The organism is Cohnella soli, assembly GCF_042655525.1.
GTDB classification, from domain to species: domain Bacteria; phylum Bacillota; class Bacilli; order Paenibacillales; family Paenibacillaceae; genus Cohnella; species Cohnella soli.
This window is the reverse complement of sequence record NZ_JBHSMI010000015.1, coordinates 173,015-230,685: the sequence shown is the minus strand read 5'-3', so window position 1 is coordinate 230,685 and position 57,671 is coordinate 173,015. Positions and strand designations below refer to the sequence as shown.

Here is a 57,671-nt window from a genome sequence, read left to right as displayed (position 1 = left end):
GCCGTTATGGCCATTCAAGAGCATATCGATCCCGCGATTCATAAGCCGTACGGTTTAGATAAGAAATACGCGCAATTGCAGCAGAAGAAAGACAAGGAACGTAACGTGTCGCGCCCGGCGTCACCATATGAAGATTTGTGGGAGCTGGAGAGTTATGAAAATGGCAGCAACAAGGACAAGAACAACAATGAATCGGCTGCAGACTCGCGCAAGTTTCCGGTAAATCCCGAGAAGGATATTGTCTGGTTCGTTCAGGAATATGCGCCGAACCTGGAAGATTGGCAACGCGATATTATGAGCATTATCCGCGAGGAAATGCTTTACTTCTGGCCGCAGATAGAGACCAAGATCATGAACGAAGGCTGGGCTTCTTACTGGCATCAACGCATTATGCGGGAACTTCCTTTGACGAGCGAGGAGACGATCGAATACGCGAAACTGAACTCCGCCGTCGTGCAGCCGTCCCGCCATTCGCTTAACCCGTATTACTTGGGCTTGAAAATTTTCGAGGATATCGAGAAAAGGTTCGGACAGGAGAAAATTTTCGAAGTTCGCGAGATGGATTCGGATCCTTCTTTCCTTCGCAACTATTTGACGAAAGAGCTGACCGAGGAATTGGACTTGTACATTTTCGAGAAGAAAGGCCAGGAGTGGAAAATTACCGATAAAACCTGGGAGCACATTCGCGACCAGATGGTGTATTCGAGGGTCAATGGCGGGTTTCCTTATCTTGTCGTCTCCGACGGGGACTATCAGCGCAGCGGTGAACTCTACATCACCCATAGTTACGAGGGAACGGAGCTGGACTTGAAATACGTCGAACGCACACTCCCTTATATCGTGCATTTGTGGGGCAAACCGGTCCATCTCGAGTCGGTGTCCGACGACAAAAAAATACTGTTCAGTTGCGACGGCAAGAAGACGACTCGCAAACCGCTTTAACGCTTGGGAGATCAGAGAAAGTGAACAGCCCCCCGTCAAGTAGACAGTATAAAAAATAAAGATCTATGAAGCGGCCTTAGTCCTGAATTCAATGGGACTGAGGCCGTTTAGTTTTTTCTGTAATCGCTCGTAATTGTAGAAGTGAATATAGTCATCGATGTCCTTCTTTAGCTGCTCAAAGGTTTGGTATTTATGTAAATAGTATTTTTCACATTTCAACGTCCCCCAAAAAGATTCCATTGGACCGTTATCAATACAACGTCCAACTCGGGACATACTCTGCCTCATTGTAGCTTTGTCGACCATCTTCTTAAACTGTCGAGAAGTATACTGGAAGCCTCGGTCGCTATGAAGGAGCGCTTTGCTCTTTGGCACTACCTTTAGCGCCAACTTCAATGTTTTAAACACCAGCGGATTATTATTGGAATTCCCAAGTACATAAGAAACAATCGATTTATCATGAAGGTCGAGAATTGCACTTAAATAGGCTTTCTGACCGTTGCCGTACTTCAATTCAGTGACATCCGTTAGCCACTTCTCATTTGGAGCTTCCGCCTGAAACTGGCGGTTTAATACGTTCTCAGCAACATGTTGAGGTGTAGAACGCACATATTTCTTTTTCTTCCGACGAATAACGGACTGAATCCCTTGTATCTTCATCAGGCGATACACACGTTTGTGGTTAATCTGCTTCTCCGTTTGTCGACGCATATGCAGCGTCAATTGTCGGTAGCCAAAGGTACCTTCAACCTTCTCATACAACGACATCATGAGTGCCGTTAGCTCCTGGTTCGCCAGCTGTCGTGGACTAGGCTGGTGACTGAGCCACTTGTAGTAACTTGACCTTGGGATACCCATAATCTTGCACAGGAGCTTCACACTAAGCGACTCTGACTGCTGCACCGCTTGGATAGCAAGGTATATGTTCTCCTGACGATGCCCGTTTAGCGACGCCTCCTTTCGAACTCCTGTAGCTTTTTTAATAGAGCATTCTCTGCCCGAAGTCGCTCGTTTTCGTACTCTAATTTCTTCATAGTGAGCTTTTGCTGATCAGCCTCAGTTAACTCTTCAGGGGCCTTCGTGCGTCCTCTGCCGTCTTGCAAAGCGCCCTCGCCACCTGCTTCATACTTCTTTACCCATCCATAAACTTGCTGATAAGAGACCTGGTATTGGCTCACAGTCTTCTGGTAATCCCGATTATTAGAAAGGCAGTAGAGCACGATGTCGATCCGTTCCTGCCATGTTGTTGTACGTCCCTTGGTCATAGTTCTAACACCCTTGTTGTACGATGATAAGTTGCTATGACCATTATACTTGCGTATCCAATCGATAAGTTGAGTTGTGCTAGCGATTTTATACTTTTTAATAATTTGATTATGCGAGAATTGTCCAGTTAGGTAATCTTGAACGGCCTGGAGCTTAAGTTCTGCAGAGTAACTATTATTGCGGGAACGAATTTCTAACCCTTGAATGCCATACTGATCGTATTTTCGTTTCCACTTTTCCAAAGTACTGATGTTGACGTTGTACTTCTGAGCTATTTCTTTTCCAGTGCCACGTCCGTCTTCAAGCTCCCTTAAAGCCTCCAACTTCTCAATTCCGCTATATTCATTTTTTATGCCCAACAGAAAGCTCCCCTTTAAGCAACAGGTTTAGTTATTTCACCTGTCCACTTAAAGGGGAGCATATCAGCTGCGGATTGCCCTTTTCGTCGTGGATGCACGCTTAAGCGCGCCGAATTTGGTTACCTTATACAGGATACGAAAGGAGAGATACTCGAATGAACAATACGCCGAATCAGCCGCAACGACCGACTTCTTTTCCACCTCAACATCAGAATCAGATGCCCGGCATCGAAGGAACGATGACACCATTGCCCGAATCCGAATCCCCGCTCTATAAACCCGCGGGCAAGCTTTCCGGAAAAGTTGCCATTGTCACCGGAGGAGATAGCGGCATCGGACGCGCCGTATCCATCGCTTTCGCGAAAGAGGGCGCCGACGTCGCCATCGTTTACTTGAACGAAGACGCAGATGCCGAAGAAACGAAGAAACAGATCGAAGCCGAAGGCAGACGCTGTTTGCTGTTAAGTGGAGACATCGGCATGGCGGAATTTTGCAAGCAGGTCGTGAGCCGGACAATCGCTGAATTCGGAAGACTCGATACGGTCGTGAACAACGCCGCCGAGCAACATCCGCAGGACAAGCTCGAGCAAATTACGCCTGAGCAGCTTGAGCGAACTTTCCGTACGAACGTTTTCGGGATGTTTTTCCTCACCCAAGCTGCAATGTCCCATCTGGCGGCCGGCGCGACCATTATTAACACGACATCCATCACTGCCTATCGTGGCAGCCCGACTTTGCTTGACTATTCTGCGACCAAAGGGGCAATCGTGGCTTTTACTCGTTCGCTTGCGATGAACGTTATCGGTCAAGGCATTCGCGTGAACGCCGTCGCGCCCGGACCGATCTGGACACCGCTCATCCCTTCGACGTTCGACGCTCAGAAAGTCGCGTCTTTCGGTTCGGATACTCCGATGAAGAGAGCCGGGCAACCGGATGAACTCGCTCCAGCTTACGTCTTCCTTGCCAGCGAAGACTCTTCTTACATGGCCGGACAAGTGCTACACGTCAATGGCGGCGAGATCGTCAACGGCTAGGGCGTGTCTGCAAACCCGCTCAGGGGCATCTTTCACCGCCTTTTCGCCCGGAGTATCCAGACACGCCTTAAGATGCCGCGACGATCTCGCCGCCGGGTATTACCCGTGTGCTTCTACAAGTTTGACGGAGTTAAAATCCGTCCGGTAATAACGAATCATCACGACCGTGCCCAGCGCGACGAGGAAAGAATAAAGCGCAAGCCACGCGCCGATGCTGCCCCAATCCAATACGATAACGAACAAGTAGGTCAGCGGCACGAACATAAAGATGCTAAGCACGAACGACGACTTCATCAAGAACGTCGTATCGCCGATGCCCCGAAGGCCGCCTGCATAGAAGTTATAGAACCCGTCGAAAATTTGTAAATAAGCGGATACTCTGATGAGATCGGCAGCCAATTGATAGACTCCCGGATCATTGCTATACAGTTTCGCAATCGGGACCGACCAGATCATCTCCGCTGTGCCGAGCAAAATCAAGAATATGGAGCCGAGCACCGCCGCGTTCGTTCCGGCCGCTTTCGCCAGCTTCGGCCGGCGTTGCCCGAGCTCCTGCCCGACGAGAATCGTCGCCGTCGAGCCGAATGCGAAAGCAGGCATGAAGCCGAACGACATGATGCTGAGCGCGACTTCATTCGCCGCGGCAGCCATGTCCCCAAGCGTCAGGACGAAAATCGTAAAGATGTACATCGAGATACTCATCGAAAATTCCTGCATGCCAAGCTTGCCGCTTTCCTTGGAAATCAGCTTCAATTCCAGCCAATCCGGCTTCGGAATCGATCTCGTCTGGAACCGCTTATGCATCGGCCCCCAGAATACGATTAAACACGCGAGCAACTGCACCGCTTCGCCGATCAGCAGCGCATATCCCGCCCCGACGATGCCCATATCAGGTAAGCCCCAATGCCCGTAAGTAAGCCCATACGTCAAACCGACCATCAGCACATTAGCCAGAATCGATACAATCATGGAAATGCGCGTATTGCCTACCCCGCGAAAGAATCCGTGAAACACAAAGCTAATAATCCCGAACGCCATTGCGTAAAATCGAAGCTCCAAATAGTCCCTGCCTGTAGAGATCAGCTCTTCCGAACCGCCGGTCAACGCGAGCACTTGACCGCTGGCGAGCCAGCCGGCAATGGTAATAATGACTGCAACGCCAAGACTGACAAGTATCGCCAGATACATGCGTTGCATCCCTTTGCGCATTTCCTTCGCACCGAAATTCTGGGCGACAAGATAGTTGACCGTATGACCGATGCCTGAAAAAATCGCGAATACGTTGTACATAATAATATTCGATACGCCGACGACGGCAATGATAACAAAGCCGAGGTCACCGACGAGAATTAAATTAATCGTACCCGTGAGTGTCTGGGTCGCAAACGCGAATAACGATGGGAGCGCCAGCAGCAAGATTCCCTGCCAGCTTCTAAGTAATTTCATGCTGTTTAACCGTCCTCGCTGTCTAGGATGCTCCCATTCTGACTGAGTTCATGATTCAAGTCAATGAAAGATTAGCGCGAGTTTTTATGCGATTGTGCTCTCATTAGATCAGCATTTGACCGCAAAGATCCTGATCCGTCGATAGTCGGCTATCCATCTCCCGTCTGCATACAGCGCGGCCTCAGGCTGCTTCAACTTGGAGACTGCGGCGTTCATCCATCTTTCAGCGTCCTGCACATTTGCGTTCGGGAACATCGCTTCTCCGAACATCCGAAGCCAATCTTTCATCCCTTCTTCCCCGTTCTCCAGCGGAGTCGGACGATCGAACAAAATCGCATGGCGTACTTCCATCCCATGCTTCTCGAGCATCATACCGTATTGTCCAATCGTCGGAAAAAACCACGGCATAACGAATGCATCCTCGCGCACTTCCTCCGTTAGAACCGATCTTACCGCCTCAACGATTTGCTTCACGTTACCATATCCGCCGAATTCAGCGACGAATCGTCCGCCTTTTTTCAGGCCGCTCACCATGCTCGCAATGGCCCCTTCTGCATCCCGCATCCAGTGCAATGCCGCATTGCTGAACACCGCGTCGTACTCGTAATCCGACTGCCATGTCGCCCCGTCCGCACATTCAAACTGCAAATGCGGGTATTTGGCTCGGGCTCTGTCGACCATTTCCGAGGAAATATCTACTCCGTACGTTATCGCTCCTGATTCCGCAATCTTTGCCGCCAAGTCCCCCGTTCCGCAGCCGAAATCAATGATTCGCTCTCCCTCAAGCGGGTTCAACCATTGAACGACATCTTCCCCGTACCGAGACACGAATCCCATTGATTGATCGTACCCGCTTGCTTCCCAATGGACTTTCTGGCTCGGCGTACCGTCAGTGTACGAATTTGTCATTGTCGCTTCCTCCTTGGTTGTTGTGTTAAACAAGTTATATCACTCGGAGGGGAATAGGTGAAATATATAAAATCTATTTTTATAATAGTTAATACCTATAAGACGAAAATAAAAAAACCAAACCTCGGCGGCTTGGCGTTCTCATTTTATCATGTTCTAACTTTTCCAGAACAGCGCCTTCTTCGGCACCGCTTTGTACGAGGCCATACTTTCTTTGGCAAGATGTTCGACCTTGCTTACATTGGCCTCCGATACGGTGGCAAACTTGCTATCCTTCGTCACTGGATGCTCAAAATAAACCTTCCGTGCTTTCGGATCAAACGACTTTACATGGTTCATGTTGACTACGTTCGTTCTGTCCAGACGTTCAAAGCCTAAATCCTTAAACAAGATGAGCAACTCGTCCAGTGTCGTGGGATAGAAGTACATGCCGTCCTTTGTGTAGAACTCAGGACCGTCCGCCGTAGGCTTAATCGTGATCAGATCTTCGACATTAACTTCCACCGGGTTACCTTCACGATCGAGCAAGCGGATGTATTGTGACATGTGTTCATCCCTTTCGGTTTATTTCTTTAACTCTGCTGGAATTTCAGGACGGTGCATAATCCATAAGCACGCCGTGCTTACAAAAACGACAGCGAATAAACCTAGCAACTTGGCAACAGGTAGCAACATTTTCTTTTTCATTCAACTGGTCCCTCCCTTCTCTTTTGGTAAGAGTAATATTGACTGTAAAAGTAGAATTGCCGAAAGTGTAGAACTATTCCAGATGAAATTTGCACTTCCTATTATAACAGTTATCACTTTCATAACTGGATAATATTTCTCAGGAATTCTGGCATAGCCTTTGAAATTTTTGGGGGCCTGCCATAGAAAAATTAAAACCGACGCAATCGTCACGACAATGCTCGCAGAATCCGATAATACTAAGAACGGTGAAGCACTAACGAGGCCCACGGATAGCACAGTACACCAAACTGACGAGTGTAAATGATAACCACCGCCGAACAATCTAAGCGCGATAAAGAAAATGAGTCCAATAAAAGTTTCAAAAGGTTTGCCAAGAATGAAAGATACTATTGTAATCGCACAAACAGTAAATAGAGTATGTAGAATGATATACAAGGAGTATTTCATCACTTCAATGCTGGGCGTATTTTCTTGATCTACATTTTTAAGATAGGTCGCAATCCTCAGTGAAATTGCACTAATCATTCTTATGATCCTTTCGCACAGAGAAATAGATCAAAATCAATAAAATCAATAGAATAATAATTGCAATCGTGTAGAAATAGTACGGTGCGCCCAAAGAACCAATATACATTACATTGATGACGAAGACGACGATTAGGGATAGCGCTAACGTTACAATAAACAATCTGTTTCCTTTTACTTCGTCTTTGTAAAAGCGACTGCTTGATTGAATATAACTGAAACCACCGTTTGATACTCTTACAAAAACGCATATAATCATCAAAGACAATGCAGAAGAAGCTTGCAGTACATAACCTGACCATGTGTACGGCTTAATTTCAACAAAAAGTCCAAGTTTAATAAACAAAGTCAGCAGTAACCATTGGACCAGCGTGTAAGTTAAATAGGAGAGAACGACCATAATAATAGAATGGAATAACCTTGTTCTTAAAATGATCGATAACATGAAGATAAATACAAACACATTAATAAGCGGTGAAATATTTTGCAGTGACTCTACTTGGAGCGAGTTAGAGACAAAGGCCAAAATAAAAGATGAAAAACAAAACTTTAGTATATTTTCTCTAACGGGAAAGCGAAACAGCACCATCATAAAAATTGAGAACGCGATATATTCGAGAGCTGATGCGAATATGAATTGTATGAACTGCATTCCCGGCGCCTCCGACTCAAGTAAAAGAATCCTTCACTTCTATTTTAACAAAATTAATAGTCGATAAGTAGCCGTTTTTTTGAGTATATCGCCGATTATTTCAATAAAAACAGCAAATTCCTTCGAAATCCCCTCTTAGAAATTGGTAAATAAATCATTTTATTGTAAAATACTAATTAAACTTTTGACATATTGAAACGACGGACTCCGGTATAATTTTCCTATATTTGATGATATAACAGTATTGTATCTCAGTACCTAAATATTACGATGGAACGATTTTCAGTTAAGAAGGACGATGCAAAATGGATAGTTTACTGCAGTTTCTTAAATTTACTCTTCTAGTTTCCTTCCCTCAGGCTTTCGTTATGTGGGTCTTCTGCTTTTCATTTATCGAACCTAAGCCGAACAGGCTTTATTGTAAAATTTTTCTCCTCACGATTGTACATTCCGTATATACTGATGCTTTTGTTTCTTGGCTACCGCTTAAGATTCATCTATTAAACTCTATAGCTGCGGCACTTATCTTAACTTTGCTCATTTTCAAGGAGTTTACCTTAAGGAAACGGCTTCTGATATTGCTTTTTGTTTACCTCGTCGGTTTTATTATGGATATACTGGCTTCCGTTTTTGCCTTTTATTTCACAAATCTTTCCTCAAGAGAAGAAATGTACGACAAATACCTTCTCTCTATGATGGGAATCTATTATCCGTTATTCGTAGTTCTTTTAGTAGTGGCTTGGATGATAAACAAGCGTAGCTACCTGGCAACGAAGAGTGCTTTGGCAAGTCTACTTCGCGGAGAAAAAATGGCCTTTGCAAATGTGATTATCTTGATTAGCATACAGTTTTTATTGCTCGGAGCGCTTCAACTCTTTCAAATTACTTCTGAAAATATTAATCCTACACTCAAGGCGGCTCTTATCTACGTCCTAATCGTTGTAAGCCTCCTCGCCCTCATCTTCATGATCCGCCTGCTCATTCGCTCGAGAGAACAAGCAGCCCGAATGACGCAGGAAGTGTACGTCGAAGAAATCAACGACATGTTCACGTCGATTCGCGGGCAGCGACACGATTTCTTGAACCATGTGCAGGTGATCCACACGATGGCGCAGATGGGTAAGACCGAGCAACTCAAAAATTATGTCGAGGATCTCGTGATGGAAACACGCGACGTAAGCGACATCGTGCATCATACTTCTCCTGCGCTTGCCGCTATCGCCCAGTCGAAGACGACAGTCGCATTGGGAAAAGGAATTGCCTTTGCATGCGAACTGCCTGTCGATTGGAGCCCCCAAGAAACAACCGTGAAAGTGATCGACATGATTAAAATTCTCGGCAATCTAGTGGACAATGCGTTCGATGAGTCCGAGAAGCTCTCTATGGAACATCGACACGTGACGGTATCGATTCGCGCCGGTGAGGATCGGCGAATTGAACTTGTCGTCTCCAACAATGGACGACCAATCGCAGGCCAAGATAAGTCTCGTTTTTTTGATTCCGGTTATTCGACCAAGGGAGAGGGCCATTCCGGACTCGGCCTCGCCATCGTGCAGGAACGGGTTAAACATTATAACGGAGAGCTACATTTTACATCCGAGCCTTCAGGAAATGACCACGCGACGACATCATTCCGAATTCTGCTTCGGTACTCCGAGGGGTAACGTCGCTGCTGGTATACCAGATACAAAATAAATATAGAAATATAGGAGCCCTATTTGATGCACGAATTAATTACATTTCTAAAACTTGATCTACTAGGTTCACAACCTCAAACATTCGTTTACTGGCTCTTCTGTTTTTCTTTTTTCGCTCCACAACCGCCTAAGTTGATGAAACGGCTTTATTTGATTGCGCTTATCCATTCACTATTTACGGATTTAACGATTCTATATCTTCCTACAACAGCACATGTCGCTATTTCATTGTCATTTGGTTTCTCCCTACTATTCGTTTTCTTTCATGAGATGCCGTTGAAGAAAAAAATTGTTACTTACTTTTTCATTATTTTGTTTACTCAATTGATGGACTTGATACTGTTAACAATTCTAATCTATGGCTTTGGAATATCTTCACACGACGATATGCTAAGAGATCATTTCAATCAAATTTTGCTAGTTTTATACCCACAATTAACATCTGTTTTTCTTATCTCCTGGATGATTCGCAAACGCAAGTCATCTACTGGAATACGAATCCTGTCCGCTCTTATTAATGGTGAACGCAAAACATTTGTAAGCATTATTTTGTTTATATTCATCCAGTTTTTCCTACTCGGCATGCTTCAATATTATCAAATTACCCCTGACAAAAAGAACACCGTACTACAGGCGGGCCTCATCTACGTCCTGATCGTTGTAAGCCTCCTCGCCCTCATCTTCATGATCCGCTTGCTAGTCCGCACGAGAGAACAGGCAGCGAGGATGACGCAGGAAGTGTACGTCGAAGAAATCAACGACATGTTCACGTCCATTCGCGGGCAGAGACACGATTTCTTGAATCATGTGCAAGTGATCCACACGATGGCGCAGATGGGTAAGACCGAGCAACTCAAAAATTATGTCGAGGATCTCGTGAAGGAAACACGCGACGTAAGCGATATCGTGCATCATCCTTCGCCGGCGCTTGCTGCTTTCGCCCAGTCAAAGACGACTGTCGCATTGGGCAAAGGAATCGCCTTTTCGTGCGAGCTTCCTGCCGATTGGAGCCCCCAAGAAACAACCGTGAAAGTAATCGACGTGATCAAAATTCTCGGCAATCTCGTGGACAATGCTTTTGACGAGTCAGGTAAACTTTCAGCGGATCAGCGGCATGTGACGGCGTCGATTCGAGCCGGAGAGGACCGACGCATTGAACTGGTCGTCTCTAACAAGGGGCGACTGATCGCCGGCATAGACAAGGCACGAATTTTCGACACCGGTTATTCAACCAAAGGGGAAGGCCATACCGGTCTCGGCCTAGCTATTGTTCAGAAACGGGTCAAACACTATAACGGGGAACTTCATCTCTCGTCCGAACAGACAGGAAGCGGACTTGCAACGACTACTTTCCGTATTCTGCTTCCGTATTCTGCGAGTTAAGCCTCTGTTTATCCAACGACAAGCGCGCACATACTGTAAAAAAAGCACCATCGCTCTGGTTGCAACTTTTGCGAAGGCGCTACGTTATAGTGGGTGGAGACGCAACTCTACTCACTGATGAAAAGAGGATTGATTGGCGTTGAGAACCTCGCGCATTCGTTTGCTTTTACTGGGACTTCTATGCTGCTTTACATTGTCTGCCATCTCTCCTGCGGCAGTTGGCGCGGCCTCTAGCGTCGTTCCTGGCACGTTAGACGGCAGCAAATTTGCTTTTGGTTACGTGAACGAATCCGGCAAACGGGTTCTGTCGAACACCTCCACCAAACCTGCCCGTTTTACGATAGCCTTGTTCGCTCCAGGCAGTATGCTTGGCATCAAGTACATCAAGCACCAGAAACAAACGGACAAAAGCAACGGCAGACAGACGATGTGGAACTTCGACCAAGACGAAGGCGATCTATTCACACTCCCTAAAGGGCATATCGAAGGCAATTCTTCCGTGCTGCTCGCGGAAAAAAAAGCTTTCCAAGGCCAAGAACTGTTGAAATTTACACCGGAGAAAAACGGAAAATGGGATAAAGCGTCCATCGCCGCAATCGAGAAAGCCAAGAAACGTAAAGTAATTCGTCAACGCATCATTGGCCATGCGGGTAGGGAAGCGGTCGTCGGCGTTGTCGAATTCGCGAGAGTAGCCGGCAAGAAACCGCTCGCAAGCCTCGTCCTGTCGACGAAGTCGGGGCTCGTATTCCAGGATTTCGTCGGTAACAATGATAAGCAATCCACATGGCGTGTAGACGACGGAGGCGTGTTTCAGTCGGATTCGTTCGGCATCGTGTTCTTAAGCCGGTCCAAGGCAGGATTTGCGCTCGCCTACGACTGGCAAGGCTTCGAAGGCAGCTCGCTCGCACTGCTTCAGCAGAAAGGGACAGCGTTCCGCACGGTTGCGGAAGGTTATCGCTATACGTCGCCGGTATAACTGCAAAGGCCGACTTCTGCGCGTTAGCGCCTCGGAAGTCGGCTTTTGTACTTTTTTTTAACCAATCCGCTCGACAAGCCAGAACAACCCAATGAGGCCAACGACACCCGACGCGTAATGAACCCAGTTAAACTTCATCTGAATTCGTCCGAGCCCCGCAATAATCGGAACGCACGCCGCTACGACTCCAAGCTGCCCAATCTCTACACCGAGGTTAAACGAGAATAGCGGCAACGCCATATGGCCCGACAACGTTCCTCGCAACACTTCGGCAAACCCGAATCCGTGAATGAGACCGAATAGCAAAGTAATCACATATCGCTTATGCTCTTCCGGTTTCCTCCAGATGTTCTCGACCGCAATATACACTATGCTCAAGGCGATTAACGGCTCCACGATCACGGGAGACATATAGGCAAGCTCCAGGGAAGACAGAACAAGCGTTATGCAGTGGCCGACCGTAAAAGCGGTTATCGTCTTGACGATCGCCCATGCGTTTCTGTTCGCCCCGAGCAGCAGTCCCGCAACGAACAGCATATGGTCAAGCCCTGACCAAATATGCTCCATTCCCATAACCGTATATTGCTTCAGCGTAGCCCAAGAGGATGACGGAGCTGTTGCAACAGTCGAACCGCCCGATTCTCCGGAATCGGGAGTGCCGGACGAGCCGGAGGCTGCGGCGCCTTCAATTTGGATAATGTTGTTCTGGCTGCCCAGCACTTGTTGGATCGTCTGGCCGCCTACGTAAATCATAGCGAAGTTCGTGTGATTCGGGTCCGCTCCTGACGCCCATAGAAACTGATACTGCACCAGAAAGGTTTGCACCGGTTCCGGAAAAACATATGCGAGATCGATACCGATCATCTTCAAGCTCGCCCGGTTTTCCCGCTCCGCTCCTTTAATCTCGGCCGTACCGAGCTTTCCGTTGCCCGTCACGATCAAGCCGTCATCCACGGCCTTCGCAAGAAGGTCGAGCGAGCCGGCAAGCTCATCGTCTTCAAGCTTGCCGTCGCCGTTCCTGTCAGCGGACACAATCTTCAGGTAATCCGCCTCTGTAAAGGAAAGATGATAGTGCAACGTGCGATCGTCCACCCGAATATCGGAGTATGCGGATGAAAGATTATGGGCTCCTGCCGGTTGGGCAAAGGCGGCCAATATCGCCGCCGTTGCCCATGCCAGCATCAACCATCTGGTTACAAACTTCCGATTTTCCAGTTGCCGCATTTGATATGCTCGCTTTCCGGAACGTATGTCCTATACCTTGACATGCAGCAATTGATAGATCATTTTCGCGATCTCAGCACGTGTGACTTGACCGCGCGGATCGAACAAATTGCCGCTCTTGCCGCTTATGAGACCAAGTGATTGACCTGTCGCAATGGCCTCTCGCGCCCACGCTGACGCTTGATCCATATCCGCGAACGATGCCGCGTCGGCTTGAAGCGCTACGACGGAATGCGTCATCGCTCCGTAAGCCCGCACCAGAATAAGTACCGCTTCTTCACGGCTGATGTTATCTGTTGGCCGGAACCGTTTGCCGTCGCCTTGGATTAGCCCCAGTTCGGAAGCTTTGGAAACATAACCCGCATAATAGGCTTTCGAAGGCACGTCCGCGAAGTTCGAATGGCCTTGCAGCGGTTGCGTCACGCCGTAACCGAGCGCTCTTACGGCCAGAACGGCGAAGTCCGCCCGGGTCACGGCCAGCTTCGGTGCGAAACGGTTTTCATCCACGCCGGTGACGATGTGCTTGGCGGCCAGTTTGTTCACATACTCCTCCGCCCAGTTGCCTTTCATATCGGAGAAAGCTTTCCTGTACTCCAACAATGCGAAAGTCGAGAAATGATCGACGGTGAAGACGAGTTCACCGCCTGCCACAGTACCGCCCACGTATTCTGCTTTGCTGCCGTTCATATAATAGACGCCAGCGTAATCCGGGTCGATTCCGGCAAGGCGCTCCGCCGAGAGCGTCCGGCGAACCGTTACCGGCTTTTCCAACCGGTGAACGTCCGTCTTCGTTTGACCGCGAACGGAAGTCAAGCTGAATTCAAATGTTAGCCCTGTCGTCCTGAGCGCCCCGTCTCCATTGGCAGGCGATGCGCTTTGACCAGCTTCAGAGCGATTATCTTTTACTTGAATGGTCAGCAGAATCTCGTCGCTGCCTTCCGCCGCATCGCCTGGAACGGCGCTGGCCGGAATAACAAGCGTCCCTTCCGCCGTAACGACCCGGAACGTCGTTCCGGATTGCCTTGCTTTCTTGAATCCTTCTCCACTCAGCTTGATTGTAAGCGGCTGACCAGCTTCTGCCGATGCCGCGCCGAGCCGAAGATCTATAATCCCGGTAGCGGAGGCCGCTTCGGAGACGGCTTTCTTCAATTCATCGATGCCGACAGGGTAAACGCCATCCTTCTCCTGAACGTTCAAGACAACGTCTTTCTGAGAGCCGGAGCCTGTCGAAGGCTTGTCGCCCGGATCAGATGCTCCCGGATTGCTCGTGCCTGGGTCCGGCGTTTCCGGCAATACCGTCCCTGTCGCGAAGCCCCAGATGTCGGACAACGTGTTCCCGCTGTAGTTGTCTTCCGTCTGGACGTACCACTCGTAGTAACGATCCGGAGCGAGCCCGCTCCAGGTTGCGGACACGGTCTGTCCGCTCTGCACGTTCGAAGCCGTGCCAATCCGCTGATCGGTGTACACCCGTACGCCGAAGTAGTCGGTGGCTACCCGCTTTTTCATCGCGTTCAAATCAACGTTCATGTCGTACTCGTCTTTGTTCGGAAATTGAGCCGGATCGTAATAGTTGTAGTCGTCCAAGTACGGCGAATAGGATTTCATGTGCACCTGGTTGTTTTTGATGTCGAATTGCATTAAGCGAATATAGCCAAGTCCACCTTCAGGCGCGCCTTGATAGTCGGCGAGCATCTGATACACTTCGCGGTCCGGCGTACCGTCGCCGTCGTCATCGATTTTGTCGATCAGCGTCTGGGAATCGTGGTAGTGACCGCTCAGCGCCATAATGACATTTTTGTTCGGTTTCACGACACGCTCGAATATTTTTTCCGCGATCGGCGCTCTGTTGTTGGATACAAGCATGTACTCATGGAAACATAGAATCGCTTTGCGGTCGGGATGCTCGGATACAACTTGGTTCACCCAGTCAATGTCCTCGCTCGTTACGCCCCATCCCATATACACGACGATAAAATCGACGCCGCCGGCGGAAACGAGATCGTAGTGCCCCCGGTTGTTTTTGTAAGATTCGCCGAACGTCGGCTGGCCTTTAACTCGATCTTCCCCGTAATGCTTGTAATAGTTCGTATAGTCGCCATTTTGGTGGCTGACGTCGTGATTGCCCGCAAGCACGCCGTACGGGATTTCCGCATCTTCCAGCGTCTTCATCGCTTTGTCGGCGTTGATCCACTGGTACTCTTGCTCCGCGTTGTCGACAATATCGCCGGTATGAATGACATACTTGATGTTCATATCCTGCTTATGGTCTGCGATCCATTTCGTATTGCCCTCGTAAATCCAAGGGTAGCTGGCAGCGTAATACTGCGTGTCGGACATCCAAATGAAGGAGAAATCGTAAGGATCCTGCTTCACCGGAAGCTCGTCCTGCACCATGGCCTGGATCGTTCCGTTCGTATTGTAATCGCCGGCTTTGACCGTCGCCGTCAACGAGAAGTCCGCAGCGTCCGCCACCCGGGTGTCGAGCATCACCCATTTATTGCTCGCCGGCTGCCAGGCGTACAAGCTGACTTTGCGTCCTTCTAACGACTTGCCTTGCCACGCGATATCGACGCGATCCGTCGCTTTGACCGATGCGTCAAGCTTGATCGTGAAACGATGATACGGGAACTGCGTATCCGAATCGTTCACCAGGTAATTACCGTCTGCTGCACCGATCTTCTCGTAATCTTCCGCGCTCAGCGCCTTCTCGTCGTCAAGCTGAAGCTGCTTCGGCGGTTCGACCTCGCTCTGGCCCGCGTAACCCGCAAAGCCTTTCAGGCTATGTGAGTCGTACTTGAAGCCTTTGTAAAAACCGACCTTCATAACGTCATTCGAAGGGTCATTCACCTGTACCTCAAGCTTAACGCTCGACTTGGCTTGCTTACTGCCATTCAGCGGAGCAATAAGCTTTGGCTGCTCGGGATTCTCGTCAGGCACGCTGAACCGGATCATTTTCTCCGATACGTTGCCCGCCTTATCTTCTGCTTTCACGACCAGAACATGTTCGCCGGCAGCAAGCGCACCGGAGAATGCGGCGTACGGCATCGCTATCTCTTTGCCGTCAAGAGTAGCTGAAGATGAAGCAACGCCAGCAAGCGCATCAGTGATTTTCGCGTCCAGCTTAAAGCTGCCGCGATAAGTTTGTCCGTCCTCGACGCTCGCTTCGATCGACGGAGCGGTATTGTCGACGATGACTTTCGCCGTCACTGTACTGTTGCCGGCTCCGACAACTTCGACCGTATGCTCGCCATCCGTCAAACTTGCGGTGTTCCAATCAATCGTTCTGGAACGCAGACGTTCCGCTGGCAAAGCAAATTTGAAATCGATAAACCGCGGCTTGTCGCCGGAATCTCCAATTTTCAATTCTTTCAGCGCATTAGCGTACAACGGGTCCATAATAACGGTCCCGTCGGACAGCACGAGCCGGACGTTGCGAACAACGAAATCGTCCTTGTTCTCTTCCGGACGCTCGTCGAACGGCCCCGTCTTCGTTCCTGCCCGGATGGTAATCGCGTTCTCGCCCGCCTTCAAACGAGCGGAAGCGATCGGATAAGAAAGCGTTGCATACGTCGGAATCGGGTCCATGAACGTATACAAAATTTCTTGCCCTATCGTGATGGCGTTTTTGAAGTAATAATCGACTTCCTTCGCATCGAAAGCGAAGAACGCGTCTTTCTCCAGTGCGTAATATACGTCCCCTGCCGTTACGCCGTCGATCTTTAACTGAAGCGTGTCGGGACCTGCGCTCTCGGCCGTGCCCTTAAGTACTTTCGTTCCGGATACAATGTCCCCGTCTTTAACGTTCAGGCGGAGCGGATCGTGGTTTTGCCCATCGTCAACGGTCACCCGTTTCACTTGCGTCGTCGCAAGGTGTGTACCGTCGGAAGCTTCGAAGTAATAATCGATATACTTCTTACCGATCAGATCCGGCTGCGTTAGCAACTGATGATACATAGTGTCGTTAAAATTCGCAGTCAAATATCTCTTCGTATAGTCGGCATCTTTGTCCGCTTTATAATAAACCGCGACGGACAGCACGCGAATGTCGTCTTTGACATCCGCGATCAAATCCAGCTTGTCCCCTGCACCGACGGACGTCTTCCCTGTATGGTCGCCGATCGTCGGCTCTGCCGTGTCGTCCGGAGTCTGCACCGGAGCGGACGGAATTTGCTCGGCGTCGACCGATCCCGGTGTCGCATTCTGGGTACCTGCGCTGTATTTCAACATCGTATTCGAGCCATTGGACGGATATTTGTAGAGAATGCCTTTTCCGGCGACAACTTCTCCCTTGACTGCTCCGTCATAATACGCCGCGACGATATCTTCGTGCGTGTTGGTGCCGATGGCGACTCCCCGCTTGGCCGAGTTCGCCATGCCGTCGGAACGGACTTTAACGATGTCCTTGTTCTCGACAAGATTCGTTTTGAACGCCGCGTTGAAGTCGGAGACGGTCTGCGTCGCGTTCCCGCTGTTGATGACCCAGAACACGAGCGTCTTGCCCGGATCGATCACGATGTCATCTTTATCCGCAGGCCAGATGACATCCGCTTCCGTACCTGAGTCAGGGTAACGGTAGTACACCTTATAATCCTTGAACGAAATCGGCTTGTCGGAATTGTTGTATACTTCGATGAACTCGCCGTCATCCGAAGATTTGACGTTAACGCTGTCCGGCAGCAATTCTGTAATCAAGAGTGGCGGAAGCTTGGAGGGGTCCAGCGACACATCAACCGTCACGTCGTAAGTATCCGTCTTTACTGTGTTCGATTTATCTTTAGCCTCGATATAGTATTGCAGCAGCGGTTCAGCCAATGCGTCTTTCGAAATCGTGGCTTGATACGCAGTACCCGAAAGTTTCATGGCGACCGCACTGAAAAACTGCTGTGAAGACGTTTTGTAATATACCGTAGCCGTAACCGGATCTTGGGCCGCTGGTTCCGCGTTCGAGATCGCGGCCGTCAGAACGATGTCCGAGTTTTTGGACGCCTTCGTTACGGGAATGTGGTCGATGATCGGAGGCAGGTTCGGCGTCTCGACAATGATGTTGTACTTCGGCGAATCGATCGGCTCTGCCGCACCGTCCGCCGCGCGGAAATAATATTGCAATTGGTTTGCTCCAACCAGTGCCTGTTGAGGCACAACCGCTGTGAATATGTTGTCAGCTCCCGGCGTCATCGCAACGGAAGCAAAGTCGGCCTGCACGTCCGACTTATAATACAACTCCGCAGTAACCGTATTAACGCCACCGCTCACAACTGCGGAAATGTTCAAATCCTGATTGGTCCACGCTTTTGCAGGTGGCGTATGCGCAAACCCCAGGGCGCCCGGCACATAATCCGAAGGATGATCTGGAACTTGCGTCGGAGCTACGATCCCCGGAGTTGCCGGGTCCGTCTCAAGGCCGGCAAGTTGCATCGAAATGCTGCCGTCCGTCGGATAATTGTACACAATTCCGTAGTTTACTTTGGACGTGGCAACCGTGTACGCGACTTTGACAATGTCGATACCACCGTTGTCCTTAATTGTTAAGCTTCGCGTTCCCGTATTGGCCATTCCGCCGCCACCGTTCACGCGAAACAGGTTTTTTCCTTCTTCGAGGTTATACGTGACATTCGCATTCATAAAGTTTGCATTGAAATTGGCAGCCGTCTCCCCGCCGTTGGCGCTATTTATGACCCATAGCGCGATCGACTGACCAGGAGGAATCAAGGTAGGAGGGACAGGCTCATCCTTAACTGGAGCGATCAACGCCCAGTCCGTATTCGTGTTACCGTTAGTATACACTAGCTTAAAATCTCTAAAGTCGAGCCCAGCACTCGTATTGTTGTAGACTTCAATAAACTCGTAACCGTCGGACCCGCTAACGTTGTTCGTATCCGGCACAAGTTCCGTAATAAGCAACTTGGGCACTTTTGCATAATCAAGCCCCTCCGCCGATGCTGGCACATAAGGGTAAACGCCCAGTGCCATGGCAATCAGAAGAGTCCATGACACCCATTTGCCGTACTTTCTTTTCATTCTTGTCGAATCTCCTTCTCCACGTTATTCTGGCTAGCCCTATAAAGTCTATTGAACTTTGTTGCGAGCCATATTCGATGGATATTAATGAGACGTTAACTTTGCAAGACCATGTTCGGTAGATATTAGCGCAGTGTTAACTTTGGTTAATAAATGGATGTCTCTAATCCAAACAGGAATTTTATGCATAATAGGCGGCTTTGAGTCACTTCCGCGCGCAAAAACACGGCCCACCCGATAATACGGATAGATGCCGTGTTTATGTGCGAACAACTTATTTTCCGATTACGTGCATTAACCTTTCACTGCCCCCGCCGTAATGCCGCTTGTAATGTAATTGCGCGCGAACAGGAAAATGATTGCGGCAGGCATGCCAAGTACAACAAGCGCCGAGTTGAATTTGCCATAGTCGGCCGGCGAGAATCCGAACAGCCCCTTTAACGTATTGACGGCTATCGTTGCGGTCAACAACGGCAGTGGCAAATGCCGTGCACAAAAACTTATAAGCTGCTATGAATAAGCACGATCGGAATCAGCCCCTTGGTCGGACGCCCTTCGGCGATCACTTCCAAGATCAGATCGTACCGCGATTGCTTAAGCTGTCGAGGCGTGATCGTGAAGTTTACCGTTGCCGTGCCGACGTTGGCATGGTATTGCTCCAGCGGAATGGCCGATTTCCGGCTCGGCGATATGTCCCACTCATCCGGCATGTGCCAGTTTAGCTGTAAATACTGCTGCATGTACAGTTTGTTTTCCAGCTTCAGCTTTAACGTAATCGGCTGGTCCTCCCGGATGAACGGCTCCGCGCCGTAGTCCAGGTACGAGCTGAAAATAACAAAGTCGTATTTCACCGTGAATGGAGCAAGCGCCAGATGGTCGAAGAAGCTGCGATCGATCCAAGAGTTGATGCGTTCCGGACGGTGCGACAGTTGTTCCGGCTCGCGCATCTCGATCACGTACCCCGGTTCGTCGCAAAGCGTATCGCAAAGGTCGCTGCCAAGGAACGATGGCGCAAGCTTCATGATGCGATTCGTCAGCTCGGTGACGGTTTTCGGAACACGCAGCCCTTGATCGCCCAAGTTAATGCAAAGCGTCTTGATCGAATCCCCGATCGGCTCTGTCCATTTCGCTGGAAGACCTTTAGCGCCATGAATGATGCCCAAGATGGAACCGACGGTAGCCGCCGTGCAATCCGTATCTTCCCCGCAGTTCGTCGCGATGCAGACGGTGTTGCCGAAGTCGTTCTCCCCATACAGCCAAGCGACGATCGTGAGGCCGATGTTGCTCGGCGCATCGTACCCCATCTCGCCGATCGGAATATCGTCGGCAGCCAGTTCCTCGGCCGTCATGCCGATGATGCCGAAGCTGCCCGGCACCGCGTGCAGCACGCGCGACCGCGCTTCCTGCCAGCTCAAGCCAGATCGATAAGCGTCGAGCGCGGTGTGAATGCCTTTCGCGATGCCGCAATCCGCGGGGATGTAGGACAATCCGATGTCGATCAGCTTGTAGACGTCGCTCTCAACGAATGCCGCGCTTTCGACGGCCGCGCAGAACACTTCCGCATACACGCCTTCCCCGGAATGGTCCACGATGGCATCTTCATAGGCATATTGAACGGCGATTTCCGGGTGCCCCGGCGCAAGGCAAGCCCATATTTCCGAGCGGATGAAAGCGCCGCAGCTGTCCCGGAACACGTTGTGCACGTGCCCGGCCAGAGGCGGGACAAGTCCCGCCCGCATATTGTTTTTGCCTGCGCCGTATTCGCACCAGTTCGGCGTAACATACGACAGCCAATATTCGCCCAGAATCCGCGCGTCCACGGAACGTCCGTGTTTCTCGATCGCATTCAGCCACACAAGCTGCAAATCAAGATCGTCGTTCGGAACCGGCTCGCCCTTCAAGTCTTGCGTGTAGAACGTGACGTCGAAAATTCCCCTCTTGCACTCGAAAGGAGCGCCTAACGTTCCCCCGACATTTTTGCCCAGCCAGCATCCCGCCAGCTTATCTCGATATTCTGCAATGCTCAATTTCATAGAAATCACCTCAAGCTGATCTAGTCTTTCATTAACTAGCCGTCACTTTAACATTATCGAAATCATAACTGCCGCTTGGCGTCTCCGCCGATCCGAATTTGACTTGGCTGACGTTCGCCGTGGCGTTGACGAGCGCATTGCCGTTCAACTGACGGACGCCGTCGATGTACAACTCATACGTATCGGCGACCGTATCGACGATGACTTTAACGGCATACCATTGGTTCGTGTTGTAACTCGTAAAATAGCTGTATGAAGAGCCGTTGTTGCAGTAAATATGTCCGCCGCTGTCGAAGCCGATCTGCACGAGCGTCTGCCCGCCGGAATCTTCCACGATCATCGACTTCCAGTTGTTTTTGTCCGCGAACCTCATGTCCGCGCTGACCGTCACTTTGCCCGACTGCGAGGCAAAGCTTTTTCCCGCGACGATCGCGCTGGAGGAGCTCTTCAGCACGCGCACGTATTTATTGCTGCCGCCGGACTGCTGCACGACCGTAATACCCGAGCTTGCCGACCAATTACCCGGCGCGTTCCCGACTGTGTCGCTTTCGAAGTTGTCGTCGATGAGCTGGCTTGCAAGCGTGCCGCCGATCGTCACTTTCACTTGATCGAAGTAGAAGGTACCGTTCGCCGCTTCAGCCGACCCGAACTTGACGATGCCGACGTTGTCAGTCGCCGCCTCCAGCGCGTATCCCGCCGCCTTCAAGCTGCCGTCGATGTACAGATCATACTTATCCGTCGCCGTATCGATGACCACCTTGATCGCATACCAACGGTCCGTATCATACGTCATCAGCGTGCTGAAGCTTGTGCCGTTGTTGCGATAGATGTTGCCGCCGCTGTCGAAACCGACTTGCAGCAACTCCTGATCGATCCCGTTGTTAATAATGAGCGATTTCCAGTTCGTCTTGTCGGAAATGTTGATTTTCGCTTCGATCGTCAGACGCCCCGCTGTCGGCTCGAACGGCTTCATCGCAATGACCGGGTCGGTTCCGGACTTGAGCACACGCACGCTTTTGTCGGTGCCCGACGGCACGTTCTGAACCGTTACGCTTGAGGAAGCGCCTTTCACGATCGACCAGCCGGCAGGTGAATTGCCCGTTACGGCGCTATCGAAGCTTTCGTCCACGAGAACTCCCGGCGTCCCCGTTCCGAACACCGCCTCGGTCACTTTAGCAACGCTGACATCGTCGAAATAATAAGTTCCCGCCGCCGTCTCGGCCGATCCGAACTTGACCTGGCCGACATTACTCGTTGCCGTTTCCAGCGCGGCGCCCGTTAAAATCTGCGTGCCGTCGACATAGAGATCGTACGTGTCCGTCAGCGTATGGACAACCGCTTTAACGGCGTACCATTGGTTCGTGTTGTACGCCATGCGCGCGCTGTAGACCGTTCCCTGATTGCTGAAAATGTTCCCGCCGCTGTCGAAACCGACTTGCAGCAACGTCTGGCCTGACGAATTTTCGACGATTATGGACTTCCAATTCGTCTTGTCCGTCATGTACATTTTCGCCTGAACCGCAACGTCGCCGTCAATCGCCGGGGCAAGCGCGCGGCCAGTGACGACCGCCTGCGTTCCCGTCTTCTGCACGCGCACGCTGCTGCCCGTCGCGCCGCCCGGCGCCGCTTGAACGGTAACGCCGGATGTGCTCGACCAACCCGTCGGCGCCGCCCCGGTTATCTGCCCGTCAAAGCGGTCATCCCATTGCGTATTTTCGAAAAACACGTTGGACACCTGACTGTCCGCGGTCAAATTCGCGGAAGCTGCATCGTGAGCCAACACGCCTTGCCGCTTGTAGTTGCGAATATAAATGTTTTTGATATACGAGTTCGCATCTACGCCATACAGCAATGACGGCTGTTCGCCGCTGCCGTTGTACGTCACATTGTCCAGCACGACGTCTTCAACCGACTTGCCCTTGCCGACGCCCGGGCTAAGCTGATCCGTTCGGAAGTGGAACACTTTGGACTTTTCCGGAGAACGGAACGCTTCAACGCGAATGTCTTTGAACAAAATGTTTTTGATGCTGTTGCCGCTGCTCGCCCATAGCTTCATGACGCCCGTAAATTTATCAACGATATATACGCCTTGCTGTGTAAGCACGTCGAGGTTCTCAAACGTCATGTTCGTAATGTCCGAGTTCGACTTCTCCCCAAGCCCGAGCAAAATGATATGCGCATCGTCGCCCCAGAAAACGCTGTTGCGAACCGCAATTCCGGACGTCGGGCCGTAGTGATACATGACGATGTGGTCGTCGCAAGTTCGAATAAAGACGCCGGTAATCGAACCGTCCTTGCTGGCGCTCATATGAATGCCGTCGGCGTTAATATTGCTGCCGAAAATATGAATGTTGCGCGCGATCGGGCGGTCGGTGAAGTTCATGACGACGTTCCACATCGGGAAGTCCGTAATCGTGATGCCTTCGACGAGATGGTCGCTGCCGCCGATCAACCAGATGGCGCCTACCCGGCTTTCCGCGAGCGTTTCCGGCAAATGCGTTAACTGGCTGCCATCCAATATGCCCCGGCCGCGAACGGTCACATTGCTCAAGCCGTCGGACATGATCGAGCCGTGAACGATCGCGCCTGCGGCGATGTACGCCGTATAATTGCTCTTGGATAAGAAAAACGTTTCTCCGGCATGCCAGTTACCGTACTCCGATGTCGAGTCGTACTGCGTCGTCGAGCTACCGTCGACCGCTTTCGCATATCCCGGCATTGCGCCTGCCGTCGCATGATTCAGCGCCAGATTCGTCGAACTGCCTGTCGCGTACACAGCAAATTCGGAGACGAACGAGCTGAAGATGTCGCGCGCCGTGCCGTTGTTGCCGAGCAACCTCAGCCTGACGTAACGAGCTTGCACTTCGGTGAAGTTTCGCGTAATGTTGCCTGTCTGAGAGTTGCCGGTACCATCGTATGCTGTCGTGTAGCTGGCCCCTGCGCTCGCCTTCGTCTCCACGATGAACTTCTGCGGCGTGACCGGCGCGGATGCGCCGCCGCTAAGCGACTTGCCTTGATTAAGCCCGATTGAACTGACCGGGTACGAGGCGCCAAGATCCACTTCCACCCACAACCCCGGCGTGAGCGTATGGTTGCCCAGCGCGAAATAATACGTATCTTTGCCGGCGGGCAGTTGAAGCGGAACTTCCGCTCCCGGCTGGACGACATACACGTTGGAAGCGTTCGGATCGACCGGGTTTTGCTCCGGCGGATTCGTCACGATGTGAAGCACATCCTGCTCCCAGTCCCCGTTGATCCGGACAACCGCATTGCGTGGCGCGTCATTGTTCTGCGTCATCGAGAACGTAATCGTATTGCCGGACCGCGACGATTGAATGCCGTACGACTCCGGGCCGATCACATAGCTGTTAACCGTCCCCCCGTTATAAGTGACCTTCACGTCGACCGTTCCGGCAAAATCGAAGTTAACCATGGAAGAATCGACTTTCGCGACGTTTTGATGGCCGACTTTGACGTTATACTCGAACAAGTCCGTCCATTGGCTTTGACCTGATTCTCGCACTTGAACCGTGAACTTCGTGTTCGCCGGCGTGCCGGAAGGCGGGGACCATACATTCAGTTGGTTCAGCGGATCGGCGGAGACCGTCGGTTCCGATCCGGGAATCGGGGAAACAAAAAACATAGAGAACACAAAAACGAGGGATAAAAGCAATAACAAAACCTTTTTCATTATTTGCTCCTCCTTTTCTAGTTCCAACATCAGGCGGGGGCAAATCTTCACCCCCGCCGCCGTGCTTTGCTATTGTTTCTGTTTCGCCCACTCATCCAGTTGCCGCTGTTTCTCGGCGATAATTTTGTCCATGCCGGCTTCTTTCAGCGCGGCGACGAACTTGGGAATGTATACTTCCGGATCGACTGATCCCGTCGTAATCGCTTCGTAGTATTGGCTTTGCACGTTGGCAACTGCCGCGACTTCGTTTTTGACCGGTTCCGAGTCCCAGGCGAACCCGAGGGCGATCGATTTCTGCGCTTCGTCGTTGAACTGCTTGAACTTCTCCCATTTGTTCGGGTCTTCGTTCGGGAACAGGTACGTCAACATCTGGTTGCCGAACATCCAGCCTTCGTTCCGATAACCGACTGTCTTCGCGTCTACGCCTGCCGGATAGTCGATCCCCGTGTCCGACTTTTTCACGAAGTGTTTGCCTTCGATGCCGTATACGAGCATGTTGATCAGTTCGCGGTCGGAGTAAAGCATGTTCAGGAACATCATGGCGCGCTCAGGGTTTTTCGACGTCTTGGAAATCGCCAGCATAACCCCTGCGACCGTGCTTGTCGTCATGTATGGTTTATCCAGTTGCTTCTGTACAACCGGGAAACCCCAGGCAGAAGACATTTCCGCATCTTTACCCGGCTTCAGCTCTTGCTCGATCGAGAACGCTTTGCCCGCTTGCATCAAGCCCCAATCTTTGGCCGTCGCTGCGTCTTTGTTGATGAGGCCGGCTTTATACCATTTGTGCGCCAGCTTGGCGATTTCCATATATTTCGGAGATTCCGCAGGGTTGATGACTTTCAGCTCCGTGCTGTCGCGGTCAAGAACGCCGTTGCCGTCGCCGAGCGGATCGAACTGGCCGTTCCATACGAGGCCGCCGACATAACGCCAGTTGCCTTCATAGAGCGGAAGTTGCGCTGGATCGGTTTCTTTGACCTTCTGCAAAACCGGCTCAAGGTCTTCCACTTTCTGAATCTGGTTCAGATCGATGTTATATTTGTCGACAAGCGCTTTGTTGAACAAGAAACCGTTGGCGTTCGCCAGTTCCTTATTCGTCGGCGCGCCATAGATATGGCCTTTTACTTTAACGCCATCGAGTTTGTCGCCCATAACCGACGTGATGTCCTGGCCGTACTTGGCGATCAGATCATCAAGCGGCTCAAACGCTCCCTTGGCAACGTTGCCATAATAGCCTAACGTAGCCGACGTAAGAATGACGTCGAACGATTCTTTGGATGCGAACATCAGGTTCGTTTTGTCGTTCCAGGAACCCCAATCAATCGGCTTCAGCACGATCGTCGCGTTGATTTTGTCCGTCAAATATTTGCTCATCGCCTCTTGCACTTCGGCAAGGTCTTTCGGCTTGTCTCCCGGGTAGACAAGCGTAATTTCATAAGGCTCTAATTTCGCCGGGGCCGAAGCGGATGCCGAAGCGGTCGACGACGACGTGTCGGCAGGCGTGGAAGATGGGGACGAAGAGGACCCGCTGCTCGAATTGTTATTTCCGCAACCGCTTGCAACTACGCCAAACGCTAACAGCAAGCTGAACAACTGAAATCCTGTTTTTTTCATTTTGACCAATGCAATCGCTCCCTTTTTCGTGTTCGTGTCTGTTCACTGACAAGCTAGCCGGCCGCCGCCGACACCACCTCCCTAGCAGAATGAGGAACTAGCCTTTCACTGCGCCTACAGTCAAACCTTTGATCAAATATTTCTGGAAAAACGGATACGCCAGCACCATTGGCCCCATGCCGATAATGGCCATCGCCATACGCACCGATTCCGTCGGCATATCGAACAGAAATTGCACGCTGCCCGACTTCTGCGCACTGCTCTGCAGAAACTGAATATTCAGCAACGTTTTCGTCATCAAATATTGCAAAGAAATATTCCGGCTGTCGCTAATGAACACCAGACTGTTAAACCAATCGTTCCAGTAGCCGAGCACTGTGAACAATCCGACCGTCGCAAGCACAGGCAAAGAGATCGGCAGAATAAGCTGGAAAAAAATCCGCCACTCCCCGGCTCCGTCGATTTGCGCGGACTCAATAATCGAACCCGGAATCGTATTGGCAAAAAAAGTCCGCATAATCAGCACGTAGAATCCGCTCAGCAGCAAACTCGGAATCATAAGAGCCAACAGCGTATTTTGCAAATGCAGCACATTCGTGTACACCAAGTACCACGGCACTAATCCGCCATTAAACAGCAAGGTGAAAAATACGAACAGCGTAACGATCTTTCTTTTCTTGAAATCTTGCCGGGAGAGCGGATAGGCCAGCATGGAAGTCATCAACAAGCTCGCAATCGTCCCCGCAATCGTAACGATCGCACTGATGCCATAAGCGTGAAGCAACGCGCTCGAATCGGAAAACAGGTAACGATACGCGTCCAGGCTCAGCTTTTCCGGGATGAACGAGTAACCGTTCGCCAGAATCGTCTTCTCGTCGGTAAACGATACGACCAGCACCAGCAGCAAAGGAATGAGACACGCCAAGCAGATGACCCAGAAGAAGACGTGGATCAGAATCGGAACGAACGACAATCGAACGCTGCTGCTCCGATGGCTGGTTTCCGTCAACGGCGATGCACTCGCCGCATGTAAGCTACTCATCTATAGGGCCCTCCTAGAACAATGCATTCTCGCTGTCTACTTTGCGAATTAATTGATTAACAGAGAACACTAATACAAAACCGACGATCGATTGGAACATCCCTGCCGCAGCCGACATCCCGACATCCCCCGTCTGGATCAGCACCCGATAGACGTAAGTGTCGATAACATTGGTCGTAGGGAACAGAATACCCGTGTTCAGCGGAACTTGATAGAACAAGCCGAAGTCCGCGTAAAAAATACGACCGATGTTCAGCAGCAGCATGACGATAATGACCGGCTTGATGAGCGGGAGCGTAATGTTGATCATTTGCCGCCACCGGCTCGCTCCATCTACCCGGGCCGCTTCGTAATATTCGGAGCTGACGCCGGCCATCGCAGCCAAATAAATAATGCTGGAGTAGCCCACGTACTTCCACGCGTTCACGAGTACGAGAATGACAGGCCACTTTTTCGGCTCCAAATACCAAGCAATAGGCTCAAACCCGAGCGGCTCCAAAATCGCTTTGTTCAGAAAGCCGTATTCCATGCTCAGGAAGCTGTACACCAAGTAGCCGACGATTGTGAAGGAAATCAGGTACGGCAGCAAAATAATACTCTGGTACATGCTCTGGAAAAATCTCTTGCGCACCTCGTTCAGCAGCAACGCGACGGCGAGAGAAAGAACCAAATTAAACGTAATAAACACCACATTGTACAAAAACGTATTTCTCGTAATGGTGACTGCGTCCGATGTGGCGAATAGAAACTTGAAATTGTTGAAGCCGACCCACTCGCTTCGGAAGATGCCCAAGTCGTAATTCAAGTTTTTGAACGCGATAATGACGCCGAACATCGGGAAATAATTGTTGAGCAGCAAGTAAAGCAAACCCGGCAGCATCATGAACCACAAAGCAGCGTGTTTGCCTCTCGCTTTTGCCATCATAGCTGTGTCCCCTCCTCTCTTCGGCTTTATTGTAATGGAGCGGCTATATGACAATCGTCACTTCGCATAACACAATTGTGACTCTGTGCCGGAAGATCGAGGGGGATGCCGATTCGAAAAAATAGCGGCGTTAAGGGGGGGCTTACTCCCTGCGCCGCTATTTGACATATTATGGGAGAGACCTAGGGAAACACGCATTCTATTTCCCTCGTGCCAATATCCCCTTCGCTCAGGAGTACAGTATCGGTTTAGAAACGTCCCCGGACACCTCCCCCACTAACGACTTAACGACTGCCTGTTCACAACGATTACACTTCCTGAGCGAGCGGGATTTTGGCAAAAGGGATTTGCTACCCGGCGGCGCTAAGCTTTCCTGTACGAAGGGGATATTGGCCAAAGAGGTTGCTCATTGCGATTTATCCGGCCGTCGTCTGAATCGGCAAGTACAGACAAACAACGGCACCGCCTTCGGGCTTATTGGAGAAGGTGAGCCGCGCCTGATCGCCGTAATGGAACTTAAGTCGCTGCACAACATTACGAATGCCGATATGCTCGTAATCATCTGCCGCGCCGAGTGTGAGCCGATCCGCTTGCTCCTCGGCAAACCCTCGTCCGCTATCGGCAATCGTCACTCGGAACTGGGATGTCGGTTCATCTTCGTCCGGATCGACGGAAATATGTACGGTGCATGTTCTCGATATTTTGTCATAGCCATGAATGATCGCATTTTCCACGAAAGGCTGGAACAGCAACGGCGGCAACATAACGGCTTCCATTCCAGCAGCGAGATCGATGCGGTATGACAGCGACTGCGGGAAACGCATTTGTTGAATTTGCAAATACGTGTCGATATGCTTCAGCTCTTCGTCTATGCGTACGAGCGGAGTGGAAGTTCGCGTAATGAAACGAAAGTAGTTCATCAGATGGCGGATCATTTTCTGTACCAGCTTGTATTCTTTCGATTCAGCCAGATTGTAGACGACGTTCAACGAGTTCAGCAGGAAGTGCGGCTGAATTTGCAACTGGAGCTGCCTGATCTCCGCTTTGTTCCAGCGAATTTGCTCCTCGTAGACGCTGATTTTCAAATCGGTCACTTCGGCGGCCATCTCGTTAAACATATCGGCCATCGTGCCGAATTCCTTGGATGACTGGCGTTTCAGCCGGAAGCTGAGGTTCCCTTCCTTGATCCGCTTCATCCCGATCAACAGTTGATTAATCGGCTTCAGGATAATAGAGCGGACGAAGAACAGGAACAAAAGTAAAATCAACAGCGCGGCAAAAGGTACGACGTAAATAATGCGTTGATATAAAGGCAAGTTCGACAGCAGCTTCTCCTCTGGCGTCATGACGAGCAGAATCGTATCCGATTGCCGCGATGCGTGACTGACGACGAGCGTTCGGCTGGACAACGAAAGCGTACCGTAAGTTTTGTCCGACTCGGACAGCATTTTTAACATCGCCGGAAGCTCGTCCTGCCGCAAAGTGGACGGTGTCAGGATGTCGCCCGCGGTGGAGAGGATGGCCGCACGCCCCGAATCCGAAAGCTGAATCGCGCTCATCGGCTCCATTAATCGCTTCACGCTAATCCATGCGCCTGTGTAGACGTTAAAATCGTTCTGGACGAGCCGCATCAAACACGCCTCCCCATTCAGCGAGACGGCACGCCACGTCTGGTAATTCGCCGGATCGAACCGCTTGTCCGCCAGCATTCCGGCAAGTTGCTCTCTCACAATCTGCTTGCCCGCATCGCCCGATTCGGTCGTAATGAGATCGGCGCTGCCAGGGGAGTACACGAACAGCATACCGACCCAATTGTATTTCGAAATATCTTCGTCGATCTGATTTCGGACCTGGATTTTGGTCAGCGTATACTCGTCGCTCTCCGGATCGTTCAAGCTCAGCGAAGTAATTCCGGCGTATTGGAAAGCGAGGCGCAGCAAATAATTGCTCGTCTGCTCCAGGAACGAATCCATCTGATTCGTATAAATTTCCAGCATGCTTTTATGCGACTCGGCCACTTGCTTGCGCACGACGTTCATGGAGTACAGGTTGTTGTAGAGCAGTAGTAAAATAAGCGGAACGATAATGCCTGCAAAACCCACTCCCAACTTAAACGGCAACGAGCGGTAATATCTCATACGTTTGCCCGATCGCTCGCCGACATCCCGCTGCGAAGCTCCTGCGGGCTAACGCCGTAGATGCGCTTAAACATTTTCCCGAAGTAGGACAGACTGTGATAACCCAACGATCCGGCGACAATGCTGATCGGACTGTCCGAGTGGACGATTTCCCGGTGCGCTTGCTGCATCCGCTCTCTAAGGATGTAGTCGGTAATCGATTCTCCCGTTTCTTTCTTGAACAACCGCGACAAGTAACCCGGATTCAAGTACACGTATTGCGCGAGTTGCTCCCGGTTCAAGTCCTGATCGAGATTGTCGTGAATGTATCGCTTCACCTTCTCCGTTAACGATACCTCGTCTTCCTGCTTGCGCAGAGTATGCGACAGATGCTCCAGCGCCCGTTCGCTCCACGCCTGCAGTTCGCGAATGGAACGCGTCGCCGCCCGCTCGTTCAACAGCCACGCCTCGTCCTTGAACACGGTGACAAGCCGTTTCTTGTGCAGCACGTAATGGAACATTTGCAGCATGCCGTAATAGAAAGCTTGTAGATGGACGATGTTCAAGTCTTTGCGTTTCTCAAGCGAGGTTAGTTTGGCCGCGACTTCCTCTTGCAACTGCTGATTTTTCCCATTTTCCAATAGCACGGACCATTCCACCATTTCTGTGAACGCTTCCATGTCATCCGTCGATTTGGCGGCTTCCTCCGAATAACAGACGACTTTCTGCGAGCGGGTAACGAACGTGCGCTCCAAATATTGCAGCTCCTGATACAGCTGACGGAACTGGCTCAACGGCCCTTGCCGGCCTACATAACACGATACGCTGCAAGACAAGATGTCTTTGCAATTGGTTATATACGTATCGCAGCGGCGAATAATGTCCTGCATCTGCAGCGTTTGCGGCTCGTTTCTGAAGAAAATGACGATCGCGGAGCCTTCTTCATCCTCCATGACGATGCCGGGGTGACCCGACAGGATGATCTCCTCCGCAACGTTGCGAAGCGCGTATTCCATAATTTCTTTATTGCTTGCGCTGAAATCCTTATGCCAGCTTTCGATACTGATGAGCAGAGGCAGAAACGAGGATCGGGAATGAAGCTCGGAATCGACGACGAAAGCGCTGAGTTGCCGCTCATCCGCTTTGCCCGCCATCGCGTCGTGCCAGAATCGTTCCAAGAGCAGCGGCTTGCGCTTGTGCCACAGCTCGTAATACGTTCGCAGCTCTTTTTGGCTTTGGTCGGCTTCCTGCTTCATCTTGATCTTGGAAGTCGCTTGCAGCACGATGTTTTCCAACTCGACGAAGTCGACGGGTTTGAGCAAATAGTTCATGCTGCCAAGTTGGATCGCCTTCTGCGCATATCGAAAATCAGCGTGGCATGTGAGAAAAATCAGCTCTGCGTTCACGCCTTGCTCCCGCATCCAGCCAAGCAGTTCGAGGCCGCTGCCGTCGGGCATTTCTATATCGCATATGACGATATCGATCTCATGGTCTACCATAATCGCACGCGCCATGTCGACGTTGTAAGCTTCGTATACTTCCGTAAACTCTAGCAATTCCCACATCACGCCCGACTTGATCCCGTTTACGGCATACAGTTCGTCATCCACAATCAGCAGCCTGTACATCCTGCGCCTCCCTGGTCGTCTATCTGTTGCACACTAATATATCATAGACTTGTCGGTTGCATGTATGTACGAAACTGAGAATCATCCTGTCTTTTTCCATAATTATCGCGTTTACAACGTCTATCACCTTCCCGGAAAATAGAACTAGCTTTGCTGGAAACTATCAACGGGAGTGTGAGAGTATGCTTCGACTGCGAACCCGGCTCGGCGTTGTGATCGTCTTGATTCTCGCCGCGCTGATCTTCTATCCGACACAAAATGGTCACGCGGATAACGAGATTAAAGTCGCCTACGACGGGGATGCTATCCGGTTTACGAATCCCCCTGTGTCAATCAATGGCACTACATACGCGCAAGCGAGACCGTTGCTGCAATCGCTCGGATTGACAATCAATTGGCTAAGTTCGGGCAAATTCTCTATACATAAATCCGGCCTAACGATCGACATGGCTGCCGGCAGCGCCACGGCGTACGTGAACGGGAAATCACAAACATTGGCATTCCCGCCGCTTTTGCGAGACTCGACGTTATTTCTTCCGCTTCGCCCGATCGCTTCTCTGCTGCAAATCACCGTGCAATGGGATGCGTCTGCGCGACTTGTTGCACTTTCGTCTTTGCAGGGTGAAGACGGGGTGGCCGTTCAGTCGGCTTACAAAGTGATCGGCTATTATCCTTCTTGGGCGCTCTATCAGAAGTATGATTCGTCCAAGCTTGCGACGGCTGGTCTTACGCATATCAATTATGCTTTCGCCAACATCGAGAACGGACAAATCTCGCTTGGCGACGCCGACGCGGACAAGGCGAATTTCGCGGCTCTCCGCAAGCTGAAGGCGGCGAACCCGAAGCTGAAGACGCTGATCAGCGTCGGAGGCTGGACGTGGTCCGGGCGGTTCTCGGACGCTGCCGCTTCTATCTACGCGCGCAATTTGTTCGCCGACAGCGTCGTCGCATTTATTCGTCAGCACGGCTTCGACGGCGTCGACCTCGATTGGGAGTATCCGGTTTCCGGCGGACTCGCCGGCAACAAACATCGCCCGGAAGACAAGCGCAATTTTACGCTGCTGCTGCAAACGCTGCGCGACAAATTAAATGCCGCCGGGACGAAAGACGGCCGCACGTATTTGCTGACGATCGCCGTCGGAGCGGCGCAGGAAAACGTCGGCAACATCGAAGCCAAGAACGTTGCCGGCATCGTCGACTGGATCAATCTGATGACCTACGATTATCACGGCGATTGGGAGAAGAAGAGCGGGCATAACGCTCCGTTGTACGGCGATTCGGCGGATCCGATCTCCGCGCAGGAGAATATCGACTTTACGGTGCAGGCTTACAAGAATGATGGTGTCCCAGCGGCGAAACTCGTCATGGGCGTTCCGTTTTACGGTCGCAGTTGGACAGGCTGCGGTACGGCGGATCACGGACAATACAGCAGCTGTAGCGGTTCTACAGACGGCACTCTCGGCAGCGGCTCGTACAGCTACGCCACGCTCGTCAAGCAAAATTGGGCCGGCGGCGGCAACGGCTACACCCGCTACTGGAACGAACGTACGAAAACGCCTTGGCTCTACAGCGCAGCGAACGGCGGGACGTTTATCGCCTATGAAGATCCCGAGTCGATCGGGTACAAGGCGGAATACGTAAAGCGCAACAAACTAGGAGGCGTCATGGCATGGGAACTAAGTCAGGACTCGGGGCTAACGTTGCTGACCAAACTTGTGCAGAACCTCTGACGCTTCGTGCTGAAGGGTCGTATACTGGAAACCGGCGACGGATTGTATCCATCGCCGGAAGTTACTGGCTCTTCGATTACACATCAGCGCTCAACTGCCCTTGCCCTCCGTCAACAGCCGCCTTGCTCTTACGCAAACCCAGATACGCGGCAATGAGGACGGCAATGACAACAAACAACGAGACGCTCGCAATCAGCAGGTGCAAATACATGTCCATATGGGGGCCGGAAATCAACGAGAGGACAAACGCCGCCAACGACGAGACGACAATCGCATAACTCGATTGATTGTTATAGAGGGACAGGAGGACCGGTCGGCCCGTTTGCACGGACCATTCGGTGGCGTGTTTCCGGGCATATAGCGAAAATAGCCCGTATACGCAGCCGATCGACGCCCCGATGGCAGCCAGGTACCCGATGCCCGCATTGGCCGGAAAGAAGAAAAGCACCAAACTTGCAAGCATCAGCAAAGATAAGGGCAGGTGAATGCGAACCGTCATGCTCCGGCCACGGGCAAGCTTCGTCATAAATACGGCGACAATCGCCATGACATGAATGATCGTCAGCAGCAAGCCGCTCCGGACGACGGCATGTTCCATATGATACAAGTCGGCGAGCGCAAAGATGAGGTTGCTTGAAAAGAGCATCGAAGCCGAGGAAAGCGCAATCACGTAACCCAGAAACAGGATTTCGTATGCCCCGATCGTTGCCCCGCTTCTCGCCGCCGAACTGGAAGAAACGGCAATTGGCTCGCCTTGAGGAAGACGGCGTAAATCATGCCACACAATGACCGCTACCGCAGAGAAACCTGCAAATAGAACAAGCCAATTAAGGAGGGGCGAAAACCTGTGAAGCGTCAAAGAGAAGTAGATGGGAGCCAGCATCATGCCGATCAATTGCGACAGCGTCGTATTCCGGGAATGGCTCGAAATATCCGCTTTCGGAAGCACGTGCACATAGTAGCGGTCCATTACATTAATGAATAGCTGGGAAGCGGTTCTCGTCAAGAAGAAGCTCGCCATGAAAAGCGCGATATGCGCAGCCAGCAACAATGAGGCAGAGGCAAGGACCGAGAGCGCTAATGAAATGGCGACCACCCATTTGATCGACCGCGGCCGAGATCCTTGCATCCGAAAATACTTTGCGGAATGGGTACACCAAATGATAACGATGCTCCCGACCGAACCGAGCACCAAGCAAACGGACAGCCAAAACATTTTCGATTCCTGAACGTTCTGGCTGAAAAAGACTTGCGGAATAATATTTTGAATGCCTGTCCCGAGAAAAGAGATGAAAAAATAGATAAAACTTCGCGCCCGCACGGTTACGTTCATCTCCGGTTCCCGCTCTCCTCGAATAGGCCGGGGACCTCGCTTATCCACGGGTTCGCCGCTCTGTCCTCATCGACCTTCCCCCTGCCTTCCAGCAGCTGCAGCAGCTCCGTAAAATCCCGGCTGGGCTCGGGCAGTTGCTTCAACGCCGCCATGATCGGACCGAGCTCGGTCGACAGGCCGGTTCGCTTTGCCAGCGCTCGCACCTCTTCCTTGAATGGCACGTTTGGCCGCGACGGAAGCTCCTCCTCGACAGGAACTCCCAATTGATTAATGGCACTCAGTACGACTTCCTTTTGCCTGGAAAAATCAAGCTTCGCCAGCTCGACCGGATCGATCGGGCTACCCACGTAAATGTCCTGCTTCCCGAAGCCGGTCGGGTACGTTAAAGCAGAGTTCGCTTGTTCCACGGGCAGTCCTCCGGCAAACCTCACCGGTACGATCGGGATATTGGCTTGCATCGCCAGCTGTAGCGTTTTTCTGCTTACTTTGGTCGTCGCCTCCCGGCAAGATAACGCCCGTTTTCCCTCGGTATGAATCAGTATGGACTTGTTTCTTTGCTGCAGCAGGCTGCCCATACCGTCCAAGATGTCGAGGAACGACGCCGGCTTGCTCCGGTCAAAATACAGGATGACATCGTAGGGCGTTCCGGACCGATGCCGCTTGGAATGCCGGTGGAGCTTGCCGATCCAGGACGATTTGTGCTCTTCCTTGGCTACCGCAAAAACTCTCGTTCGCGTTATTCCTCCGATCAAGTAGATAAACAGAAGCGATTCGACCGCCGTTTGATGATTGGCCAAGTAGAGCACCGATTTGCCTCTTATCGCGTCCAGACCTGCGGCATCCTGGAACATGACCCTATTGACAAAATTCAGGGAAAGCCCCTTGTATACATCACCGATTAACCAGTCATGCGTTCCGAAAAGCTCCGTCCAATAAGGTTCGATCGATGCCAGTAAATCGTTGGTAACGGGATAAATCTTCGCTTCTATCGTTTTCATACTCCACCCCATGCTGTTTCCGCTTCGGAAGCGAAACGCTCGTTTCGTCGTCCGTTTTTTTCTTGTTATAGTGTAGGGCGTCGCGGGCAGATCATCCATACCTAAAAAGGGGTAATTTTTGAAATCAAGCTTGACTGGCGCTCGTCCCATGAACGAATTTCAACTTTTTCGAATCCCAGTATGATAGAATACAAAAAAAGGAACATAGAACGTCAACGTGCCGAGGGGGAGTCTCCAAGTTATGCCGTCAAATCCGAAACGAATCGATGTCATTCGCCTGGATTCGAACATGTCTATTAAAAAAATCGATCACGATTCGTTGCAATGGTTGTCGCCGTCTGCAGCTCCATTTCATATCGCGGGGTTTGCCTGGTTCGATAAAGAACGCAAATACAGGCGACTTCCTTCGTCTCCGGCGCTGCCGCTGCCTACAGCAGTCGATGAGCTTGCGAATTGCACCGCAGGCGGACAAATCCGGTTCCGTACGAATTCTTCCAGATTGTCGCTTAAGGTGAAGCTAAGAGGGCCAAGCGATATGTATCATATGCCGGCAACGGGCCAAAGCGGAATCGATTGCTATTTGGGCGACCCTGGAAATCAGCACTATCTCAGCACGACGCGATTTGATCCTGCTTGCACGGAATATGAAGCCGAGATGTACAATTGGGGTGAAAAACGGGAGTTTGCCGTTACCTTGAACTTTCCGCTCTACCAGGGCGTAGAGGAAGTATGGATCGGCGTCGACCCGGACGCGACAATCGGCGCGGCTCCAAGCTATGCCAGCGATAAGCCCATCGTCATCTACGGCACGTCAATTACGCAGGGCGGCTGCGCGACGCGCCCCGGAATGGCGTATCCGAACATTTTGAGCCGCTCGATTCCAATGGAATTTATTAACCTCGGTTTTTCCGGGAACGGCAAAGGAGAACCGGAAGTCGCTCGGACGATTGCGGAAATAGCGAACCCGGCCATGCTGATTCTGGATTATGAAGCCAATTCGGGGACAATCGAGGAAATCTCGACGACTTTGCCGCAATTTATTCACCTTTATCGCGAACGCCATCCCGACGTGCCTATTGTTGTCATTTCCAAAATCCAATACTCCGGAGATCGGTACTACGAAAAGATGCAAAGCTTGCACGAAGGGAGAAAGAAAGTCCAGGAGGAGACGGTCGAGCGGCTGCGCCGTGAAGGGGACGCCAATATCCATTTTGTAGACGGATCGAATCTGCTCGGCGAGGACGCAGAGGAATGCACCGTAGACGGCGTGCACCCGACAGACCTTGGGTTCATCCGCATGGCGAAATCGTTGGAGCCTATCATTAGGGAGCTTCTATAGGCGTTGCCGCTGAGGCGATCGCGATGTAAAACGGCAATAAGCTTATATCTGTCGGGACTTAATGCGTCTCGAGCATTAACTCATTCTAGAAATTCGGCAATTTTTCGTGAAACCCTGGTGCAAAGCCTCTGACGCTTCATGCTAAAAAGGCCGTTCCACAAATCGTCCGAGGATTGCGCGGCGATTATGCGGGGACGGCCTTTTTCTTGCTATGAATAATTGCATGTGCGTCGAAACTGTTACGACAATTCCGCGGATATCCGCGACATGACCGCCTCGTAAGTTGGCATACCTGCCTGTGCCCCGAGCCCGGTCACGGACAAGGAAGCCGCCGCTGCAGCGAACTCTGCCGACCGCTCGAACGACCATCCGTTCGCCAGGCCGAAACATAACGCTCCGTTAAACGTGTCCCCGGCCCCCGTCGTGTCGGCGACTTCGACGGCCAGAGAAGGAACGGTGCGCAAATGCCCGGCTTCCAGATACGAGGCGCCTATAGCTCCGCGCGTTACGAGTACCCGTTGGCTATTCGTAGTCTCCCATTCCAGCAACGCTGCCTCAAGAAGCTCGTCGGTATCGCAATCGCGGTTGCATAGCGCCCGAAATTCGCTTTCGTTAGGCGTAAGAATATCGGTCAGCCGCAGCAGCGATTCGGGAATGCCGCTCGCAGGTACCGGCGCCGGATTCAGAATGGTTTGAACACCGTTCTCCTTAGCAATCTCGAACGCGCGAGTAACTGCCTGCACTGGCAATTCGAGCTGCGCCAATACGATCGTTCCGCCGGCGATCATCTCTCGGCAACTGTTGACGAGCGCGATATCCCAGCTCGCATTAGCGCCAGGTACGACGGCGATGCAATTGTCGGCGGGGGCGTGATAGATCATCGCGGTTCCGGTCGGCATGGAATCGGTGATGCGAATCGTGGCCGCGGACAATCCCTCTTGGCGTATCCCTTCGACAAGACGCGCACCGAATTCATCGTCCCCGACCGCGCCGACGAGATCGGCATCTGCGCCAAGACGGGCGAGGGCGACCGCTTGATTGGCTCCTTTGCCGCCGGGCAGCAGGCGGCTTCCCCGCGCGGTGACTGTCTCTCCGGCTTGAGGCAATCTGTCCATACTGACGACGATGTCCATGTTCAAACTTCCGAAAACAACGACTTTACGATTAAGCGTCCCCATCGTTACCGCCTCCATACGAGCAGTTCATCCAGAAGGCTCTGCGCCTGCAAGGGATCAAGCTTTGGTTTGATATATGCGTGCTTGCCGGAACGATCTTGTCGCCAGACGTTACCGCCGCGCTCATCGATTTCGACTGTTCCGCCAGCTTCTATATCCCAGTAAGGCTCGCAGCCTCTAACTGCGCAAAGCACGGTAATCAAATCCCAACTGCTCCGGCTCGTCGCCCCCTCCAGAAACAGCGAGTAGGCTTGCCGTACCGGATGGTCGGCGGGAGCCTCCTCGAACAAACGCGCTCCCGTCAATAAGTTCTCCCCGATCTCGAATCCACTGAAGAGGATCGGCGTCGGCCACAGCTCGCATATTTGGCTAGCGGAAGCCGGGTCCATCAGGAAATTCCACTCTTCACCGGAAGGATACGCTCCCCCCATGACGACGAGCCGCTCGACTTTCGCCGCGACAAGCGCCGCTCCGTCAAGCGGACTAAGCTCGTCCGGACCTGATTCCAGCAGCAGACGCAAGTTGCGTAGCGGGCCAATACCTACGATGGTCATGGCACGATCCGACTCCGCAGCGAGCAGTTGACGAAAGAGCGCCGTCGCGTCCGGGACGCCGGAGCCGTCCGCACAGCGATTCGGATAATGCTGTGCGATATATTTGTTGTATTTCTCGTACGATTCACCGACGAGAAATCCCTCGTCCTTCAACGTGCCGACCAGAATATCCGGACGTCCATAGTAAACGTTGATCGCATCGATGCAGCCCGCGCCCCACGGGCTGGATGTGTTGTGCATAACGCCTATGATGTCCGCTTCGCCTCTGTCTGCCAGCGCATGAAGAATCGCCAGGGCGCCTGCATCATCGCAGTCCGGGCCAATGTCGGTGTCAAGGATGATTTTGACTGGCTGCGACGGAGGCAACCAATCCTTGGACATATTCATTTTTATCTTCCTCCTATCAAACGCCATAACAGCTATTTTTGACGCTCCGAACTTACCGCCAATCGGCCGCTTTTCACCGCTTCCTTATATTCGCCGGGCGTCATGCCCGCATGCTTTTTGAAAAACCTGCCGAAATAAGACATATCCTCAAACCCGATCATCCGGCCGACATCCTGTGCCTTCATTTCCTGTGATGCAAGCAATCGTTTAGCTGTGCCGAGCTTCAGTTCGGCAATATAATCAGCAAGCGGATACCCTTTAACTGCATGATAGATTCTCGACAAATAATGAGGACTCAAATGCACGATGTCCGCCAGCCGCGGCAGCGATAAATCCTGATCGAGATTTTCCGCGACATAACGGTCTAATCTATCAACGATTTCTCTCTTCTGGTCAACCCGCTCCGCCTCGATCCGGTCGAACAGCGCGCCGCCCAGGCGCAAATAATAATCTAGCAAATCGCTCCACGTGTCATGAGCATGATACGAAGACAAAGACTCCAGTTGAAAGGTTTGTCCGATCGTCTCCGCTAGCTTACGCTTATTCATAAAACCTAGCAACATCGCCGATACGGAGCTGAACAGTTCAAGCTGAACGGTGTAGTCGACAAACACGTTCTTCTGTCCCCACTCGAAAAGCGCGGACAACGTTCCGTTGAATGCCTCCCGTTCCCTCGTCTCCAGTTGCAGCCGCAGCCTGCCGACAGTATCCGCAATGTAGTCATGCTCGCCGCCTCGCTCATTCTGATCTGCCGTCTCGTCCTCATCCGCGCCGCTTATAATAATTTCTTCATCCAGGCCGATTCCTTGCTGGAGCAGACCGCACATCGCGCGATATTCGCCGGCAAGCGCTCTCCAAGCCACGGCGGGCGACGACAGGACGATCGACAGCGGCAGGCGAAGGAGCTGCCGCACGGATTGCTGTATTTTTTCCAGCATTCCTCGGATGTAAAGATGATGCCGCGCCGCGTCTTCCTCATCTCGCAACGACTGGACGAGCCAAACGAAGCTCTTCCCGTCCTTGACGGAGACGATCCGGCTGAACGACTGCAAATATTCCTCCATAATATTGCAAGCGGCGTACTCCAACAGCAGTCTGTCCTTGAGCCCCAAGTGCGATGGCCAACTGTCGATACGTCCGACGAGCAATACGAGCGGACTATCCGCCCGCAGCGGAATATCGAGCATCGTCAATTGCTCGGACAGTTCACCAAGCGCATCCGCATCTCCAATCAGAAGCTTTCGCATATACGTTTCGACAAGCAGCGGACGGGCGTCCCTGACTTGCTGACGCGTTCTGTCCATGACGGCCTGTTCGCTAATTTCATCCGCGATGCAGTCTATCGCTTTGCGTAGCAGGCCAAGCAGCGTCTCTCTGTCCGACGGCTTCAACAAATAGTCGAACGCACCATGACGTAGAGCAAACTGCAAATATTCGAAATCCGCATGTCCCGACAGAAAAATGACTTTGCAGCGCGGCCAAAGCTCCCTGACATGCAGTGCCAAATCCAGACCGCTCATTCCCGGCATCCGTACGTCAGTGATCAAAATATCGATCCGGCCTTCCTCCGCAATTCGTCTCGCTTCGCGCGGCGTGTAGACAGACTGGACACGCACCTGCTCGAGCTCGTTCAGAATGTTGCATACTCCGCGCACGATAAGCGGCTCATCGTCCACTACCAGTATATGATGCAAGCTGACACTCCCCCTCCTCTCCCGTTCCGACAAGCCCGACTTCCATTCGCAGCGTGACCGCTGTCCCGCCTGTTGCGACCGGATCGATGCTGACGCCGCTCTCGTTGCCGTATAGCAATGCCAGCCTCTTATGAACGTTGGCAATGCCGTGCGTTTCCGTTTCATCGCGCCTGTGCGTCAAGCTTTGCCGAACTTGTGCCAGCCGTTCGGGGTTGATGCCTTTGCCGTTATCCTCCACCGTAACCGTTAGACACTCGCGTTCGCAACATATGCGTACGGAAATTCGTCCGTTCTCCTCCGTATTTTCGTGAGCATGTACGAATGCGTTTTCCAATACCGGCTGAATGATCAACCTCGGCACGCGCCACTCGGATAGATCGCCTTCTACCGTAAACTCGCACGAAATCCGGTTACTGAAACGAATTTCCTGAATAGAACCGTACACTTTGGCATGATTCAGCTCTTGCTCAAGCGGGACCATGTCCGCTTTGTTGTGCGTAATAAATTTGAAATAGTCGCCAAGATGTTTGGACAACGTCCGAATCCCGTTATAATCCTCTTCGTCGGCCATCAAGTACATGATATACAAGCTGTTGTACAAAAAATGCGGATTGATCTGCGATTGCAGCTGCTTCAGCTCCGATTGTTGGCTATAAATCGTTTTTTCGTACACTTCCTGAATCAATTCGTTCAACTTCGAAACCATTCGGTTAAACTGCGTATACAAATAAGCAAACTCGTCATGGTCGCGGCGCTCGATCACAATATCAAGCTTGCCTTGTTCCACCTTGCGGAAGCCGGTAACAAGCTTCTTCAGCGGCTGATGGATCAAGCGGTAGATCAACAATGAAGCGACCAGTACGATGATGATCGAAACCGCAGACAAATACCCATACCAGCGATTAATCGAATATACCGGATTAAGAACAACATTTTCCGGCAAAGCCGTCTTTAGACTCCATTGCAGCATGTCGGATCGTTTGACAAATATGAGATAAGGCGTGCCGTCTATCGCGAGTTCTCCGCTTCCGTCACGCTCCAGCGCCTGAATTTTGCCCCCCGCTTCCCCGATGCCCGAATGCGCGTACAACGTCTCTTGGTTATGATCGTCGGTCAAATAAGTGACGTTGCCTTCATAAGAGCGGAACACGTCCATTTCCCGGCTGATTTTCTCGACCGATAGCTCAATAACGAGCAAATATTGCGAACGTGTCGCGCTTGGATATCCAAGCGGAAGCAATAGTCTTCCATTGTAATGCACCGGGTTGAAAATGCGATTTTCCGCTTTAAGCAGACTCTCGTACTCACCCCTATCCATCGAATCGACGTTAAATCTGGATTTGGCCGACAGCCGTTTGTCCAGATTCGGCATCAAAACGAACACATCCTGAATCAGCTTGCTGGACTCGGCCAGCATGACGATTTTCGCCTGCAAGTCCTTGAACGCTTTCGTTCGCTCGTAATCGGTCAACGTCGCCGCCCTTATGCTCAAATCGTTCAGATCGGCATCATTGATAAACGTCTGCTGCAAAGTCGTGATCCGATCGATCTCGTTTTCCAGCGTAGTGACGACGTAATCTGTTTTTTGCTGCATCGAATTGGCGATTTCCCGCCTGACGACATCCGCACCCTGCTGGTTCATCCAGAGACTGATCGCATAGATCGGAATCAGGATGAGAAGGAACGTGCCTACCAACTTCTTGTAAATTCCCCATCTCGGCTGCTTTTCCCGTGGCATCGTCCACTTCTCCATCCTTCCTCGAATGCTAAGATCGCCCTAGCAAGCTTACACCAATTCAGCGTCTGCTTCCCAATCAACGGAAGAATCGGTCGCCATCGCATTCAGTGTATAGGCCAAGTCGGTTGCCGTAAAGATGGAGACAACGGCATCATAGTTGGCGGAGCCGTCTTGATAGATAACATGGGCTTTGCAATTGGGCTGACGGTATTTTTCGCTGGCAAAATGGACCGCGCCCCGCTGATGGGTTGAGATGAGCTGGTTCAAGTTCCCTCTTTCATAGAACGCTTTACATTTACGCAACTCTTCCAGCTTGTCGGGCCGGTAATTTTCCGTCGGATATTCTCCCTTGTTCAGCTTCCATGGCCCCCAATCGAGCGTAAAAGTTTGATTGACCGGCAGTGAGAGATGCAGCTCCAGTCGGTGATTGCCGCCCCATGTTTTGCCGTCCACACGCGGTACGTCGAACGTAAAAACATACTTCTCGAATGAAGTGCCGATGATAGCTGTTCCGGCTGAAGTATAGGTAGGACTCGAGCCGCCTGAGCCGAATATTTGCGCAAGCACCGGCTGCACGGAGATTAACTTCGAACAGCGCAAATAAAGCGACAATGACACGCGTTCGCCTGACAGCTTCGTCACGTCCTCAATCATGTTGATAATCGTATTGTATGTCGCTCCCGCAGCCGTCTGACTGTTCGCTAACCGCAGGAAATAACTCGGATGACCGGGCACTGCCGTCTGGCCGGGAGCAAACGTTTCCTTCGTCACAGTGCATGCGCCGCCGATGCCGTCGCGGCTAATATAGTAGCGGTCTGCCACTTTGAAGATCCCCGATCCGGAGACCGTATAGCTCGCTCCGTTCCCTCGCTGCCAAATGTCGAACCACGTATTCGTGCCATAGTTGACCGCCCGCTCAGCATCGGAGAGCAGGAGCGTGCTTGGGGTGGACGCGGCGTACATTTTCGGATTCCCCGTACTGCGGATGTCGATGCCGCTCTGCCCTGCGATCGGGTTCAAAAAAAGCAGCGGGTATTTTCCGCCCATATAGACATCAACGGAGATGTCCGCGTTACGGAGCGCGATTTTGTCATTCAGGCAGACAATAAACTTCGTATCGGTAGGCACATAATCATTGGAGACATTATGTAAATTCACATACATGTCCTTGACTTTGAGCCCCGTTACGTAAAACGGAGATACCGCTGTCGTAGGCTGGTCGCCCATTGCGATGACGGCCTCGCAGCCACTGTAGATCGTTTCCACATACGTCGAATTGATTTCCACGTAATTCGTATTGTCCGCGATGTGCACGGCATGTTTAAACCCTTGGAAACCGCCGCCGTGAATGACCGATTTCCAACCGCTCACGTAGACGCCTGTTCCGCCCGCAACCGTTCCGCCGATATTCGCGAAGCAGTCTACGACATTCAAGCGGGAATTGCCGTTGTCGGATAAGCCTGCAGCAGATTTCCCATTCGCTCTTATAAAATTTTTCGCAATATCGTTGGCGCTCTCGTACATGCAGTCCGTTACATAGCAGTTCCAGTTATCCGATTGAAAAAATATCGCGTATCCCGCCGCGCTGCCGAAATTTTTGAACACGCACCGGTCGATGCGGGGATTGACGACGAATGTGTTCACATATATCCCGTGCTGCGCATTCGCTCCTCCCGAAAATATCAAGTCGCGAACGCCGTAAAACTCATGCTTCGTTTGCGGGTTGACCGGATCATTATAGCCGATCCCGTCTTTGCCAAGCTTGACGGCGTGAGCGGTTCCTTCATAGACAAGTCTCGCGCCTCCACTGCCACATAGAATAACCGGCCTGTTGAAATACAAGCCCGAAGAATACCGATAAGTGCCGTTAGGAAAATAGAGCTGCACAGGCGTTCCGTCCGTGTTCGGAATCGCATTGACATAGTCGGCAGCGTCGGTCAAAGCCGCCGTATCGTCAGCGACCCCGTCACCGACGGCGCCGAAATCTTTAACGCTAATGTTCTCGCCCGAAGCGGTCAGTGCGGTCGTCTGCCCGCTCCCCTCTGCATAACCCGTGATCGGGCTGAACGCCCCGGCAGCCACAAATGCGGCCGTTCCGGCTAGCGTATAAGTCAGAAATTGGCGGCGAGAAATGCCATCGATTTTCTGCGATTCGTTGTCGTCCCTTTTTTCCATAACGCACTTACCTCCCAATGGTTACTCGGTCGTGTACGCGGTCATGCCAATAGCTTAAAACAAATGAACGTTGAACTGTCCGTCCCGTTCGTCTACTAAAGCGAATCCGAGAGCCGGCAGCTCGATTGATGTCTGATGATCGCCGAGCTTAAGACGTCCGGCGTTCGAATGCTCCTCCAAATTCATGACAATGACGCTGTTTCTGTCCGGAAGCGAGACGAGCGCCAGGTTCGTCCCCTCCGTTAAGCGCGGGAAACCGGAAGCAATTGCTTCGCAAGCTTCAAGCTCGCTTCTTAGCAGCGCGACTTCCGTTTCCGCCGGCAATGTACCTGCCTCGTGCGACCAAATCTTGACGTTCGCCGGAAGCTTCCCCAGCACATCCTTATTTCGCTCCGCCGCTTTGCTGTCGACAATAACGGTTTTGTAAAGCGGGAAACACGCCTTCCATTCGGCCCCGATATGGTAATCGCCGAAAAACAGCAGCACCTCGCCGGATGTGTCAGGCTCATTGCCACGCACCGGTTTGACCGGCAGCCCGGCGTAATATGGAAGCAGCGGCGGTTCAACCGCTTCGCCATACGCGCCGTGCGTTCCTTTGGCGAGATGCACGGGATAGGCTCGTTCGTAGGGATCGCACCATTCCGCGATTTGCCGAATCGCCGGATATTGTCGGCTCCAGGCGTTCCAATAAGACTCCTCGATCAGCCATGTGCCGCTCATGAAGTAAATGTCCGAGATGCCTGCGGAAACGGCGATTTTTACTTTACAGATCAGATTGTTCTCATTTAAGGATTTGGGTGGGAACACTGTTGTCTCGCTGACCGTGCGCTCGCGGCCAACGAGATTCAGATGATACTGAATGCCAAGCAGCTCGCTTGCCTTTCCTTCCGGACTGCCGAACTCGCCGTCGCTGAAATGCAGCTCGCCGACGCGGAATTCGCATCCCGGAATCGCTTCCTGAATCTCGCGCATATCGATCCCGTGCCGCTCGTCGCCGAGATGCATAACCATAATGCCGAGTTCTACGCCGGGAACGTTCATTTCTTTCATCATATTCGTTACTTTGGAGCAGTTGTAGCCGACCCATTCCTTCATCAACACGGTGTCCGCCTTGTCCTGCAGCGCTTGCACAAGCGACTCCCGCGTCAATGTCCGACCGGAGGCACGCCCGAACTCGCTCACACAAATGTCGCAGAAGCAGCCCTGAATTTCGTCCCCCAGCTCGCCGAGGCGCAAATCGTCATCCATCATGAAGCGTGTGAAGCCCGCATCGCGCAACGCCACAATCGACTCGACATTTTCGCGCACCATGACAGGCTCGATGTCGCCGATATAATATTTAGGCTTGCCCGCGCTGTCTTCGCGATAGCGCCAGTGATCGGGAATTTTTAACCGAATGGCGTCGTCGTCGGGATTCAGGCTGTTGCCGGGATGGCCGACAGGCAATTGAATAATGGCCGCCTCGAAGCCGTGGCTTCTGGCAATCCTTCCGGCCTCTGCGATTGTCTCTAGGCTGCTCCATGTCGAGCCGTAAAAATATCCCCACAACCAAATCGTGTCTACTCGCGCTTCCTTCATCATCGCAATAACCTTTGGTCCTTCTACTTCGTCCACAAGCAAAGCCGGGTCAATATTATAGTTGATTTTCATATTCGAATTAGCTCCCTCTGTGTAATGACCGGCAATCAACCTTTCTCACTGCCGAGCACGATACCTTCTAGTTAAACTAAACACAACTGCAGCGCAACACCGCGACTCTTGTTTTCGCAAGCAAATGCTCACCTCGTTTTCGCCCAGTCGTTCACTTCCTCGGTCATTTTCGCGCCGCCAAGCTCGTTCCAGTCTTTGACGAACTTGTCGAACTCCTCGATGCCGGACTGGCCAAGAATGATCTTGATCGTCATGACCGACTCCATCTTGTTCAGCGTCGCCATTTTCTCCGCCATCGTCGCCGTAGAGCCGCCCATGAACTCGGTGTTCATCAGTTTGTTCTCCTGCAAATAGCGATCGACGATTTCCATGCCCGCCCCATCCATGCCGAACGAGCGGTAGAACCCCCAGGAATTACCGACGACGTCGCCTTTTTCGAACCAATTTTGAATCGCGTCATAGTATAGCCTTTGCTCGAGATCAAGGCCCTCCGGATTTTTGCTCTCTATCGCCGCTTTAACCGCGCGGTGCGCCTTCACGTTCTTCAGCACCGGGAACGCTTTAACTAGCCCGTAAGGCCACGTCTCGATATTTTGCTCCGCGTTGCGCGACAGAGAAGTATCCGGGTGGTTCCAGCTTCTGTCGTTCCAGAAATTTAGCAGCTTCACGACCGCCTCGGGATGTTTGTAGCCTTTCTTGACGACATAGAATGCATTGGCCGATACGCCTACTTGCGCCAACGCCGGCTGATCGTCCGCCGAAGGAATCGGATACGCCTTCCATTCCGCGTTCGGTTCATTTAGCTTGTTGTTCTTGAGATTCCCCAGCGGAGCGTACATCGGTCCGAACATCATGCCGACTTTGCCGGAGGCGATCAGCTCGTCGTATTTCGGACCATCCTTAACGCCGAATTCCTTATCGAAGTAGCCGGCTTTGTACATGTCCGCCAGCTTCTGCAGCGCACTCTTCATTTCCGGTTGTACGCTACCATAGACGATTTTGCCGCTAGCATCCTTTAGCCAAGTTCCGGGATAAGCGTGAAAACCGTTGAAAAAGCCGGGGATTTGCGCCTCCTTCACGAGCGCCAGTCCATACGTGTCCCTTTTCCCGTTCCCGTCGGGATCCTGCTCCGTAAACGCCTTCGCAATGGCGACCATCCCGTCCATCGTCGTCGGCTCAGCCAAATTCAGCTTCTTCATCCAGTCGTCGCGTACCCAAAGCATCGGGACCTCATCCAGATTGCTGTTCGTTAGCGGAAGCGCGTAAAGTTTACCCCCGAATGTGGATGCTTTCATCGCAAGTCCGCCGTCTTCCTGCAGCAAGTTCTTCGTAAAGTCCGTCGCGTATGCGGCGTATATGTCTGTCAAATCTTCGACCATACCGGCTTCTACCAAATTATTTAGCTGCAACGCATTAACAGCCATTACATCCGGGATTTCTCCAGAAGCGATGGCGATATTCGTTTTATTCGTGTAAGCTTCGTCGCCTTCGACAGCCCAACTGTTCTTGACCTGAATCCCAAGAACGTCCCGGTAGGCATCGTACCAGTTGTTGTCGTCGATCGACTTGCCTTCGTCAAACTTCAATCCCGCAATATTCCTGCCGGTTGTCAACACGATCGGCGGGTCGTACTTGGCCATCGGCCCTGCCGCCTGAGTTTCACTCCGCTCTTCGGTCTTCGTGTCGTTCGTCGGCTTCGCCGTTTCCTTGACGACCGAATCCGTCTCATTGTCGCGGCAAGCCCAAAGTGCCAGAAGTATAATCGCCAACATTACGGCTCCTGCTGCTTTCATCGTGTTGTTCGCCATGCAGCTTCTCCCAACGTTATTGGATTTGGAGATGGATGCCTCCCCTTCTGGACCGCAATGCCGAGATGAACGCTCCACTACAATTGTAAAAACAACTGCGTGAGCGGACAATCGGATTCTGTTGACAGCGCTAGGACTTTGTTGTCCAATTCATGCGAGTTCGGCGAAATGGGGAGATCTCACATCTTCCTAGCCCATTATAAAGCGCCGCCATACACTATACACAACTTGGTGACGGCGACGCCTTTCGCGTTAGGATTCGAGAAATCTTTGAAAGATGGCCGCCATTTGGGCACGTAATGCGTTGCTCTTAGGCGTCAGCTTGGTGCCATAACCTTGGATCAACCTTTTGGCGTTGGCCCAGGCCATCGCATCCTTCGCATAGCCAGAAACGGAGCCTGCGTCACCGAACAAAGAGAGATCGGCTTTGGCGGACACGTCATAACCTTTGAAAGAGGCGTAACGGTACAAGATTACTGCCATTTGCTCACGGGTAATCGGGTCTTCGGGGCCAAACTTCCCGTTGCCGTTGCCGCTGACGATTTTGTTGTCGACCGCCCATTTGACAGCATCTTCGTAATACTTACCGGCCGCCACGTCGATGAACGGATTCGTTCCGTTCACATCTGGGGAGCCTTCCAGTCGATACAGCATCGTCACCAGCATCGCCCGCATCGTCGTTGCATTAGGGCTGAAAGTCGTATCAGAAATACCCTTCATCAGCCCTTTTTCATAGACGTATTTCACCGCATCGTAGAACCAGTCGGCTTTGTTCACGTCTTTGAATTGATCTTTCCAGACCGGCGGGGAACCCGGGTCCTCTTTATCCCCTTTGCCGGGGGGCTTCGGGTCGGTGATCCCCCCGCCACCGTTGCCGGATGAGCTGGCGCTTACACTCAACTCTTGCAATGCACTTGCATAGTCGGTCTTTTTGTCGCCGTTGGTTGCTTCGGAATACACATAGAGCTTATCGTTAGCACCCAACGCAACGCCGGACAAGTCAATCGTTGCGCTGCCACTTGCGCTAAGCGGCTTGATAATATTCCCGTAGTACTTCACCGTACCGTCTCGATCGATGACGACTGCCGAAATATATTCGTTGACTCCTACCGTAGCGCCCGTATAACTGATGGTCATCACTTTGCTTACTGCATCATATCCCGTTCTTCCTGCACCAAATGTTCTACCGTTATCCCGAAGGGTCAACTTCCATTCCATCGGCTTAACGGATGACACCGCCTGCAGCGCTGCGGCGCCCACCGTACTGCTCAACTTGCCGCCTTGGGCAGCGGATGAGAAGAGAATCGGAGACAGCGCCAGATTGATAGCGGGACGGGCGCCATCGGCGTAGGATACGCGGGTATAGCGCTGAACGACCGAGACGACTCCGGCGTTGTAAGGCTTGTCCCCATACGGCGAACGCAGCCACCACCAACCGGCGTTGCCGGTCGGATTGGTGATGAATGCAGCTTCGCGTTCATGATCACTGTGGAAATAAGTCGCCGCTTCCTCTCCCGACAGGAAAAACGCTTTTTCCCCTTTCAGCTCGCTTGCCCCATACGCCATATACTGCGCGTCAGTTTTTGTTATGGCCAGCAGAGCGGAGAGCTCGGCAGCCGTAAAATGATTCGATCCGGCAAAGCTTTTGCTCCATGCCTGGGCGTCGCTGTTCTGCCATTCGTTCGGTTGTGCCTGTCCATCGTTGTCGTCGTCATCCCAAACGGCTTCAAATGGCGTGCTTCCCAACAAGTATTTGGAAATGAGGAACGCGCCTTCTGTATTCGTGTTCGTTTTGTCGGCATCTAGCACGAGCCACGGCACCTCGTAGGTGCCGCCACCCTCTGCATACTGGCCCAAGTAGACGATATTACCGTCGGCGATGCTGCCCGTCCCGGCAGCCATCCCCCCGGTTCCCGACGCGGCCGATGCCGCTTCTGGCAGCAACGGCATCATCATACACAAGCCGAGCATTGCGCCCATTATCGTTTTTTTCATCTCGTATTCGCCTCCTTCTTCATCTAGTTGGGAAAGCCGATAGACGGCCATTCAAACGGGTATCTCACCGGACTCTCAACGCCTTCAGGGGCCAGCAAAATATATTTGTAACGCCATGATTGCTCAAAATGCACCGTCAAGGTGTTGCCATTCAGAACCGCGTTATCCCCGTTGATCGCGTCGGTCGCCACACTTCCGGACAAAATCAGCCCATCCGGCAGCGTGAATGTGACATCCCTCGGCTCGTCTGTCTGGTTCAAATTCGCCGTAACGGCCACGACTGCGCCGTCAGGACGTTTGTAGTACGACATCGGCGTCTCTTCATTGGAGCCTGCAATTTGACTGTCTCTGTACAGCGTAAACTGCGCGTTGTTCAAGTCGTAATAATCCATCATTTTCGTACGAAGAAGTCCGTCCATCCGCACTGGAATATTCAGCACCGCAGTTACCGCTGATGCGGAATCGACCTGAGCATAATTCAAGAAATTAACGTTCAGCCCGGTCTGCGTCCCCATCGTCGCCCGCAGCAGCTCCGGCGTAACCTCTCTGCGGAATGTTGCTTCCGACGGATTAGCCTCTGCATTAAGGAATTGCTCACCCTTCCATATGCCGTCGGTAAATCCGGCGGTTGGTGTCCATGTGCCAACAGGTGTGTGCAGATCCATATAAAAGTCTGGACGAATCGCCTTCCCCATCGTACGCAGACGTTTCATGAATTTTCTGTACTCAAAGATCTGATAAGACGGCTGCAACACGCCATCCCGGTCAACATATCCCGCGCCGTGGTGCACGTTCTGATCTACCGGCGGGAGAGCGGTGCTGTCCATATATAAACCGCCAATGTGATCTTCCTCGATCAATTTCTTAATGCTCCACAGCATAAAATTCTGGTACTGCCCCGCATACGAAATATTCGCCCCGATGTGGTTCGTATCCGACCGTACCCAGCCGTTGGGCAGGAAAAACGGCTCCGTCACAATATCATCTTTGTAGTACTGGAATTCCGGCGTATTGTTGCCCAGTTGGAATCCAATGTACGGGATCACTGGGATTCCCTTCTCATTGGCCGCAGTCGCCAGCGCATGGAGAGCGTCCTTTCTCCCTTGCTCTCTCGTCATCGGATAACCCTGGGACTCCGTCCAGTCTTCATGAATTTTGAGCAACTGATAGTGATCGCTCTTTAATCGGTTCAGAAACATAGGCCAGTCACGGTTGCTATTAAAATCGGGGCCGCCTACGTACACTCTTGCAGGGTTGCTCGCATCGGGCAGCAACTCATAGTTCCCTGTCAGCACTCTCCCCGGTTGATTTGCATCTTCGGCTTGGACCCAAGCGATCGAGGCGCCGTTCTTATCTACTGCGGAGAAATCGTTGTAAACAAACCCGCTGCCAAACACAATTTTGGCTTCTTGGAGGGAAGCGTTCATCAGATCGAAATCAAACGGGATTTCTGCTTGTTTCGCAAAATTACCCGTATCATCCGTGATCCATACTTCCAAAGCGGACTCGTTCCATTTAAGCTTCACATATCGCTCCCACCAGATCATCCATGTATTCGTGTATTCGAACTCCTTAATCTCATGGCGAACCCGATTGGTATTAAAGCCTGTTTCCGTCGTCAAAAAGAACTTCGGTGAAGCCAGGCTGTAATACAGGCCAAAGCTGTTTCCGTTCGGGAATTTGATGGCCACGACGGGCGTCGCCATCTCGTTCTGCGGGTCATCCGGGTATCCGCCCGACCAGTTTGCGGTAACTGCATTCCAAGGCGCCGCATTTACCGTCAGTTCGCCATACTCCGGCGTTACATAGTCCTTGGCCGGATAGCTCAATTGACCTTTACTCTGCGAGAAAGTATTCATTCCCCATCCTTCTGCGCCGTAAGCATTGCTACCATAAATGAAAACCTGCTTATTTTCCGCCTGCGGCCGGATCGGGGAAGCTTGAATCGCGAAGGTGAACGTCAGCGGCGTATCCCGGTTAACTTCGATTGCCTTATCAATCACATTCATTTCCAGAACATGGGCTCCGCTTTGCTTTTTCAATGCCAGCACTTTTTTCGCGTCTTGGAACGACCAATTTTGCGTCGACTCAGCGACCCAAGTCAGCCCCACCTGATCGTTACCGACAAAAATATGCGGAGTAAAGCTCCCCGTAGCAGCGTCGGGGAACTTGCCTGAACGCGCCCCGCTCCAGTACGGATAGCTGCCTCTTAACGGAGAATCGGTCGTATCCGCATCAAACAGCGTCGCCGCTTCCGGTTTCATCGGAATTTTCACCTTGAGGTTCTGCAATTGAACCGGAGCGTCAGACTCGGATGACAGTTGCACATCAAAACGGATAAGTCCGTCATATTCCACCGTACTGTTCACACTCAGCTTAACATCGTCCGACACCGACTCGTTCAAATATTGGACTGCGGTATCCGTCTTCTCTACGCCAATGTCATTCGTTTCGTAGAAGTGGAGCTCCTGCGCATCGGCATTGCCCTCAATCTGTATCGGGGCGGCCAACAGTTCTTGACCTTGGCTCGTAATCTGGCTGACAAAAGGAGAATCGCCGAAGGCATACTCCCTGCCCCAGATTTCCACTTTATTGCCAACCGTCTTCACGCCGGTCCATGGAGCAAGCACAACATCCTCCGTACCGAGATCGGAATCCCACCATTCCGGCGTGGCCGGCTTTTCCAGCGTTACCGGAGGTAGTGCATAGGAATCCCCGCTGCCCTTCAGCGTGGCAACAAACTGATAATTCCCTGCCGGCTGCGCTCTCATATCGAATGAAGCTTGGAATACACCGGTGGAATCGACGTTCACTTCTTGATCGGAAATGACCGTTCCTTGCCCGTCTTGCAGTTCAAACAGGCTCGTTTGGGCAATAAATCCTGCATTCACATCATTTTTGTCCAGACGGAGCTCCGCCTTCTGATCGCTCCAATAGGCGCGCACCTTGAGCGGAGGCGGGATGTTAACTGGTATTTTTCTGCTATAGTACACTTTCCCGCTGTTCGCATCGGTTATCGTCACAACGTTATCCCACTTGCCTTGCTGCAACGGGTTGCTCAATACGAAATCATGCGATGCACCGGCAGCTACTGTGGCGGTCATCTCTTGAGCAGCCCCCAGAAGCGCGCCGGTGCTGCTGTTCCTCACCTCTTGAACCGCTTTAATCGTCACATCGCCGCTCGTTGTGTTCGTAAAAGCGGAAACCGTCTGAAATCCGTTCTTCAAATCGCTGGCATAGACGGACTGGCGCACAGCATTATTGTCCTGGTCATTCCGGTACAGCCTGCCAAATGCGGAGGGATCGTGGAATGTTCCGCTGTAATAGGGCGACCATGAGCTTTGGATCATAGCCGGAATCGCCATCGGTCCGGTTCCGCCTTGATCTCCCGCCGATTGAGAGCGGCTAATATTAAACCCGTATTCCGTGGCCGAGAAGCTGCTTATCCCAAATAGAGAGGCAGGAAGCTCCACTTCCAAGTCCCAGTATCCGTTCCCTATCGTCGCTCCCGCGCTCCAATCGTCGTTGTTTCCCCATGCAGCATTTCTTCCCTGGCCTTCGTACTTGGTTCCCCTCGCATTAATAACAAACTGATAATAAGTCTGTTGCGCGACATCCGGCTGGAAGAAAATCTCTACCGAATCTTCGGTATACACCGGTCCGTCGTGTGCCGTCACTTTAGCGCTTGGCTTTTCCTTCTGAACGGAATGAACCGCAACGTACAACTTGTCCTCCGTGAAGAACACTTTAAAGGAAGTCGGCTCGGGAATGGCCTCCGATTGGGTAAACGTTACAAACCCCGCGCTTTGCGCCGCCTCGTCCCATTCTGCATTTTCAATAACGCCGTCAATAACCGGCGTCTTATCCGCAACGTTTGGCACATGGATTGTTGTCATCGGAGGGTCCGCTTGGGCTGCCCGCACCGAAGACGCGTTATTAGTGGAAGTTAGCAGAACCGCAAGCAGCAGTACGCAGGAAATCGATTGACGCATAACTTTCCTCATATTTAAACCCCTTTCCCGTCACCTTTACTGTTTAGAAAGCGTTTGAACTTCCGTTCTATCCCCGCCTTGCACGTTCACCAGGAAGCGCTCGCCCGCTCCCGTCTGTCTTCCGCCGGTGAAAGCAACCCGAAATACGCCTTTGCTATCAGCCGTTGCTCTGCCCAATTCTTGCCCTGCTCTATCACTTACGGACACGCTTGTATAGGGCAGCGCTTTTCCCCGGATTTCTCTTTCTCCCTCGTAGACGGGCTCATAGTCATAGGTCAGACGGTTTTGTCGGAAAGCGTAGTCGCCGATGTGATCCGCCAGTCCTTGCGGCACGGTCAGTTCGGAAATTTGATTGTTGGCGAAGGCGCGATCGCCTAACCCGACCAGGCTGCCGGGCAAATTCAGTTCCGACAACACATTGCCTCTGAAAGCGCAGCTGCCGATCGACTGAAGCCCTTCCGGCCACGTAACTTGAGCAAGCTTGTTCTGCTCGAAGGCGCTGTCGCCGATAGCGACCAGCGTATCAGGCAAATCCAGCGAGGTGAACGGATTATACGCAAATGCCGCCTCGCCGATATGGGTTAAACCTGCGGGCCAATCTATCGAAGACAGCTTGTTGTCGCTGAACATCCCGTGCGGGATTTCCTGCATATCCACCGGCAACTGCGCCTCTTCAATCCGATTGTATTGGAATATCCAGCCGCCATAGGTCGTAATCCCTTCCGGCAACGTTACCGAGGTCAGCTCATTCCCGGAAAAAGCCGATTCTCCGAGCGTTGTGATCCCTTGCTGCAGTGAAAGCGTACTCACTTGATTTAACGCAAACGCCTCGTCGCCGATCTCTGTTAAGCTAGCGGGAAAAGCGAGCGTTTCAATAGAGTTGCTGTAAAAAGCCCTTTTCTCTACGCGCTCAAGAGTGGCCGGAAACGTAACGGACTTAATCTTTTTCTCCTGAAAAGCACCTTCGCCGATCGCTTTCACTGTTATGCCTTGCACCGTTGCCGGTATCGTAATAGCTTTGTAGTCCTCAACTTCATTACCCTCTACCACATACTCCGTAATAACTCCGTCGCTATTGATGCGAAACTGCGACTCCGGCGTTGCCGCTGCTAGCAGTCCGAACGTGGCGTTCACGCCGCCGATCAACAGTGCGGCCGTGAACGCGACAAGCAATCCCCGGTATAAGCGTTTCTTGTTTGTCATCATTGATCTTATTCTCCTTTCTGCTTCCAGCTTCATAGCCAACCTTTGCTAGCCTTTCACACTGCCAAGGACAATCCCTTTGACGAAGTATTTTTGTAGAAACGGGTACACCAACAAAATCGGAACCGAAGCAATAATAATCTGCGCCGACCTTGTCGTACGGTCTGAAATGCTTTGCAGGTTTTTCCAGTCATCTGCCTTCAGGTATTTAAAGTCCGGCATCGTAATGACTGTGCGGAGAAAAGTTTGCAGCGGGTATTTATCCGGCATATTCATATAGATCATGCCGTCAAACCAAGCGTTCCAGTGGCCGACCACTGTGAACAGAATGAGCGTCGCCAGCGCGGCCATCGAGGTGGGCACATAAATTTTCCATAGCGTCTGCCAATGCCCGGCGCCATCCATATAAGCCGCCTCCGATATTTCCTTTGGAAGCTGGCGAAAAAAGTTAAGCAGCAGGATGACATTATAGACTTGAATGGCTCCGGGAAGAACTAGCGCCCAGATGCTATCGAGCAAGTGCAACTGTTTGACAAGCATATAGGTCGGAATTAATCCGCCGCCGAACAGCATCGTAAAAAACATAAACCAGACGTAGAACGTTCTCGGCTTAAACGCGTTGCTTTCCTTAGCCAGCGGATAAGCGGTAACGATCGTAAGCAGCATGTTCAGCGGAAGCGCGATGGCGATTCTCTTCAGCGTCACGCCGAACGATCGCCAAAATTCCTCGCGTTCCATCACAAAAGTAAAAGAGCTCAAAGTAAAATTTTTCGGCCACAACGTAACCGCGCCTTTGACAACTTCTCTGTTATCGCTGAAAGCGATGGCGAATATATGAAGTAACGGGGCCATACACGTGAGCGCAATAATGCCAAGAATGGTCCCGTTGATCACAGGAAAAAGATACGGTTTGTTGGTCCCTCTTCTCATCGTGAAGTTCATTCCCCCTTTCTAGAAAATTCTGTAATCGGCAAATTTATAGGCGGCGTAGTAGGACGTGGTTATCAGGATCAACGAAACGACCGACTTGAACAGTCCGACCGCCGTCGCGGGCCCGAACTTGGCGTCAATGAGACCCATCCGATATACGAAGGTGTCAATAATATCACCGGTTTCATACACTCCGGCATGGTACAGGTTAAAGATCTGATCAAACCCCGCGTTCAGAATATTGCCGATACTGAGAATCGCAAGCATCGCAATAATCATGCTCATTCCTGGCAGCGTAATGGTGATCATCTGCCGGAACCGCCCGGCTCCGTCCATTTTCGCCGATTCGTACAAGCTCGGGTTAATCGATGTTATGGCAGCCAAATACAAAATAGTTGACCATCCGAATTCCTTCCAAACATCCGTAATAATGATCGTAGGCTGGAACCATTTCGGATCGCCGAGGAAGAAGATCGGGTTCATTCCGAATGACTTCAGCAGACTGTTTACGATCCCGGTGGAAGGAGAGAGGATGTCGATTAATATCCCTGCTAGAAGAACCCATGATAAAAAGTGAGGCAAGTAAACAAGCGTCTGTATCGTCCGCTTATACGCAGTATTGCGAATCTCATTGAGAAGAATAGCAAAGGCAATGGGAATGATCAGCCCCAGTATGATCTTGGCAAAGGCGATGATGATCGTATTCCGCAACACGCGGAAAACAAAAGGATTGTCTAAAATAAGTTCAAAATTTTTCAGACCTACCCATTCCTGATGTCCAAGAAGTCCTTTGGCCGGAATG

Annotated in this window: 37 protein-coding genes (2 of these 37 running past the window's edge); 7 read left to right on the top strand and 30 right to left on the bottom strand. The window is 51.8% G+C overall.

Going from position 1 to position 57,671, the window contains the following annotated elements:
• Positions 1 to 942, top strand: partial view of a SpoVR family protein gene (locus ACFPOF_RS08915; protein ID WP_378131686.1) — the 3' portion only. Its footprint begins 459 nt before the window's first position; 942 of the gene's 1,401 nt are visible here — the last part of the coding sequence; its start codon lies off the left edge, out of view; it ends in the stop codon at positions 940 to 942.
• Between the two features lie 63 nt (positions 943 to 1,005).
• On the opposite strand, the gene ACFPOF_RS08910 is transcribed toward ACFPOF_RS08915, so the two are convergent.
• Positions 1,006 to 2,561, bottom strand: a protein-coding gene (locus tag ACFPOF_RS08910; RefSeq protein ID WP_378131805.1) for an IS3 family transposase whose coding sequence is annotated in 2 segments (ribosomal slippage) — positions 1,006 to 1,913 and positions 1,913 to 2,561 — 1,557 coding nt in all. Because the reading frame shifts where the segments join, the coding sequence is not laid out codon by codon here.
• 161 nt (positions 2,562 to 2,722) lie between these two features.
• Here ACFPOF_RS08910 and ACFPOF_RS08905 point away from each other — a divergent pair.
• Positions 2,723 to 3,601, top strand: coding sequence for an SDR family oxidoreductase (locus tag ACFPOF_RS08905; RefSeq protein WP_378131684.1), 879 nt, complete (start codon positions 2,723 to 2,725; stop codon positions 3,599 to 3,601).
• 99 nt (positions 3,602 to 3,700) lie between these two features.
• On the opposite strand, the gene ACFPOF_RS08900 is transcribed toward ACFPOF_RS08905, so the two are convergent.
• The 5 genes from ACFPOF_RS08900 to ACFPOF_RS08880 form a co-directional block, all read right to left on the bottom strand.
• Positions 3,701 to 5,047: an MATE family efflux transporter gene (locus tag ACFPOF_RS08900; RefSeq protein WP_378131682.1), complete on the bottom strand. Its 1,347-nt coding sequence runs from the start codon at positions 5,045 to 5,047 to the stop codon at positions 3,701 to 3,703.
• Between the two features lie 108 nt (positions 5,048 to 5,155).
• Entirely contained in the window at positions 5,156 to 5,956 is an 801-nt protein-coding gene (locus tag ACFPOF_RS08895; protein WP_378131680.1) for a class I SAM-dependent methyltransferase, read from the bottom strand.
• A gap of 156 nt (positions 5,957 to 6,112) precedes the next feature.
• A complete protein-coding gene (locus ACFPOF_RS08890) occupies positions 6,113 to 6,502 on the bottom strand; it encodes a LytTR family transcriptional regulator DNA-binding domain-containing protein (protein WP_378131678.1) in 390 nt (129 codons plus the stop codon).
• 18 nt (positions 6,503 to 6,520) lie between these two features.
• Positions 6,521 to 6,643 carry a cyclic lactone autoinducer peptide gene (locus ACFPOF_RS08885; protein WP_378131676.1) on the bottom strand — a complete coding sequence of 41 codons (123 nt, stop codon included), beginning with the start codon at positions 6,641 to 6,643 and terminating at the stop codon, positions 6,521 to 6,523.
• Positions 6,644 to 7,171, bottom strand: coding sequence for an accessory gene regulator ArgB-like protein (locus ACFPOF_RS08880; RefSeq protein WP_378131675.1), 528 nt, complete (start codon positions 7,169 to 7,171; stop codon positions 6,644 to 6,646). It lies immediately after the preceding gene.
• Positions 7,172 to 8,128: 957 nt separating this feature from the next.
• Between ACFPOF_RS08880 and ACFPOF_RS08875 the strand changes: the two genes are divergently transcribed.
• The 3 genes from ACFPOF_RS08875 (at position 8,129) to ACFPOF_RS08865 (ending at position 11,879) form a co-directional block, all read left to right on the top strand.
• Positions 8,129 to 9,487, top strand: a complete 1,359-nt coding sequence (locus ACFPOF_RS08875; protein WP_378131673.1) for a sensor histidine kinase — start codon at positions 8,129 to 8,131, stop codon at positions 9,485 to 9,487.
• A gap of 309 nt (positions 9,488 to 9,796) precedes the next feature.
• A complete protein-coding gene (locus ACFPOF_RS08870; RefSeq protein WP_378131671.1) occupies positions 9,797 to 10,903 on the top strand; it encodes a sensor histidine kinase in 1,107 nt (368 codons plus the stop codon).
• Positions 10,904 to 11,036: 133 nt separating this feature from the next.
• Positions 11,037 to 11,879 carry a hypothetical protein gene (locus tag ACFPOF_RS08865; RefSeq protein WP_378131669.1) on the top strand — a complete coding sequence of 281 codons (843 nt, stop codon included), beginning with the start codon at positions 11,037 to 11,039 and terminating at the stop codon, positions 11,877 to 11,879.
• 57 nt (positions 11,880 to 11,936) lie between these two features.
• On the opposite strand, the gene ACFPOF_RS08860 is transcribed toward ACFPOF_RS08865, so the two are convergent.
• The 10 genes from ACFPOF_RS08860 to ACFPOF_RS08815 form a co-directional block, all read right to left on the bottom strand.
• Positions 11,937 to 13,103: a HupE/UreJ family protein gene (locus ACFPOF_RS08860; protein ID WP_378131667.1), complete on the bottom strand. Its 1,167-nt coding sequence runs from the start codon at positions 13,101 to 13,103 to the stop codon at positions 11,937 to 11,939.
• A gap of 30 nt (positions 13,104 to 13,133) precedes the next feature.
• Positions 13,134 to 19,121: an S-layer homology domain-containing protein gene (locus ACFPOF_RS08855; RefSeq protein ID WP_378131665.1), complete on the bottom strand. Its 5,988-nt coding sequence runs from the start codon at positions 19,119 to 19,121 to the stop codon at positions 13,134 to 13,136.
• A 294-nt stretch (positions 19,122 to 19,415) separates the two neighbouring features.
• Positions 19,416 to 19,604 carry a hypothetical protein gene (locus ACFPOF_RS08850; protein WP_378131664.1) on the bottom strand — a complete coding sequence of 63 codons (189 nt, stop codon included), beginning with the start codon at positions 19,602 to 19,604 and terminating at the stop codon, positions 19,416 to 19,418.
• A gap of 17 nt (positions 19,605 to 19,621) precedes the next feature.
• A complete protein-coding gene (locus ACFPOF_RS08845) occupies positions 19,622 to 21,154 on the bottom strand; it encodes an ADP-ribosylglycohydrolase family protein (RefSeq protein WP_378131663.1) in 1,533 nt (510 codons plus the stop codon).
• 31 nt (positions 21,155 to 21,185) lie between these two features.
• The gene (locus tag ACFPOF_RS08840; RefSeq protein WP_378131662.1) at positions 21,186 to 24,845 is read right to left on the bottom strand and encodes a discoidin domain-containing protein; all 3,660 of its coding nucleotides are present in this window, start codon (positions 24,843 to 24,845) and stop codon (positions 21,186 to 21,188) included.
• A 69-nt stretch (positions 24,846 to 24,914) separates the two neighbouring features.
• Positions 24,915 to 26,456 carry an ABC transporter substrate-binding protein gene (locus ACFPOF_RS08835; RefSeq protein ID WP_378131803.1) on the bottom strand — a complete coding sequence of 514 codons (1,542 nt, stop codon included), beginning with the start codon at positions 26,454 to 26,456 and terminating at the stop codon, positions 24,915 to 24,917.
• A gap of 97 nt (positions 26,457 to 26,553) precedes the next feature.
• Positions 26,554 to 27,498, bottom strand: a complete 945-nt coding sequence (locus ACFPOF_RS08830) for a carbohydrate ABC transporter permease (protein ID WP_378131661.1) — start codon at positions 27,496 to 27,498, stop codon at positions 26,554 to 26,556.
• Between the two features lie 13 nt (positions 27,499 to 27,511).
• A complete protein-coding gene (locus ACFPOF_RS08825; protein WP_378131660.1) occupies positions 27,512 to 28,423 on the bottom strand; it encodes an ABC transporter permease in 912 nt (303 codons plus the stop codon).
• 416 nt (positions 28,424 to 28,839) lie between these two features.
• Positions 28,840 to 30,561, bottom strand: a complete 1,722-nt coding sequence (locus tag ACFPOF_RS08820; RefSeq protein WP_378131659.1) for a sensor histidine kinase — start codon at positions 30,559 to 30,561, stop codon at positions 28,840 to 28,842.
• Positions 30,558 to 32,168, bottom strand: a complete 1,611-nt coding sequence (locus ACFPOF_RS08815; protein ID WP_378131658.1) for a helix-turn-helix domain-containing protein — start codon at positions 32,166 to 32,168, stop codon at positions 30,558 to 30,560. The genes ACFPOF_RS08820 and ACFPOF_RS08815 overlap by 4 nt, the downstream gene beginning before the upstream one ends.
• Positions 32,169 to 32,350: 182 nt before the next feature.
• Here ACFPOF_RS08815 and ACFPOF_RS08810 point away from each other — a divergent pair, with 182 nt between their 5' ends.
• Positions 32,351 to 33,898 (top strand): glycosyl hydrolase family 18 protein, encoded by a 1,548-nt coding sequence (locus ACFPOF_RS08810; protein WP_378131657.1) that lies wholly within the window; start codon positions 32,351 to 32,353, stop codon positions 33,896 to 33,898.
• A gap of 76 nt (positions 33,899 to 33,974) precedes the next feature.
• On the opposite strand, the gene ACFPOF_RS08805 is transcribed toward ACFPOF_RS08810, so the two are convergent.
• Positions 33,975 to 35,231: a hypothetical protein gene (locus tag ACFPOF_RS08805; RefSeq protein WP_378131656.1), complete on the bottom strand. Its 1,257-nt coding sequence runs from the start codon at positions 35,229 to 35,231 to the stop codon at positions 33,975 to 33,977.
• Complete coding sequence (locus ACFPOF_RS08800) at positions 35,228 to 36,229, bottom strand: lysophospholipid acyltransferase family protein (RefSeq protein WP_378131655.1); 1,002 nt, start codon at positions 36,227 to 36,229, stop codon at positions 35,228 to 35,230. Before ACFPOF_RS08800 ends, ACFPOF_RS08805 begins: the two co-directional genes overlap by 4 nt.
• 241 nt (positions 36,230 to 36,470) lie before the next feature.
• On the opposite strand from ACFPOF_RS08800, the gene ACFPOF_RS08795 reads away from it, so the two are divergent.
• A complete protein-coding gene (locus ACFPOF_RS08795) occupies positions 36,471 to 37,568 on the top strand; it encodes an SGNH/GDSL hydrolase family protein (RefSeq protein WP_378131654.1) in 1,098 nt (365 codons plus the stop codon).
• 239 nt (positions 37,569 to 37,807) lie between these two features.
• On the opposite strand, the gene rbsK is transcribed toward ACFPOF_RS08795, so the two are convergent.
• The 12 genes from rbsK to ACFPOF_RS08735 form a co-directional block, all read right to left on the bottom strand.
• Entirely contained in the window at positions 37,808 to 38,746 is a 939-nt protein-coding gene (gene rbsK / locus ACFPOF_RS08790) for a ribokinase (protein ID WP_378131653.1), read from the bottom strand.
• Positions 38,747 to 38,748: 2 nt separating this feature from the next.
• A complete protein-coding gene (locus tag ACFPOF_RS08785; protein WP_378131652.1) occupies positions 38,749 to 39,684 on the bottom strand; it encodes a nucleoside hydrolase in 936 nt (311 codons plus the stop codon).
• A 32-nt stretch (positions 39,685 to 39,716) separates the two neighbouring features.
• Complete coding sequence (locus tag ACFPOF_RS08780) at positions 39,717 to 41,378, bottom strand: response regulator transcription factor (RefSeq protein WP_378131651.1); 1,662 nt, start codon at positions 41,376 to 41,378, stop codon at positions 39,717 to 39,719.
• Positions 41,350 to 43,116 (bottom strand): sensor histidine kinase, encoded by a 1,767-nt coding sequence (locus tag ACFPOF_RS08775; protein ID WP_378131649.1) that lies wholly within the window; start codon positions 43,114 to 43,116, stop codon positions 41,350 to 41,352. Before ACFPOF_RS08775 ends, ACFPOF_RS08780 begins: the two co-directional genes overlap by 29 nt.
• 48 nt (positions 43,117 to 43,164) lie before the next feature.
• Positions 43,165 to 45,291, bottom strand: coding sequence for a glycosyl hydrolase family 28-related protein (locus ACFPOF_RS08770; protein WP_378131647.1), 2,127 nt, complete (start codon positions 45,289 to 45,291; stop codon positions 43,165 to 43,167).
• A 54-nt stretch (positions 45,292 to 45,345) separates the two neighbouring features.
• Positions 45,346 to 46,941, bottom strand: coding sequence for a hypothetical protein (locus ACFPOF_RS08765; RefSeq protein WP_378131645.1), 1,596 nt, complete (start codon positions 46,939 to 46,941; stop codon positions 45,346 to 45,348).
• Between the two features lie 128 nt (positions 46,942 to 47,069).
• On the bottom strand, positions 47,070 to 48,749 hold the full coding sequence (locus tag ACFPOF_RS08760) for an extracellular solute-binding protein (protein WP_378131643.1): 1,680 nt from the start codon (positions 48,747 to 48,749) through the stop codon (positions 47,070 to 47,072).
• 252 nt (positions 48,750 to 49,001) lie between these two features.
• Positions 49,002 to 50,744, bottom strand: coding sequence for an S-layer homology domain-containing protein (locus ACFPOF_RS08755; protein WP_378131641.1), 1,743 nt, complete (start codon positions 50,742 to 50,744; stop codon positions 49,002 to 49,004).
• A 23-nt stretch (positions 50,745 to 50,767) separates the two neighbouring features.
• Positions 50,768 to 54,748, bottom strand: coding sequence for a carbohydrate-binding family 9-like protein (locus ACFPOF_RS08750; RefSeq protein WP_378131639.1), 3,981 nt, complete (start codon positions 54,746 to 54,748; stop codon positions 50,768 to 50,770).
• A 24-nt stretch (positions 54,749 to 54,772) separates the two neighbouring features.
• On the bottom strand, positions 54,773 to 55,942 hold the full coding sequence (locus ACFPOF_RS08745) for a leucine-rich repeat domain-containing protein (protein ID WP_378131637.1): 1,170 nt from the start codon (positions 55,940 to 55,942) through the stop codon (positions 54,773 to 54,775).
• Positions 55,943 to 55,987: 45 nt separating this feature from the next.
• The gene (locus ACFPOF_RS08740) at positions 55,988 to 56,869 is read right to left on the bottom strand and encodes a carbohydrate ABC transporter permease (protein WP_378131635.1); all 882 of its coding nucleotides are present in this window, start codon (positions 56,867 to 56,869) and stop codon (positions 55,988 to 55,990) included.
• Positions 56,870 to 56,890: 21 nt separating this feature from the next.
• Positions 56,891 to 57,671, bottom strand: partial view of an ABC transporter permease gene (locus tag ACFPOF_RS08735; RefSeq protein WP_378131633.1) — the 3' portion only. It continues 122 nt past the right edge of the window; 781 of the gene's 903 nt are visible here — the last part of the coding sequence; the start codon falls outside the window, past its right edge — the gene reads right to left on this strand; the stop codon is at positions 56,891 to 56,893.

Excerpts from the sequence above, each read along its gene's own strand:
- ACFPOF_RS08905 (WP_378131684.1), top strand. The coding sequence starts at position 2,723 with ATGAACAATACGCCGAATCAGCCGCAACGACCGACTTCTTTTCCACCT.
- ACFPOF_RS08900 (WP_378131682.1), bottom strand. The coding sequence starts at position 5,047 with ATGAAATTACTTAGAAGCTGGCAGGGAATCTTGCTGCTGGCGCTCCCA.
- ACFPOF_RS08895 (WP_378131680.1), bottom strand. The coding sequence starts at position 5,956 with ATGACAAATTCGTACACTGACGGTACGCCGAGCCAGAAAGTCCATTGG.
- ACFPOF_RS08890 (WP_378131678.1), bottom strand. The coding sequence starts at position 6,502 with ATGTCACAATACATCCGCTTGCTCGATCGTGAAGGTAACCCGGTGGAA.
- ACFPOF_RS08885 (WP_378131676.1), bottom strand. The coding sequence starts at position 6,643 with ATGAAAAAGAAAATGTTGCTACCTGTTGCCAAGTTGCTAGGTTTATTC.
- ACFPOF_RS08880 (WP_378131675.1), bottom strand. The coding sequence starts at position 7,171 with ATGATTAGTGCAATTTCACTGAGGATTGCGACCTATCTTAAAAATGTA.
- ACFPOF_RS08875 (WP_378131673.1), top strand. The coding sequence starts at position 8,129 with ATGGATAGTTTACTGCAGTTTCTTAAATTTACTCTTCTAGTTTCCTTC.
- ACFPOF_RS08860 (WP_378131667.1), bottom strand. The coding sequence starts at position 13,103 with ATGCGGCAACTGGAAAATCGGAAGTTTGTAACCAGATGGTTGATGCTG.
- ACFPOF_RS08855 (WP_378131665.1), bottom strand. The coding sequence starts at position 19,121 with ATGAAAAGAAAGTACGGCAAATGGGTGTCATGGACTCTTCTGATTGCC.
- ACFPOF_RS08845 (WP_378131663.1), bottom strand. The coding sequence starts at position 21,154 with ATGAAATTGAGCATTGCAGAATATCGAGATAAGCTGGCGGGATGCTGG.
- ACFPOF_RS08840 (WP_378131662.1), bottom strand. The coding sequence starts at position 24,845 with ATGAAAAAGGTTTTGTTATTGCTTTTATCCCTCGTTTTTGTGTTCTCT.
- ACFPOF_RS08835 (WP_378131803.1), bottom strand. The coding sequence starts at position 26,456 with ATGAAAAAAACAGGATTTCAGTTGTTCAGCTTGCTGTTAGCGTTTGGC.
- ACFPOF_RS08830 (WP_378131661.1), bottom strand. The coding sequence starts at position 27,498 with ATGAGTAGCTTACATGCGGCGAGTGCATCGCCGTTGACGGAAACCAGC.
- ACFPOF_RS08825 (WP_378131660.1), bottom strand. The coding sequence starts at position 28,423 with ATGATGGCAAAAGCGAGAGGCAAACACGCTGCTTTGTGGTTCATGATG.
- ACFPOF_RS08820 (WP_378131659.1), bottom strand. The coding sequence starts at position 30,561 with ATGAGATATTACCGCTCGTTGCCGTTTAAGTTGGGAGTGGGTTTTGCA.
- ACFPOF_RS08815 (WP_378131658.1), bottom strand. The coding sequence starts at position 32,168 with ATGTACAGGCTGCTGATTGTGGATGACGAACTGTATGCCGTAAACGGG.
- ACFPOF_RS08810 (WP_378131657.1), top strand. The coding sequence starts at position 32,351 with ATGCTTCGACTGCGAACCCGGCTCGGCGTTGTGATCGTCTTGATTCTC.
- ACFPOF_RS08805 (WP_378131656.1), bottom strand. The coding sequence starts at position 35,231 with ATGAACGTAACCGTGCGGGCGCGAAGTTTTATCTATTTTTTCATCTCT.
- ACFPOF_RS08800 (WP_378131655.1), bottom strand. The coding sequence starts at position 36,229 with ATGAAAACGATAGAAGCGAAGATTTATCCCGTTACCAACGATTTACTG.
- ACFPOF_RS08795 (WP_378131654.1), top strand. The coding sequence starts at position 36,471 with ATGCCGTCAAATCCGAAACGAATCGATGTCATTCGCCTGGATTCGAAC.
- rbsK (WP_378131653.1), bottom strand. The coding sequence starts at position 38,746 with ATGGGGACGCTTAATCGTAAAGTCGTTGTTTTCGGAAGTTTGAACATG.
- ACFPOF_RS08785 (WP_378131652.1), bottom strand. The coding sequence starts at position 39,684 with ATGAATATGTCCAAGGATTGGTTGCCTCCGTCGCAGCCAGTCAAAATC.
- ACFPOF_RS08775 (WP_378131649.1), bottom strand. The coding sequence starts at position 43,116 with ATGCCACGGGAAAAGCAGCCGAGATGGGGAATTTACAAGAAGTTGGTA.
- ACFPOF_RS08770 (WP_378131647.1), bottom strand. The coding sequence starts at position 45,291 with ATGGAAAAAAGGGACGACAACGAATCGCAGAAAATCGATGGCATTTCT.
- ACFPOF_RS08765 (WP_378131645.1), bottom strand. The coding sequence starts at position 46,941 with ATGAAAATCAACTATAATATTGACCCGGCTTTGCTTGTGGACGAAGTA.
- ACFPOF_RS08760 (WP_378131643.1), bottom strand. The coding sequence starts at position 48,749 with ATGGCGAACAACACGATGAAAGCAGCAGGAGCCGTAATGTTGGCGATT.
- ACFPOF_RS08755 (WP_378131641.1), bottom strand. The coding sequence starts at position 50,744 with ATGAAAAAAACGATAATGGGCGCAATGCTCGGCTTGTGTATGATGATG.
- ACFPOF_RS08750 (WP_378131639.1), bottom strand. The coding sequence starts at position 54,748 with ATGAGGAAAGTTATGCGTCAATCGATTTCCTGCGTACTGCTGCTTGCG.
- ACFPOF_RS08745 (WP_378131637.1), bottom strand. The coding sequence starts at position 55,942 with ATGATGACAAACAAGAAACGCTTATACCGGGGATTGCTTGTCGCGTTC.
- ACFPOF_RS08740 (WP_378131635.1), bottom strand. The coding sequence starts at position 56,869 with ATGAGAAGAGGGACCAACAAACCGTATCTTTTTCCTGTGATCAACGGG.